This is a genomic window from Streptomyces sp. NPDC091649 (assembly GCF_044756785.1).
In the GTDB taxonomy this organism is placed as follows: Bacteria; Actinomycetota; Actinomycetes; order Streptomycetales; family Streptomycetaceae; genus Streptomyces.
In genome coordinates, this window is the sequence record NZ_JBIVTR010000027.1 from 1 (window position 1) to 55,574 (window position 55,574).

Here is a 55,574-nt window from a genome sequence, read left to right on the forward strand (position 1 = left end):
GCGCTGACCTGCGCGAAGCGCGACTCGGGCCCGTCCCCGTCCTCGTAGTTGACGGAGTTGATGACGGCCCGGCCGCCCAGCTTCTCCAAACCGGCGCGCAGGACCGGCAGTTCGGTGGAGTCCAGCACGATCGGGAGGGTGGAGGCGGTCGCGAAGCGGCCGGCCAGCTCGGCCATGTCCGCCACGCCGTCGCGGCCCACGTAGTCGACACACAGGTCGAGCATGTGCGCGCCCTCGCGGATCTGGTCGCGGGCCATCTCCACGCAGTCGTCCCAGCGGCCTTCCAGCATGGCTTCGCGGAACTTCTTGGAACCGTTGGCGTTGGTGCGTTCCCCGATCGCCAGGTAGGCGGTGTCCTGGCGGAAAGGCACCGTCTGGTAGAGCGAGGCCGCGCCGGGCTCCGGGCGCGGGCTGCGCTCGGTCGGCGTGAGTCCGCGGGTCCGCTCGACGACGGCCCGCAGGTGCTCGGGGGTCGTACCGCAGCAGCCGCCGATGAGCGAGAGGCCGTAGTCCCGGACGAAGTGCTCCTGGGAGTCGGCGAGACCGTCGGGGCCGAGCGGGAAGTGCGCGCCGTCCTTCGTGAGGACGGGCAGGCCGGCGTTGGGCATGCACATCAGCGGCGTACGGGAGTGGCGGGCGAGGTAGCGCAGGTGCTCGCTCATCTCGTCCGGTCCGGTCGAGCAGTTCAGACCGAGCAGGTCGATGCCGAGCGGCTCCAGGGCGGTCAGGGCGGCCCCGATCTCGGAGCCGAGGAGCATCACGCCGGTCGTCTCGAAGGCGAGCGAACAGATCAGGGGCACGTGGACGCCGAGGGCGTCCATCGCCCGGCGCGCGCCGATGATGCTGGACTTGGTCTGGAGCAGGTCCTGGGTGGTCTCGACGATCAGGGCGTCCGAGCCGCCCGTGAGGAGGCCCTCGGCGTTCTTCTGGTAGCCGTCGCGCAGGACGTCGTAGGTGATGTGGCCCAGCGAGGGCAGCTTGGTGCCGGGGCCGATGGAGCCGAGGACCCAGCGCTGGCGTCCGTCCTTCTGCGCGAACTCGTCGGCGACCTCGCGGGCGATCCGGGCGCCCGACTCGGAGAGCTCGAAGATCCGGTCGGCGATCTCGTACTCGTTGGCGGCGGAGTGGTTCGCGCCGAAGGTGTTGGTCTCGACGCAGTCGACGCCGACCGCGAAGTACTCCTCGTGGACCGAGCGCACGATGTCGGGCCGTGTGATGTTCAGGATCTCGTTGCAGCCTTCGAGGTTCTCGAAGTCCTCCAGCGTGGGGTCCTGCGCCTGGAGCATCGTGCCCATCGCCCCGTCTGCCACCACCACGCGGGTGGCGAGTGCCTCTCGGAGTGCGTCTGCTCGGGTCCGGCTGTCAGCGGCGGATGTCGGCAACGAGGCCATGGATGATCTCCCAGGGATGCGACGGCTGTCGGCTTTGCGTCCTTCTTGGGGAAGGCGCACCACGCCAGCGTAGCCGCAGGAGGCCGGGGACCGTAGGTGTGTCCATGGGACGGACTGCATGCTGTGCGAGGTGCGGCGCGTGCGGCCCGGTGTCGGAGACTTTTCCCGGGAGTCCAACGAAGGTCGGCATCGACCGATAGTGTTCAGCATTGTCGAACCGAGGTGGAGGAGTACGGCGCGATGGCCAAGAACATCCAGTCGCTGGAGCGGGCGGCCGCGATGCTGCGTCTACTGGCGGGGGGCGAGCGCCGGCTGGGGCTCTCCGACATCGCCTCCTCGCTGGGGCTGGCCAAGGGAACCGCGCACGGCATTCTGCGCACCCTTCAGCTGGAGGGCTTCGTCGAGCAGGACGCGGCGTCGGGGCGCTATCAGCTGGGCGCGGAGCTGCTGCGACTGGGCAACAGCTATCTGGACGTCCACGAGCTGCGGGCGCGCGCCCTGGTCTGGACGGACGACCTGGCCCGCTCCAGCGGTGAGAGCGTGCACCTCGGGGTGCTGCACCAGCACGGCGTGCTGATCGTCCACCACGTCTTCCGGCCCGACGACAGCCGCCAGGTGCTGGAGGTCGGGGCCATGCAGCCGCTGCACTCCACGGCGCTGGGCAAGGTGCTGTCGGCGTACGACCCGGTGGCCCACAGCGAGGTCATGGAGGCGGAGCGCCGCTCCTTCACCGGGCGCACCGTCACCGCCGCCGACGCGTTCGAGTCGATGCTCGACCTGATCCGGGCCCAGGGCTGGGCCGCCGACGCCGAGGAGACCTGGGAAGGCGTCGCCGCCGTGGCCGCGCCCGTGCACGACCGGCGCCGGATGCCGGTCGGGGCGGTCGCCGTGACCGGCGCGGTGGAGCGCGTGGCCCCGGGCGGCGCGCTGCGCCCCGAGCTGATCGCGGCCGTACGGGACTGCGCCCGCGCGGTCTCCCGGGACCTGGGCGCCGGCCGCTTCTGACGGGCCGCACGGCCCGTCCCGCGGGCCACCGAACCCTTCACCGCAGGGCCCGTCCCCGCCGGTCGCGGCACCCGCACGCCCCGCCCCGCCGGGTCGTCGGCCGCGGCGGGGCCCGCTCCCGCTCCCCGCACTCGCCTCGACGGTCGCCGCGTCCGTCCCGCTCCTCGCGGTAACGATCGCGTCGCGCACCGAGTCGTGGGCCACAGAACCCTTGACGCCTCCTTCACTCGGGGGAAACACTGCCGTTCAACGGTCGGCATTGTCGAACGCCTAACGGCAATACGCGTTAGGGTGTGACAGTGCCTAGGGCCGGTCAAGCCCTTACAGGCGGGCGCCCACGCTTCGTGGATACCCACCTGGGGCGCGGAACACCGGAGGGACCCGGTGCTCCGCTCTCCCCTGGACGAAGGACAAAGGAGTCGCGGGTGTCCAGCTCCGACATTTTCATCGGCGAGACCATCGGTACCGCCATACTCATCCTGCTCGGCGCGGGCGTCGTCGCCGCCGTCACGCTGAAGCACTCGAAGGCCCGGGACGCGGGCTGGCTGGCCATCACCTTCGGGTGGGGTTTCGCCGTGCTGACCGGCGCCTACCTGGCCGGCGGCGTTTCCGGCGCCCACCTCAACCCGGCGGTCACGCTGGGCCTCGCGATCCAGGGCGGCACCGAGTGGGGCGACGTACCGCTCTATCTCGTCTCGCAGCTGTTCGGCGCGATGATCGGCGCGGTGCTGGTCTGGGCGGTGTACTACGGGCAGTTCCGCGCCCACCTCACCGACCCGGAGATCGTCGACCTGCAGCCCGTCGAGGACGGCATGGTCGACCAGAAGGCGGCCCCCGAGGCGGGTCCGGTGCTCGGCATCTTCTCCACCGGCCCGGAGATCCGCAACGCGGTGCAGAACGTCGTCACCGAGGTCATCGCGACCGTCGTCCTGGTCCTGGCGATCCTGACCCAGGGCCTGAACGACGCGGGCAACGGTCTCGGCACCCTCGGCGCGCTGATCACCGCCCTGGTCGTCGTCAGCATCGGCCTCTCGCTCGGCGGGCCGACCGGCTACGCCATCAACCCGGTCCGCGACCTCGGTCCGCGCATCGTGCACGCTCTGCTGCCGCTGCCGAACAAGGGTGGTTCGGACTGGGGCTATGCCTGGGTACCCATCGTGGGTCCGCTCATCGGCGGCGCCATCGCCGGCGGGCTCTACAACCTCGCCTTCGCCTAGCCCGAGCCGTACATCCACCACTCGACAGACTTGCGGGAGCACACCGTGACCGACGCACACACCACCGGCACCCACGGCACCGGGCCGTTCATCGCCGCCATCGACCAGGGCACCACGTCCAGCCGCTGCATCGTCTTCGACAAGGACGGCCGGATCGTCTCCGTCGACCAGAAGGAGCACGAGCAGATCTTCCCGAAGCCGGGCTGGGTCGAGCACGACGCGACCGAGATCTGGGAGAACGTCCAGGAGGTCGTCGCCGGCGCCATCGTCAAGGCCGGCATCACCTCCGCCGACGTCAAGGCGATCGGCATCACCAACCAGCGCGAGACCACGCTGATGTGGGACAAGAACACCGGTGAGCCGGTGCACAACGCCCTCGTCTGGCAGGACACCCGCACCGACGCGCTCTGCAAGGAGCTCGGCCGCAACGTCGGCCAGGACCGGTTCCGCCGCGAGACCGGGCTGCCGCTCGCCTCGTACTTCGCCGGCCCCAAGGTCCGCTGGCTGCTCGACAACGTCGAAGGGCTGCGCGAGCGCGCCGAGCGCGGCGACATCCTCTTCGGCACCATGGACTCCTGGGTCATCTGGAACCTGACCGGCGGGACCGAGGGCGGAGTGCACGTCACCGACGTCACCAACGCCTCCCGCACGCTCCTGATGAACCTGCACACCATGGCGTGGGACGACAAGATCCTCTCCTCCATCGGCATCCCGGCCGCCATCCTCCCCGAGATCCGCTCCTCCGCCGAGGTGTACGGCCACGCCAAGGGCGGGGTCCTCGACGGCGTCCCGGTCGCCTCGGCGCTCGGCGACCAGCAGGCCGCCCTGTTCGGCCAGACCTGCTTCGCCGAGGGCGAGGCCAAGTCCACGTACGGCACCGGCACCTTCATGCTGATGAACACCGGCGGAACCCCGGTGAACTCGTACAACGGGCTGCTCACCACCGTCGGCTACCAGATCGGCGACAAGCCCCCGGTGTACGCCCTGGAGGGGTCCATCGCGGTCACCGGCTCGCTGGTGCAGTGGATGCGCGACCAGATGGGGCTGATCAAGTCGGCCGCCGAGATCGAGACGCTGGCCTCCTCGGTCGAGGACAACGGAGGCGCGTACTTCGTGCCGGCCTTCTCCGGCCTGTTCGCCCCCTATTGGCGTCCCGACGCCCGTGGCGTGATCGCCGGCCTCACCCGCTACGTCACCAAGGCGCACATCGCCCGTGCCGTCCTGGAGGCCACCGCCTGGCAGACCCGCGAGATCAGCGACGCCATGACGAAGGACTCCGGCGTCGAGCTGGCCGCGCTCAAGGTCGACGGCGGCATGACGTCCAACAACCTGCTGATGCAGACGCTCGCCGACTTCCTGGACGCGCCCGTGGTGCGCCCCATGGTCGCCGAGACCACCTGCCTCGGCGCCGCCTACGCCGCCGGCCTCGCCGTCGGCTTCTGGCCGGACACCGACGCGCTGCGCGCCAACTGGCGCCGGGCCGCCGAGTGGACACCCCGCATGGACGCGGACACCCGTGCCCGCGAGTACAAGAGCTGGCTCAAGGCCGTCGAACGGACCATGGGCTGGATCGAGGACGAAGAAAGCTGACGAGGAGCAATCACCATGACCACCCTGCAGAGCGTTCCCGCCCTCGGAACGCACCCGGCCTCCGGCTCGCTGCCGAGCCGCGCCGAAACCCGGGAGCAGCTGTCCCGGGCGACGTACGACCTCCTGGTCATCGGCGGCGGCATCCTGGGCATCTCCACCGCCTGGCATGCCGCGCAGTCCGGGCTGCGGGTGGCCCTGGTGGACGCCGGCGACTTCGCCGGCGCCACCTCCTCCGCCTCGTCCAAGCTCCTCCACGGCGGTCTGCGCTACCTCCAGACCGGCGCGGTGAAGCTGGTCGCGGAGAACCACTTCGAGCGCCGCGCGGTCTCCCGCGAGGTGGCCCCGCACCTGGCCAACCCGCTCACCTTCTACCTGCCGGTCTACAAGGGCGGCCCGCACGGCGCGGCCAAGCTCGGCGCGGGCGTCTTCGCCTACTCCGCGCTGTCCGGGTTCGGCGACGGCGTCGGCCATGTGATCAGCCCGGCCAAGGCGCAGCGCGACGTCCCCGAGCTGCGCACCGACAACCTGAAGGCCGTCGCGGTCTACGGCGACGACCAGATGAACGACGCCCGCATGGCGCTGATGACGGTCCGCGCCGCCACCGAGGCGGGCGCGGTCGTCCTCAACCACGCGGCCGTCACCGGACTGCGCTTCACCCGCGGCCGGGTCACCGGCGCCGATCTGAAGGACGGCACGGACGGCACCGAGTTCGGCGTCACCGCCCGGCTCGTGCTGAACGCCACCGGCCCGTGGGTCGACCACCTGCGGAAGATGGAGGACCCGAACGCGGCCCCCTCCATCCGCCTCTCCAAGGGCGCGCACCTCGTCCTCAAGCGGACCCGGCCGTGGCGGGCGGCGCTGGCCACCCCGATCGACAAGTACCGGATCACCTTCGCCCTGCCGTGGGAGGACATGCTGCTCCTCGGCACGACGGACGAGGAGTACGAGGGCGATCCGGCCGATGTCGCGGTGACGGAGGCGGACACCGCGCAGATCCTCGACGAGGCGGCGTTCTCGGTCAGGGACCAGCAGCTGTCGCGGGATCTGATCACGTACTCCTTCGCGGGCCTGCGGGTGCTGCCCGGCGGTCCCGGCGACACGTCCAAGGCCAAGCGCGAGACCGTCGTCACGGAGGGCCGCGGCGGGATGCTGTCGGTCGCGGGCGGCAAGTGGACGACCTTCCGCCACATCGGCCGCACCGTGATGAACAAGCTGGCCGCCCTCCCCGGGCACCCGCTGGCCGAGGACATGGAGCCGATGAACCGGCTGCCGAGGAAGCTGCCGCTGCCCGGCATCGCCAACCCCGACGCGGTCGCGCACCGGCTGCTGATCGACGGCCCCGCCCCCGGCCCCCGGATGGCGCCGGACACCGCCCGGCACCTGGCCACGCACTACGGCTCGCTCGCCTTCGACATCGCCCGGCTGGCGAACGAGCGTCCGGAACTCGCCGAGCGCGTCCACCCGGACGCCCCGGAGATCTGGGCCCAGGTCGCCTACGCCCGGGACCACGAGTGGGCCGAGACGGCGGACGACGTGCTGCGCCGCCGGACCACGCTGACGATCCGCGGCCTGGCGACGGACGAGGTCCGCGGCGGCGTCGAGAAGCTGCTGGCCGACCGGGACTGACGTCCTCCCCGCGACACGGCGGCCGGCTCCCCGCGGGGAGCCGGCCGCCGTGTCGCGGGGGCCATGATGCACTGATCCGGCCGGTGATCCACTCCTGGTGGCAGGGTTCACCCGGCCGTGCAAGAGGGCTGCGGCGCGGGGGCCCCGAAGCCGTAAGGTTGCTCCGTACGCATGGAGACATCGGAAGGAGGCCCGGGTGATCGAGCTCGAGTCGGTACCCGAGCTGATCGACCCGGTCATGGTGGCCGCGTTCGAAGGCTGGAACGACGCCGGGGACGCCGCCTCCACAGCGGTCGGTCATCTGGACCGGGAGTTCAAGGGCGAGGTGTTCGCGGCGCTGGACGCCGAGGACTACTACGATTTCCAGGTCAACCGGCCCACGGTGTGGCTGGACGGCGGGACGCGGAAGATCACCTGGCCGACGACGCGCCTGTCCGTGGTGCGTGTGGGCGGGGAGAAGCCCCGGGACCTGGTCCTGGTGCGCGGCATCGAACCGTCGATGCGCTGGCGGTCGTTCTGCAACGAGATCCTCGGTTTCGCCCATGAGCTGGGCGTCGAGATGGTCGTCATCCTGGGCGCACTGCTCGGTGACACCCCGCACACCCGGCCGGTCCCGGTGAGCGGCGTCACCTCCGACGCGGACCTGGCGCGGACGATGGATCTGGAGGAGACCCGGTACGAGGGCCCCACGGGCATCGTCGGGGTCCTCCAGGAGGCGTGCACGCACGCCGGGGTGCCCGCGGTCAGCCTGTGGGCGGCGGTCCCGCACTACGTGTCGCAGCCGCCGAACCCGAAGGCGACGCTGGCCCTGCTGAACCGGCTGGAGGATCTGATCGGGCTGCGCATCCCGCTGGGCGAACTCCCCGAGGACGCACGGGCCTGGCAGGTCGGTGTGGACCAACTGGCCTCGGAGGACAGCGAGGTCGCGGAGTACGTGCAGACGCTGGAGGAGGCGCGGGACACCGCGGAGCTGCCCGAGGCGTCGGGCGAGGCCATCGCCCGGGAGTTCGAGCGCTATCTGCGGCGGCGTGACGGCGGTCCGGGGCAGGGGCCGGGCGGCCATGCGACGGAGGCCGGGGACGCCTCCTATCTCCGCGATCCCTCCAGCGGCCGCACCCGACCGCCGAAGCCGCCGCGTCCCGAGGCCGGGCGCGGCAAGAGGCCCGAGGAGAAGGGCCCTGACGAGGCGACGGGGAACGACTCCGGCGAAGGGCCGGCGGACGGTTCCCCGGAGGACTGACCACAGCGGTGGCGAACCGCGGAGCGCCGCACGGGAGACGATCCCGTGCGGCGCTCCCGTGCGGGTGGCCGAGCACGGCTCAGGCGCAGTGGAACTTCGCCGCCGCCCAGTCGGCGTGGTCGCCGGTCCTGGACCCGTTGGTGTCGGTGACCTTCAGCCGGACGTGCCGTACGCCGTCGAGCTTCACGTCCACCGGCAGGGTCGCCGATGCACCGGTCAGCCTCGGCGAGGTCCACAGCACCTCGCCGTCGCCCTCCACGGAGAACGCGACCTCGCCGTAGCCGTCGATCTCGTCGTCGATCCCGACGTCGGCGGTGAACGCGGTGCACCGGCCGCCGAGGTGGAGCGCGATGTCGGAGTCGGCGTGGGCGCCGATCCCCTTCTCGTACGTCGTTCCCGCGAGCGTCAGCGTCCTTCCGTCGCTCGCGCCCGACTCCCCGTTGGAGCGGTCCCGTTCGGCCGGGCCGTAGCCGTTGGTCTCGGAGAGCCACACGAGATCGCTCGCCCAGGCCGCTCCCTCGGGCGGCGGCGGCAGGACCGAGACGGCGAGCCGCTGCTGACTCGTGCGGGCGTCGCCGGCGGCCCGGTAGCGGGCCAGCGCCGTCAGCGTGGTCTCGCGCACATCGGCGTCCTTCGCCGGGGTGAGAGCCACCTCGACCCGGCGGGTGGCGCCCGCCGGGATGTGGCCGGGGACCTTCGCCGCGGTGGTCCTCCAGCCCTCGGGGACCTGGAGGGAGACCGTGGTGTCGGTGAGCGCGGAGCTGCCGGCGGTCACGTCGACCAGGACCGTGCCGGGCGTCCCGGCACCGGCCTCCTGGCCCGCGGGGGCGGCCAGGGCGGCGGCGGCCGATGCCCTGGTGCCGCCGACCGCGCTGGTGCCGAGGAGCTTCACGGTGAACTTCTTCGCGGTGCTCAGGGGCGCGGTCTTCACGCGCACCACGCCGCCCCGGTCGTCGGGGTCGTACCACCAGCCCTGGCGGGCCTCCTCGTAGGCGCTCTTCGAGGTCAGCTCGGGCAGCGTCCGGCCCAGCTTCACCTTGCGGGGCTCCGAGCCGGTGTGGACGGTGAACTCGTAGGGGCGCTCGGTCTGTTTGCCGGTGAAGCTCCCCCGGCTCTCGTTGATTGTGACGGAGACGTCGCCGGAGCCGCGCTCGGGGGCCCGGACGTCGGCGCGCTGGATGGCGTAGGCGCCGTCCCGGTGCTGCCGGGTGACGCCGTCGTCCTCGTACAGCATGAAGGAGGTGTCGCCCTGCGGGTAGACGTCCCAGGCCAGCGGGGAGCCGGCGGTGCGGTCGCGGTAGGAGCGGATGCCGGGCCACATCGGGACGGCCGCACCCGCCTTCACGAAGAGCGGCAGGGTGTCGAGCGGGGCGCCGTAGGTGTCGATGGTGGTGGGGCCCTCGTAGGTGCGGCCGCTCCAGTAGTCGATCCAGGTGCCCTCGGGGAGGTAGACGTCCTCGCGCTCGGTGGCGTCCCGGTAGACGGGGGCGACGAGGAAGTGCTCGCCGGAGAGGAACTCGTACTTCGCGGCCTGTGTCGACGCCTTCGGGTCGTCCGGGTATTCCAGGACCAGCGGGCGGACCATGCCGACGCCGGTCTGGGTCGCCTCGTGGGCGTAGGAGTACTGGTAGGGCAGCAGTGACTCCTTGAGCTTGAGGTAGTCGCGGTTGATCGAGGTGTACGGCTCCCCGTGGCGGAAGGGCTGCTTGTCCGTGGCGGCCCAGCCGTCCATGGTCATCGTGGCGCCGAGGAACATCTTCCACTGGAGGTCGCGGGTGTACGTCTTGGCGCTGCCGCCGAAGATCCCGTCGACGTCACCGGTGGTGTAGGCGAGGCCGGACATCGTGGCGCCCGCGTAGGTGGGGATCTGCCAGCGGATGTACTCCCAGCTGCCGGACTGGTCGCCGGACCACTGGACTCCGCAGCGCTGGGCTCCCGCCCAGCTCTCGGGCGACCAGGTGAAGCCGCGGGCGTCGCTGTTGTCCTCGATGCCCCGGTAGGCGTCCTTGCAGGCGTCGAGGGCGAACTTGTAGCCCTCGCCGACCCAGGCGACGTCCAGCTTGGCGACCCGCTGGCCGGCCTTCACCTGGGCGGCGAGGTTCTCGATGCCGTCCTCGGTCCACAGGCCCAGCTCCATATCGCGGTCGTTCAGGCCCCGGGCGGTCTTCTCCAGGTCCTCGTAGCCGCAGCCGTAGCCGTCGTTGACGAGCATCCAGCCGTTGGGCATGTCGTTCTCGACGTATCCGTCGGCGACCTTCAGCGAGTCCAGGGTGCGGCGCTCGCCCCGGTTGGCGTTGTGGAGGTAGCAGTCGGCGTCGCCGATCTCCATGCCGTAGACGGGCGGCAGGAACGGCTTGCCGGTGAGGTCGGTGTACTGTCCGATGACGTCCTTGGCCCCGTCGCCGGCGAAGTAGTAGGCGTCGAAACGCTGTTCCTCCGCGCTGGTCGTCACCGGGTCGGTGAACGCGTAGGAGCCCGGGGCGTAGGTGTTGCGGAAGACGCCGTAGCCGGCCGAGGAGAGGTAGAACGGGACGGAGTTGGGGTGGCCGCCGTCGTCCCAGTTGTAGTCGACGGCGACCTGGACGGTCTTGCCGCGGTGGGAGGTGTTGCCGCGGCCGTTCTGCATCCCGGCCCCGTAGAACTGCTCCCCGGCGCCCCGGACCAGCGTCTGGACGGTCTTCTCGTCCGTCCAGCTCAGGCCCTTCGCCTCGGACCAGACAAGGCTGCCGTCCGCCCGGTGCAGGGCGAAGCGCAGCGGCTTCTTGTAGGCCCGCAGGGTGATCTCGCTCGTCGACAGCTCGTAGCGGTCCCCCCGGTCCTTCCAGCGGGTGCGGGGAGGCTCGCCCTGCGGCAGGACGATGTCGTCGCCGGTGGGGTCGGTGAACCGGCCGTCGGGGGCGAGTTCGATGCGGAAGGTCTCCTCGGAGACGAAGCCGACCCTGGCCTCGGCCTGTCCGGCGCTGAGCCGGTACACGGCTCCGTCGGCCCGGAAGCCGGTCACGTTCCCGACCGTGGTGGACTCCGGCGGGGCCTCGTCGGCGTGGGCCCCGCCGGGTCCCATGAGGACCGCGAACAGCCCGAGCAGTGCAGCGGCTACCGCCACTCTCATGCGCGCTAATGATTGCATAGTGAGCTTTTAGCGCAACTTCGAGCACATGACCATGGACAAAAAGGAACCGGCCTCGAACTTCGTGCAGAAGTCCGAGGCCGGTCCGGATGGTCGGATCGGCCGGCGGGAGCCGCGCTCCGTCCTACAGGGCGACCCCCAGCAGGGCGTCGACCGTACGCGAGACGACGCCGGGCGCACCCTCGTCCGTACCGCCCTCCGCGCCCTGGAGCGCGGCCCAGCGGTCCACCGCGGCCAGCGCGGCGGGGCTGTCCAGGTCGTCCGCGAGAGCCTCGCGGACCTCCTCGACCAGCGCGTCGGCGGACGGCCCGTCGGGGCGGGAGACGGCGGCCCGCCAGCGCGCGAGGCGCTCGACGGCGTCGGCCAGCACCTGGTCGGTCCACTCCCAGTCGGCGCGGTAGTGGCAGGAGAGCAGGGCCAGCCGGATGGCCGCCGGGTCCACGCCGTCGCGGCGCAGCGCCGAGACGAAGACCAGGTTGCCCCGGGACTTGGACATCTTCTCGCCGTCCAGGCCGACCATTCCGGCGTGCACGTACGCCTTGGCGAACGGGTGCTCACCGGTCAGCGCCTGGGCGTGGGAGGCGCCCATCTCGTGGTGCGGGAAGGCGAGGTCGGAGCCGCCGCCCTGGATGTCGAAGCCCATCCCGAGGTGGTCGAGCGCGATGGCGACGCACTCGATGTGCCAGCCGGGGCGGCCCTCGCCCAGGGAGGCCCCGTCCCAGCTCGGCTCGCCCGGACGGGCGGCCATCCAGAGCATCGGGTCGAGGGGGTTCTTCTTGCCGGGGCGCTCCGGGTCGCCCCCGCGCTCGGCGGAGAGCAGGCGCATCGCCTCGGCGTCGAGGCCGGAGACCTCGCCGAAGTGCGGGTCGGCGTCGACGGAGAAGTAGGTGTCGCCGTCCAGGTCGTAGGCGGCGCCCGCGTCCCGGAGGCGTTCGACGAGGGGCACGATGCCCGGTATCGCCTCGACCGCTCCGATGTAGTGCTGCGGGGGCAGCATCCGCAGGGCGGTCATGTCCTCGCGGAAGAGAGCCGTCTCGCGCTCCGCGAGGACGGTCCAGTCCTGACCGTCGCGCACGGCCCGCTCCAGCAGCGGATCGTCCACGTCGGTCACGTTCTGGACGTAGTGGACCTGCCGCTTGGTGTCGAGCCACACGCGCTGAACGAGGTCGAACGCGTTGTAGGTCGCCGCATGACCCATGTGGGTCGCGTCGTACGGCGTGATGCCGCAGACATAGATGCGGGCGACGGGACCGGGGTCAAGGGTGATCCGTCCGCCGGTCGCGGTGTCGTGGATCCGAAGGTCGCGGCCCTTGCCAGGCAGGGCGGGGACCTCAGAAGCGGGCCAGGCATGCATGTCATGAGCGTAACCGGACGATGCTTCCGGATACGAACCGGCTCCGGAAACCTGTCCGAAGAGGCCCTCTTGCGTGAAGCCCCGGGCCGGCGGTAGAGCCCGCCCCTGCCGCGAGGGGCTTCTACACCGGCGGCCAGGGGATGGGCGGCCACCGGCCACCGGGCCGCGGGTGCACGGCGCGCTTGACGAGCCCGGCGACCCGCTCCCGCAGGGCCTCCAGCTCGGCCGGCGTGATCAGTTCGGCCATCCGGGTGGCGAGGGCGGTCCCCGGCGCCAGCTGCGCGGCGAGCCGGCCCAGCACCGCCAGAGCCTCTTCGGTCAGCGGCTCGCCCGCCCAGCCCCAGAGCAGGGTCCGCAGCTTGTCCTCCGCGTTGAAGGTGACGCCGTGGTCGATGCCGAGGAGCCGTCCGCCGGGGGCGGGCAGCAGATGACCGCCCTTGCGGTCACCGTTGTTGATCACCGCGTCCAGTACGGCGAGCCGTCGCAGCCGGGGGTCGTCGGCGTGCACGAGCAGCGCGGTCCTCCCCTCCTCCACGTTCACGAAACCGACGGCCTTCCAGCCCTCGCCGGGCTCCTCGCCCTCGACGAGCGCCAGCAGCGGTGGTTCGCCGCCGGTCTCCGCGGGATCGGGCGCGTCGATCCAGAGCTGGCACATCCCCTGCCCGTAGGGCCCCTCCCGCAGCACGGTGGGCGGCACGAGGTCCCAGCCGGTCGCCCGGCTGATCTCGTACGCGGCGACCTCCCGCTGGGCGAGGGTGCCGTCGGGGAAGTCCCAGAGCGGCTGCTCCCCCGCGACCGGCTTGTAGGCGCAGGCGCGCTCCTCGCCCTCGTACTCCACCGTGCAGCGCAGCACCGCGTTGGACGCCCCGCCGACCTGCCCGAGGACGGTCATCGTGCCCCCGGCGAGCAGGGTCAGCAGGTCGGCGTCCGTCAGGCTCCGCGGCGGTATCCGTTCTGGCGCGGGCATACGTGTCCTTCCGGATCGAGCGGCAGGCTGCACAGCGGGCACGGCGGCCGGCCGGCGTTGACGACGTCCAGGGCGCGCTGGGCGAAGGCCCGGGCCTGGGCGCCGCTGAGCCGGACGCGGAGCATCGGCGGGCCGTTCTCCTCGTCCTGGAGGAGCTTCTCCTCGGCCTCCGCGAGGTCGTCCTCGGAGTCGGCGTCGAGCTCGACGAGGGCCTGCGCCTCGACGATCATGCGCTGCTCCTCGCCGTCCCAGGCCAGAGCCATGGTGCCGACCCGGAACTCCTCCTCGACGGGGACGTCGAGCGGCGCGGTGTCGGTCACGTCGGTGGGGGCCACGGCGGGCACCGGGGAGTTGCCGCCGGTGCGGCGCACGACCTCGTCGAGCAGTTCGTCGATCCGCTCGGCGAGAGCGGCGACCTGGGTCTTCTCCAGGGCCACGCTGGTGACCCTGCCCTGGGAGGACGCCTGCAGGAAAAACGTACGGCGGCCAGGCAACCCGACCGTACCGACCACGAATCGGTCCGGTGGGTCGTAGAGGAACACCTGACGGGACACGTCCTGCTCCCTTGAGCTTCGATGATGGCGGGCGGCGCTACGGCGCGTCCACCCTACTGCCCGGAGCGATCACGGCGCGCCCGCGCCGCCCCCCACCGCCGCGTCCGCCGTGCCGTCGCCGGTGGGGGACGAGGCGGCGTCCGCCCCGACGGCGTGTTCGCGGGGCGCCAGGGAGGCGAGGTCACCGGTGTCGCCGAGCCTCAGGAGGAAGGGGCGCAGCCGCGTGTAGCGGATCGCGGTGACCGAGCAGGGGTCGGCCTGGAGGCGCTGGAAGAGGTCCAGGTGCATGCCCAGCGCGTCGGCGACCAGGGCCTTGATGATGTCGCCGTGCGAGCACATGACGTACGTGGCGTCCTCGCCGTGCTCCCCCTCGACCCGGTCGTTCCAGTCGCGTACGGCGTCGACGGCGCGGGCCTGCATCGCGCGCATGGACTCGCCGCCCGGGAAGGCCGCCGCGGAGGGGTGCTGCTGGACGACGGACATCAGGGGTTCGTCGGCGAGTTCGGCCAGCTTCCGCCCCGACCACTGGCCGTAGTCGCACTCGCTGATGCGGTCCTCGATGTGCAGCGGCAGACCGGGGCGGGCGTCGAGGAGCGGCTGGAGCGTCTGCCGGCAACGCTCCAGGGGGCTGCTGACGGCGAGGACCGGGGCGAGGGCGGACAGCCGGGCGGGCAGGGCCGCGGCCTGTTCGGCGCCGCGTTCGTCGAGGGCGACCCCGGGGGTGCGGCCCGCGAGCACTCCGGCGGTGTTGGCGGTGGAGCGTCCGTGGCGTACGAGGATCAGCGTGGGCATACTCGCCAGCGTAGGGGGCGCCGAAGGTGCGCGGGAGCCGGTCTCGGGGAAGAATGCCCGCCGTGATCGTGGACTGTGCCATCTACCGGGACGGGCGCCGCATCGAACGGCCCGACGACTTCTCCGGCGCCCTGGACGAGGCGCGGGACGCACTGGATGCGTTCCTGTGGATCGGGCTGCACGAGCCCACGGAGGAGGAGTTCGACCTCGTACGGGAGGAGTTCGGGCTGCACCCGCTCGCCGTGGAGGACGCGCTGCGGGCCCATCAGCGGCCCAAGCTGGAGGTGTACGACGACTCCCTGTTCGCGGTCCTCAAGCCGATCGTCTACGAGCCCGAGAGCGACACGGTCAGCGCCGACGAGCTGATGGTCTTCATAGGCGACTCGTTCGTGGTGACGGTCCGGCACGGCGAGGGCGCCCCGCTGGCGGCCGTGCGCCGCCGCCTGGAGGCCGAGCCCGAGGTGCTGCGGCACGGGCCGACGGCGGTGCTGTACGCGGTCAGCGACGCGGTCGTGGACCACTACATGGACGTGGCCGGCGAACTCCAGGTGGACCTGGAGGAGCTGGAGACGCAGGTGTTCGCCCCGAGCGGCGGCGACTCGAAGAACACCGCGGCCCGGATCTACACCTTCAAACGGCAGGTGCTGGAGTTCCGCCGGGCGGCCGGTCCGCTGACGGCGCCGATGGACCGGCTGGCGGGGGCGGGCGTGCCGTTCGTCCACGAGCACGCGCAGCCGTTCTTCCGCGACGTGGCGGACCATCTGACGCGCGCCAACGAGCAGGCGGAGGGACTGGACCGGCTGCTCTCGGACATCCTGTCGGCCCATCTGGCGCAGATGGGCGTGCGGCAGAACGACGACATGCGCAAGATCTCCGCCTGGGCCGCCATGGCCGCCGTGCCGACGATGGTGGCGGGCGTCTACGGCATGAACTTTGACCACATGCCGGAGCTGCACTGGGTGTGGACCTACCCGGCGGTGGTCGCGCTGATGGGCTGCGCCGTGTTCGGTCTGCACCGGCTGTTCAAACGGCGCGGCTGGCTCTGAGCGCCCGGCCGCGGCGGGCCGGGAGGGCTCAGGTGTGAGGCGCGCGTTCCGGTACGGCGGGGCTCAGGCGTACTCGCGTTCCGGTACGGCCGGGCCGCCCAGCGCGTCGCGACGCGACGGCATCTCCAGGCTCACCATGCGCCGCCAGCCGACGAGGCGTTCGTATGCGTACAGCGCGTGGACGCCCGCGGCGAGAACGGCCGCCTTGGGCCGTGACCAGCCGAGCATCCGCCCCATGGCGGCCATCACCGCGAGGCCGACATCGCGGTGGACCCGGATCTCGGCCAGGGCGCACTCGCGCATGGTCCGCTGGATGGTGCGGCCGTGCCCGGCGCGGGCGAGCGCGAGGAGTTCCTCGTGGCAGTAGGCGAGGTGGTCGTCCTCGTCGTGGGAGATCAGCTTCACCGCGCGGCCGATGTCGGGATGGTCGGCGAAGTACCGGCGCAGCAGGCGCATCTGCTCGGAGGCCCGCTGCTCGGTGACGCGGCTGTGGGCCAGATAGGTGATGATGTCGCGCTCGGTGAGCCGCTCCTCGCCCCGCAGCCGGGAGTGCGCGAGGCCGACGCCCTGCTGCTCCAGGAGCATCGTGTAGTCGGTCTCCGGCGGGATCTCGACGGGCGGCAGCCCGCGCCTCTTCAGGAGGGCACGGAAGATCCGGCCGTGCTTGTCCTCGTCGGCGCCGTGCCGGACGATCCTGGGGGCCAGGTCGCGGCTGCCCTCGGGGACGAGGGCGGCGATACGGGCGTTCTCCCAGCCGCCCTGGGCCTCACCGCTCGCGGCGATGGAACAGAAGAGCCGGTAGGACTCGTCGTTGTCCAGGATCTCCTGGAACACGGTCCGTGCTGAGAGCATGGCGGCCACCTCCGTACCGGTCGCCCGCGGAGCCGGCATCCGCGAGGCAGTATTGCGCAGGGAGAGTCAAATGCGCCGCGGGGCGGCCGGCAACCGGAACCGTTCACGGACAGCGCCGCGACGCAGCGGCGTAACTCCTCGGCCCGCGGCGCGTTGTGCCGGGTGACGGCCGTGGCGGGGAAGACCCCCGAGCCCCCACCACGGCCGTAGTGCTGCCCGGCGGTCCGTCCCCCGCCACGGGCGCAGCGCTTCCCGGAAGCGCTGCCCCGGGATCGGTCAGGCGAGGCCGGAGCGCTCCAGGGCGTCCGTGCCGGCGCGCAGGGCGGTGAGCCGCTCCTCCAGGGTGAAGCCCGCCGGGGCGAGGTTGAGCGTGGTGACTCCGGCGGCGGCGTACGCCTGCATCCGCTCGGCGATCCGCTCGACGGGGCCGAGCAGCGCGGTCTGGTCGATCAGCTGGTGCGGCACGGCGGCGGCGGCCCCCGCCTTGTCCCCGGCGAGGTACTTGTCCTGGATCTCGGCGGCCTCCTTCTCGTACCCCATGCGCTGGGCGAGCTGGTTGTAGAAGTTCTGCTTCCGGCTGCCCATCCCGCCGACGTACAGGGCGGTGTACGGGCGGAACATGTCCGCGAGGCCGGTCACGTCGTCGCCGACGGCGAGCGGCAGCGTCGGGCTGACGTCGAATCCCTCCATCGTCTTCCCGGCCTTCTCCCGGCCCGCGCGCAGCGGCTGGATCGCGGTCTCCTCCAGATGCTCGGCGGAGGGGAAGATCAGCAGGGCGCCGTCGGCGATCTCACCGGTCTGTTCCAGGTTCTTGGGGCCGATCGCGGCGATGTAGAGCGGGATGTGCTCGCGCTGGGGGTGCACGGTGAGCTTGATCGGCTTGCCGGGACCCCCGGGGAGCGGCAGGGTCCAGTGCGCCCCCTCGTACGCCAGGCGCTCGCGGGTCATCGCCCTGCGGACGATCTCCACGTACTCGCGGGTGCGGGCCAGCGGCTTGTCGAACTTCACGCCGTACCAGCCCTCGGAGACCTGCGGGCCCGAGACCCCGAGGCCGAGGCGGAAGCGGCCGCCGGACAGCGAGTCGAGGGTGGCGGCGGTCATGGCGGTCATGGTGGGCTGACGCGCCGGGATCTGCATGATCGCGGAGCCGACGTCGATGGACTCGGTCTGGGCCGCGACCCAGGTCAGCACGGTCGGGGCGTCGGAGCCGTACGCCTCGGCCGCCCAGCAGACGTCGTAGCCGAGCCGGTCGGCCTCCTGCGCGACGGCGAGGTTGTCGCCGTCCATGCCGGCGCCCCAGTAACCGAGATTGATGCCGAGCCGCATAACCACTCCCCTTACTGATCAGTAACGTCCCTTTCTCCGGACTCTAGCGCGGGTGGCGGTGATCCGGCAGGCCCGGCGGGCCTCCGGTTGTCCACAGGGCTCCACCCGGTGGGGCCCCGGCCAGTAATCTCAGCGCCCATGGAGCAGAGGCATCTCGGCCGTACCGGCCTTCGCGTGTCCCGGATCGGGCTCGGCACCCTCACGTGGGGCCGGGACACGGACGAGCACGACGCCGCCGATCAGCTCAAGGCGTTCTGGGACGCGGGCGGCACCCTGGTGGACACCGCCGATGTGTACGGGGACGGTGAGGCCGAATACCTGCTCGGGCGGCTCGTCGGCAGCCTGGTCCCCCGGCAGGACCTGGTCATCGCCACGAAGGCGGGCAACGTCCCGGACCCCTGCCGCCGCTTCAACGGCTCGCGCGGGCACCTCCTGGCCGCCCTGGACGCGTCACTGGAACGGCTCGGCACGGATCACGTGGACCTGTGGCAGGTCCACGCCTTCGATCCCGCCACCCCGCTGGAGGAGACGCTCCAGGCGGTGGACCTGGCCGTGGCCTCCGGCCGCGTCCGCTACGCGGGCGTGTCGAACTTCTGCGGCTGGCAGCTGGCGAAGGCCGCCACCTGGCAGCTCGCCGCGCCCGGCGTGCGCACCCGGCTGGCCAGTACGCAGATGGAGTACTCGCTGCTCCAGCGCGGGATCGAGCGCGAGGTGCTGCCCGCCGCGCTGGACCTCGGAATCGGGCTGCTGCCGTCCTCGCCCCTGGGGCGCGGCGTGCTCACCGGCAAGTACCGCCGGGGCACTCCGCCCGGCTCCCGGGGCGCGTCCGAGCGGCTCGCCCCGTTCGTCGAGCCGTATCTCGACGACGCGGCGGCCCGCATCACCGACGCGGTGGCGACGGCCGCGGACGGACTGGCCACGAGCCCGCTCCAGGTGGCGCTCGCCTGGGTCCGGGACCGGCCCGGGGTGGCCGCGCCGATCCTCGGTGCGCGCAACGCCGGGCAGCTCACGGAGGCTTTGTCAGTGGAGGCGCTTAGTCTTCCCTACGAGATCTGCCAGGCGCTCGACGATGTGTCGGCGCCCGTGCACCGCTATCCCGATCAGGACTGGAGCACGCTGTGACTGCGCTTCCCGGGGAGACCCCCGGCACCGTCGGCACGGACACCCCACAGGACGCCGTGTCCACGCCGGACGCCGGTGCCGAAGGCCCCGCGCACGCCGAAGCGCCCGAAGCCCCCGGAGCGTCCGAAGGCACCGAGCCGCCGGAGGAGACCGGGGCGGACGCCTCCGCCCCGGACATTCCCCGCACGGACGTGCCCGGCGCGGACGTGCCCGGCGCGGAGGAGACTCCGGCCGATGCGGCCGGAACGGAGAGCGGGGAGGCCGGGAGCGGGGAGGCCGGGAGCGGGGAGGCCGGGAGCGGGGAGGCCGGGAGCGGGGAGGCCGGGCCCGTCGCCGCGGACGGCACGGCCGAGGGCGGTGCCGACGCGTCGCCCACGGCCGAGCTGTCGGAGGCGCAGGCCGAGCTGGCCGCCCAGCGGGAGCTGCGGGAGCGGATCGAGAAGCGCAAGGCGGAGAAGGCCGCGCCCATCACCGCCGGCACCGGCCTCAGCGGCACGGCCGCCGATCTGCTGGCAGCCGTCCGGGCCGTGGAGAGCGGCGAGAAGGCGGGCACCGCCTTCTTCGACGCGCCCGCTGCCCGCCCTGCCCCCCGGCGGCCGTCCCCGGCGGCCTCGCAGCCGTCCCGGGCCGCCGCGTCCGAGGCCGCTCCCACCGCGCAGGCCGCCTCGCCGGAGGCCCTGGACGCGGTGCGCGCGGTGCTCGCGGAGGGCGGAGCCCCCGAGGCGCTGGCCCGTCCGGCCGTCGGCGCGCTGGGTGAACAGGCCGCCGGGCTGCTGCGCACCGACCCCTGGCGACTGCTGAGCGTGCCCGGCGTGCGGCCGGAACAGGCCGACGGCTTCGCGCGGGCCCTGCTGGGCGCCGAGTGCGGCCCGGACGACGGGCGCAGGACGGCGGCGCTGGTCGGCTGGCTGCTGGAGCGGGCCGCCCTCCAGGGACACACGGCGCTGGACGCCGGGGCCGTTCGGGCGGGGCTCGCGGAGCGTGCGGTGGGCGACCCGGAGGCGGCTGTGCGGGACGCCGTCGAGGAGGGCGTCGCCCTGGTCTTCCACGAAGGCGACGAGCCGGAGCCGGACGACGAAGCGGCGGACGTCGAAGCGGGTGACGACGCGGATGGAGCGGATCGCACGCAGGACGCCGAAGCGGCCGGGGAACCGGCCCGGGTGCTGCTGGGCCTGGACCGCTACGCCCTGGCCGAGGAGAGTCTCGCCGACGGCCTGGCCCGGCTGGTGAACACCTGCGAGAAGGCCGCCGACTGGGCGGAGGCGGCCGCCGCCGCGCCGAGCCCGTCGGCCGCCGAGCTGATCCGTACGGCCGCCGCCGCAGGGCTGGTCGCGCACAGCGGCGGGGAGGCGGCGCGAGCGGAGCCCGCCGCGCTGATCGCGGCGGCGCGCGGCCTGGGCCTGCGGGCGCTGGGCGCCGCCCACAGCGAGGACGGCCGCCGACGCCTCGCGGCGGCCACCGGCGATCCGGACACGGCGGTCACCCTGGCCGGCCTGCTGTCCGGCGCGCAGGGCCCCGGCCGGGACGAGGACGGGGCGCTCGCCCTGGACCTGCTGGTCGTGCTGGACGCCCCGCAGCTGGACGTGGAGGGCGCGGCGGTGCTGGTCGAGGCGCTGGCCGACGGAGTCCGGCTGGTGCTGAGCGGCGACCCGGGCGTGCTGGGCTCGGCGGGCGCGGGGCGGGTGTTCGCCGATGTGCTGGCCTCCCGGGCCTGCCCGCAGGTCGTCTCCCGGACCCCGGACCCCGGGCCGATCGGTGAGCTGGTCTCCGGCGTCGGCATCGGCGAGTTGCACCGGGTCGATGCCCCGGGCAAGGAGGTGGTGATCGTCCCGGTCCGCGACGCCGGCGAGGCCGTCCACCGCACCGTGCAGTTGGTCGCCGACTCGGTGCCCCGGGCGTTCGGCATCCCCGCCGAGGAGACCCAGGTGATCACCGTGGGCCACGGCGGGGCCGCCGGCACCAGGGTGCTGAACGAGGCGCTGAAGCAGCGGCTGAACCCGGGCCCCGGCCGGTTCGGCGGTTTCGACCCCGGCGACCGCGTGGTCCATGTGCCCGCGCCCGGCCGTGCGGTGCCCGGAGTGGTGCGTTCGGCCGACGCCGGGGGGCTGCGGCTGGACTGCGGGGGCGTCCCCGTCGTCGTACCGCAGGAGCGGGTGGAGTCGTCGGTGCGGCACGGCTGGGCCCTCAGCGCCCATCAGGCGGCCGGGATGCGCTGGCCCGCCGCGGTCGTGGTGCTGCCGGGCGACGCCGCGCAGGGGCTCAGCCGGCCGTGGGTGTACACCGCGTTCGGCCGGGGCGAGCGGCATCTGTCCGTGGTCCACGGGGTGGACCAGGCACTCCCGCACGCGGTGGCGCATGTCCCGGCCCAGGAGCGGACGACGCGGCTGCGCCCGCTGCTGGAGGCGCTCCCGACGCCGGACGCGGCTTCCCTGAGCGGCTGAGCCGGTCCGACGGATGCGCTGGTCCGACGACGGTGGGGCCCGGTGCGGTGCGTGACCGGGCCACCGCCGCGTCCGGCGCGGGAGAGGGGGCCCGCAAGCCCCCGGCGGGCGCGCCACGGGCCATGGGCCCGCTCCCGAGGTCAGAGGACGCCCGCCGCGGGCCCGCTCCCGAGGTCAGAGGACGCCCGGGCCCGCCGCGGGGCCGGCGTAGTCCTCGTCCGACTCGTCCTCCTCGTCGAAGACCGCGCTGACGTCGAAGCGGCAGACCACGAGCTCCGGGTCGGCGTCCTCGAACGGGGCGCCGAGCCACTCCCCGGGCTCGGGCGGCGCGTCACCGGCCGAGACCCACAGCGTGGAGTCGCCCTCCTCCAGGCCGAACTCCTTGTGCCGGGAGGCGATCTCGTCCGGTTCGTACTCGCCGAAGAGCACGCCCAGTGCGGCGTGGACGCTGGTACCGATGACCGGGGCGGTGTCCTGCCCGCCGCCCGGACCCGTGTCGAGGTCGGCGAGGCGTTGCGCCTGTGCCAGGAGGCGCGGGGGCTCCGCGACCACGTAGTCGCGCCGGATCAGGACACTGAGCGCGCTGGGCTCCGCGGGACCGGCGTAGGGGGGCAGCGAGTCGTCCGCGCCGGGGATCTCGAAGGGGGTGACTTCGTCGTAGCGGTCGTAGAGGAACTCGTCGTAGACCTCGGCGGCAGCGGCAAGGGCGTTGAACGCGTCGTAGACGGCGGGGTCGTCGTCCCCGCTACGGCGTTCGACCGCGTCGAGGTGACGGTCGATCGCGGCTTTGACCGCTTCGGCGGCGGCACGTACCTCGGCAGCGGTGGGCTGCGCAGCATCAGACATAGTGCAGACGCTATCCGTACCTGGGCTCTGCCCGCACAATAGATGCGATGCCGGAATACGAATTCGTCGACGTGTACGTGCCGCGCGGGGTCTCCCGCAAGGAAGCGGCCCGACTCCTGACCGACCACGCCGAGTACGGACACTGGGAACTGGACCGCCTGACGCTCCGCAGGGACGGCAGCCGCAGGGTGCGGCTGCGCCGACGGATCATCCGGCAGGTACGGGCCACCTGGTGACAGAGAGCGGGCCCCGCGGTCGCGGGGCCCGCTCTCCCTCGTGGGCTACGCCGTGCTGTGCGCGTCCGGGTCAGGCCGCGCTGCGCGATCGCCGGTAGAGAACCGAACCCGCACCGGCGAGCAGCAGTCCGGCGCCGGCCGGGATGAGCAGTTCGAGCCCGCCTCCACCGGTCTGCGCGAGCTGCTCCTCGGGGAAGTGCTGGGGTTCGGGAGCGTTCGGCTCGGGCGGCTGGCCGGCCGGCGGGGTGACCGGCGTCTCCGGCGTGACCGGGGGAACCTCGGGCTCCTCCGGCGGCGGGGGCGGAACCTCCGCGTCGTTGGAGCAGCTGTTGCCGAAGACGGGGTTCAGCAGCCCGCCGATGGTGACGCTGTTCCCGCAGAGGTTCACGGGGATGTCGATCGGCACGGCGACGTTGTTGCCGGAGAGGATGCCGGGCGAGCCCTGGGCCGTTCCCTCTGCCGTGGCGCCGCCGCCCGGCGCCCGGTGACGGCCGGTGCCCGGTTCGGAGTGCCGGTCCGAGGCGGTGGTGTCGCCGGCCTGCGCGCCGCTTCCGGAGCCGCCGGGGACCGTGCGGGTCTCCGGAGCGGCCGAGCGGTCCCCGGATGGGCCGGATTGAGCTGATCCGTTTCCGCAGTCGTTACCGTAGGCGGGGTTGAGCAGACCGCCGACGTTGACGGAGTTGCCGCAGATGTTGACCGGGATGTCGATCGGGACCTGGACCGAGTTGCCGGACAGCACGCCCGGCGAGCCGGACGCCGTGCCGGCCGCTCCGGAGTCGGCGTGGGCGTATCCGCCACTGAGCGCGAGCACTCCGCCCGCCGCCGCCATGGTGATCAGGCCCTTACGAGTGACCTGTCGCATAGGTTCGTTTCCTGCCTTCTGCCTTCCGAAAAACCCCCGGACATGACCGTGCGGGAGCCGAATGCCGAACGGTCCCGGAGCGCATGGGTTGCACTCCGGGACCGGTCGAGCTCAAACCCTTACGGGTTGACGTTCAACGTCACGCGTTGACGCAGGTGTTGCCGAAGGCGGGGTTCAGCAGACCGATCACGGAGACCGTGTTGCCGCACAGGTTGATCGGCACGTGGACCGGGACCTGGACGACGTTGCCGGAGAGCACGCCGGGGCTGCCGATGGCAGCACCCTGGGCGCCCGCGTCGGCGGAAGCCATGCCCGCACCCGCGAGAACGAGGCCACCCGTAGCAGCCGCAACTGCGACGACCTTCTTGATCATTATTCCTCCTAGTTGGAAATGCGGTCCCAGCCGCGGACCGCAAACCTTGTAACGAGGAGGCTGGGGCGGGGCTACGTGTGAACGGCTCGTTTCACTCGTTCGGACATGTCCGTACAGGTGGACGAATCAGTGGTGAATCGGTCAAGGCGCGGTCAGGAATGGTCGATGAACCGGTCGAGCACCCGCACGCCGAACTGCAGGCCGTCGACGGGGACCCGCTCGTCGACGCCGTGGAACATTCCGGCGAAGTCCAGCTCCGGCGGCAGCTTGAGCGGGGCGAAGCCGAAGCCCCGGATGCCCAGGTCGTCGAAGGACTTGGCGTCGGTGCCGGCCGAGAGCATGTAGGGCACGGCGCGGGCGATCGGGTCCTCGGCGACCAGCGCGGTCTGCATGGCGTCGACCAGGGCGCCGTCGAACGTGGTCTCCAGGGCCTTGTCCGCGTGCACGTCCTCACGCCGGACGTTGGGGCCGAGGATGCGGTCCAGGTCGGCCAGGAATTCCTCCTCGTACCCCGGCAGGTAGCGGCCGTCGACGTGGGCGGTCGCCTGGCCCGGGATGACGTTGACCTTGTAGCCGGCGCCGAGCTGCGTGGGGTTCGCGGTGTTCTGGAGGGAGGCGCCGATGAGCTTGGCGATGCCGCCGAGCTTGGCGAGCGTCTCGTCCATGTTCTCCGGGTCCAGCTCGGTGCCCAGCGCGTCCGAGAGCTCGTCCAGGAAGTGCCGGAGCGTCTTGGTGACCCGCACCGGGAACTTGTGCCGGCCCAGCCGCCCGACCGCCTCGGACAGCTCGGTGATGGCGTTGTCCCGGTGGATCATCGAACCGTGTCCGGCGGTGCCGTCCACGGTGAGCTTCATCCAGTGCATGCCCTTCTGGGCCGTCTCCACGAGATACAGCCGCAGGTTCTCGTTGACGGTGAACGAGAAGCCGCCGACCTCGCTGATCGCCTCGGTGACGCCCTCGAAGAGTCCGGGGTGGTGGTCGACGAGGTAGCGCGCCCCGTACGTCCCGCCGGCCTCCTCGTCCGCGAGGAAGGCGAGCACGATGTCGCGCGGGGGCTTGCGGCCGGTGCGCATGCGCTCGCGGACGACCGCGAGGGTCATCGCGTCCATGTCCTTCATGTCGACCGCGCCCCGGCCCCAGACGCAGCCGTCCGCGATCTCCCCGGAGAACGGGTCGTGGGTCCAGTCCGCGGCGTTGGCCGGGACGACGTCGGTGTGCCCGTGGATGAGGAGCGCCGGGCGGGAGGGGTCCTCGCCCTCGATCCGGGCGACGGTGGAGGCCCGCCCCTTGTGCGACTCGAAGATCTGCGGCTCCAGACCGACCTCCGCGAGCTTCTCCGCGACGTACTCGGCCGCGAGCCGCTCACCGGGGCCGGAGTGGTCGCCGTAGTTGCTGGTGTCGATCCGGATCAGGTCACGACAGAGGTCGACGACCTCCCTCTCGGCGCTGCCGCCGGTGACGGCCTTGCCCGTGCTGCTCTCGCTCACGCTCGTTCCTTCCACTGTCACTGTGGTGCTCCTCCTCATCCTCCCGCGCCCACGGCGTACACCCAAGGCCGCGCACGCCCCGTCACACACCGTTCACCGCCCTCGGGGCGTGATCGAGCACCCTCGAATGTTTGCTATGGTTTTCCACGTCGGAACGGGCACGGGCCCGCGAGACAGACACCTTGTCCGGGTGGCGGAATGGCAGACGCGCTAGCTTGAGGTGCTAGTGCCCTTTATCGGGCGTGGGGGTTCAAGTCCCCCCTCGGACACCAGCTAAGACCCCACTTCACGTGGGGTTTTTTGCTTTGCCGGACTGTGGCGTGACCAACCACGTGACCAACAGCCGAGCGATTCCCCAGGTCAGACCAGGGATGACAGGCCGAGTCGGCCCGCTCCGGAGGCGGCGAGCTTCCGCGCTCCGTCCTTACGTGAGTGCCCGTACCGGGCCATGGTGTAGCCCGGCGAGTGGTGCCGGACGTTCGCGGAGACCTCTACCGGGTTCTCCCCGGCCTCCAGATCGTTCGTGACCTTGCTGTGCCGCCAGTCGTGAATCCGGAAGTCCTCCGGCAGCTTCAACCGGGTACGCAGGGTGCGCCACCGCGCGGAGACCTTTTCAGGGTCCTGCGGCCCGCCTGCCTCGCCCCGGTAGAGCTTGAAGCCGTCACGGGCGAACACCAGGTCATGATCGACCCATGCGGAGCCGAGCCGCTTACGCTCGGCGTCCTGGCGCTCCTTCTGCCATTTCAGGACGTTCATCACGGACTGATCCACATAGATCACGGCGTTGTCGTCGCCGTCCTTGGTGAGCTTCCGGAGACGGTAGGTGTTCCCCTCTTCGACCACCACCCAGCCCAGTTCGATGGACCCTTCATCCCACTTCACGAGGGACCACTTCATGCCCAGGGCTTCACTGCGCCGGACACCCGTAGCGGCGTAGACGGTCCACAGGGGAGCGTCCCGGAGACAGTGATGAGTCAGGCCGCCGTCACAGGCCCGCTTGCCGCAGGGCTCCCACACCGAGCCCAGGAACCGCCCTGTCTGGTCGTCGTCCACGGTCGGATACCTCTGCTCCTGTGCCCGTATCTGCCGCGCGGTGGGCGGGTGCGCCGTCGCCGCCGGGTTGGCCGGTATCAGCTTCGGCACGGCCGCCCCAAGGGCACCGGAGAGGATGTTGTGGATGTGCCGGACGCTCTTGGCCCCCAGCGGCTTCCCCTTGTTGGTCGGACACGGCACGGTCTCCAGGAGCCGGTACAGATCGTCAAGGGTGTCGTCCGTGACCTCGGACAGCTTCACGCCGCCGATGTACGGCTTGATGTGCAGGCGGATCTTCGTCTCGTATCCGGCCACGGTCGTTCCCTCCTTCCTGTGGTTCGCCAGCCACTTGTCCAGCCAGTCACCCAGCTTCATGTCCGAGCGGGACGCGACCTTGCCCGCATCGTGATCGGTGTGCCACTTTCGCAGCGCCTTCTCTGCTGCCGTCTTGGTCGGGTACTCGCGTCCGATCCAAAGGCTCGGCACTCCGAGCCGCGCAACACATCCTGGACAAGCCGGTTGGCCGCTTCCTGGCCACCCACTCCACATCCGGCATCACCTCCGGGGCCAGTCTGGTCAACCACCTGTGGAACCAACAGGAAGCCACCGCAGAGACAGAGGCCGGGCGCGACGTGCGCACCCTGGTGGTCGAAGAGGAATGGTCGGAAGTCCTCCGCAGGGTCAAGCGCGACCCCTCCTTCACCACCAAGCTCCGCGCGGCGTGGGACGGGGCAACGCTCCGCAACACCACCAAGGAAGAGGCACAGGAAGTACGCGACCCCGCCATGGTCATGCACTGCCACGTCACCCCGTCCGACTGGACCAAGTACGTAGGCGAATCAGAAGCAGCGGGCGGCTCCTACAACCGCATCCTGCCCTTCCTCCTCCGTTCCGTCCCGATGCTGGACGACGACCGCGTCAGCCTGCCCCAAGTGGACGGCAGCGAACTGTCCGATGCCTACGGGTGGGCCACCGCACGCCCCCGCGTGATCACACTCTCAGAAGACGCCCGCCCGCTGTGGCGGATCGTCCGCCGCTACGCCCGCATCCTGGGTGAGACTCTGCCGGAGGGGCAGGCAGTGTTCATCGAGCGGACCGCAGAGCAGACCCTCAGGGTTGCTGCCTGCCTGGCCGCTTCCGAGTGCTCCGAGTCCATCACGGAAGAGATCCTGTCGGCCGCGTTCAGTCTGGTCCGACGCTCCGTCCAGGACACCGTGCGGATCACCAAAGGGGCCACGTCCCCGAAGACGAACCGTCAGCCCCTCAGCCTCACCGACAAAGTCCGGGCCCGCATCGAACTGCACGGAGGACGGGCCACGTCCTCACAGGTACTTCCGTACGTGGGAGCCACCGCCGGTGAGGTCAAGGCACTTCCCGGAATCAGGGTGACCCTGGAACGGTCGGGAAAGACAGGCCGCCCCGCCACCGTCTTCACACTCCGCGATGACAGTTCCGTTCACGCTGTGCCCCAGCCGGCCAGCGCGGACCGTAAGCAGAACCGAAGCGACGTTTCCTGCAGCCCTCTGTCGCGGCCGGCTGCCCCAGAGTGTGATGAGAAGCGCGCCACGGTCGTACAGATCGACACTTACAGAACAGTACCGAAGCAGTCACCGGAGCCCGCGCCAGCGAAGCGGCCGGAACCGGCCAGAGGTCCCAACCCCTTCCACGCACTCCTCTGATCACCCGAACAAACCAAATGAACGCCCCTGCCACGAATGGCAAGGGCGTTCCCCGTTGGCCAGTGGCCGCCGTCGTGCGCGGTCAGCGTGCCAGCGCGCGTACGAGCATCGTGCCCACGGTCCTGCCCTGCGGCGGATCGATTAGTGATGCTGACACTGCCGCGAATCCGTGGCTTGTGAGCAGGTGTTCCCATGCGTCGAGGCTGTGGTTGTGACGCAACCCTGCCCCGCCTGGTTTCACGTCTTGACTTCCGGCGGGGAGGTGGGAGAACGCGAGAGTGCCGCCCGAAGCCATACGGGATCGAATCAGCGGTAGCAGGGTGTGCGGCTCGACGAACCACACGGCACCAAAGATGGAGAGCACGACGTCAAAGGTCTCGTCCGTCTCGCTCAGGAAGGCCGTTGCCTCTGCCGTGCGGAACTCAATACCTGTCAGACCGGCCCAGCGTTCCTTTGCGACCGTTTCGCGGGCAGGTGCAATGTCCACTCCCAGACCCGTCGCACCGAGCGTGACCAGGTGTGCCAGGTTGCTCCCGCTGCCTGAGCCGAGTTCCAGCACCCGACGTCCGGCGACGGGGCCTAGAACGCCCTCGTTCGGCCCGTGATCGGCGTACTGAGTCCAGTTCAGCCACGTCGTCTCGCCCGTGGCGTTCACTGCCCTGCGCGGCTTGCTTCCGACCGCGTATTTGTCCCAGGACTCAGCCAATGACATGCGGTGATCCTTTCCAGCAGAAGGGGCCTACTCCCAACGTACGGGGTAGGCCCCAACTCAACGTCTATGCGGCTTTACTTGGGTGAGTCGTGGCACCCGGCGTGGCACTGGTTGCAGTTGGCTGCACTCTCCATGCCCCACAGGTCGGGGTCGATCTCGAACCCGACCGCCTTGATGGCCTTGATCGTCTGCTCCAGGACCAGCGGGCCACCGGTCCTGGAGTCGTGCCCGTCCCGCGTCGCCTCGTCGTCGCTGAGGCATTGGACCCCGGCAGCCGTTCCCGGAAGCTCGGGGACGTGGTGGATGTACCGACCGAAGTGCCGGTTGGTGAAGTGGTGGTACGGGATCGAGTCGAGCATGAACGAGTGCCATGCCTCGTCCACCTGCTCGGACGGGCCCATGAGAAGGTCCGGGTTCTCGCCGCACGTGACCAGGTAGGCGATGGCCTGCCCGAACTTGGCTTCCGCCAGTTCGCGTGTGTTCTCCGGGTTCCGGAGGAGAAGGGCTACTTCCCGCTCCCACACGTCCGGCGTGACGTACGTCTTCGGGTCGCGGATCACTACTGCCGTATTCATGCTGGCTTGCCTCCACGTAGTTGGATGTCCGACGTGCTCCGTTCATGCCGTCCGCCTCTGCACCTGGGACACAGGCACGGGGGCATCACGCCAGTCGCGAGGGGCTCCCCGCCCTCACCCTCGTACAGGGTTCGCGGCTCGGTCTGCGTACCGTCGGCTGTCACCTTGTAGGCGCTGATGCGGATGGCCATGTCGACCATGCTCCGGATTAACCTCGACCATCGCGGCGACGTTCGAGGCGACCCTCGGGCGTCATGTCGGTGTCACTCAGAGGGCGTCAAACCGGTGTCATTCGAGGTGCTGCGTGGCTAGCCTCGGACCATGACGACTACGCCCGAGCGTGACCGAGTTCCCAACGACGTACTCACCTCCGTACGCAAGTCGATGAACCTGAGCCAAGACGAGTTCGCCCAGGGATTACGTGGCGCGGGGGAAGAACTGGGCGAACCGAACGACGCTTCCAAGCGACTCGTGCAACGCTGGGAGTCCGGGAAGACCAGGACGTGCCGCCCCCTGTACGCGCGAGCGTTGAAACAGTTCACTGGCCGCGCCTCCGAGTCGCTGGGGTTTGCGATCCCTACGACACGCGTCCACTCAGACGGCGCAGGAGGCCACGACATGGAAGCTGGAGAAGTCGGCACGACCAGTGCCGTCACAAGCCCGGATCCGGAGACGCAAGGCGAGTACGCGGGGATCTGGCTGTCTCGGTACGAGTTCTACTCGTCCAGCCGTGACGAGACTTTCGACTGCAAGCACCATGTCGTGATGGTGCAGCACGGCAACAGGCTCACAGCCCAGAGTCTGCCCGGAGCGTCGACTAACCCGGACAGTCCTCTGTCTCTGGACCTGTCCGTGGACCGGAACATCATCACAGGCACGTGGACGGAACAGACGGCGGTGGACGGCTACTACCACGGCGCCCGTTACCACGGTGCCGTCCAGCTTCTGATCGAGCCGACAGGCCGACGTATGACAGGCAAGTGGGTCGGGTTCGGGAAGGACTTCGACGTGAACACTGGACCCTGGGAGCTTCGCCTACTCGACCGCTCCACGGGACGGGCCAGCGTCGAAAGGTACTCGGCTTCCCCAGAGTGAGCGGAGGGTTGGTCACGTGGCCAACGCATGACCAACAGCGGTCTGAAACGGCCCGAAACAGCAGGTACGCATGACCAACCCTGGTGGTCAAGAAGTGGGCCTCTGGGGTACGTTTCCCCAGGTCAGACACGAAGAGGGCTGGTGCCCGAGTGGAGAGTTCAAGTCCCCCCTCGGACACCAGAGTCAAACGACCGAATGAAGCCGGTCAAAGCGACACTTCGTCGCTTTGACCGGCTTCGTTGTTGTGGTGGATGTGATCCGGCCCGCTGCGGGTCATGCCTCGCGGGCGCCCTCATACATTCCGTCGATGACCTCGGCGTACTCACGCTCCACGACGGGCCGTTTGACTTTGAGGCTCGGGGTGAGTTCGCCGTGCTCGATATCGAGGTCACGCGGAAGCACGGTGAACTTCTTGACCGTCTGCCACCGCTGCAGGTCGACGTTGACCTGTTGGACGAAGCCGTTGATCAGCTCGTGGGCCTGCGGCGAGGTGACGATCTCGGCATACGCCCGGTCGCCGAGGCCCTGTGACGCCGCCCACGACGTGATCGTGGTCTCGTCCAGGGCGATCAGGGCGGAACAGAAGTTGCGGCCGTCGCCGATGACCAGGATGTTGCTGACGAACGGGCAGACGGCCTTGAAGCGGCCCTCGATCTCGGAGGGCGCCACGTACTTGCCGCCCGAGGTCTTGAACACGTCCTTCTTGCGGTCGGTGATCCGGACGTAGCCGTCCTTGTCCACCTCGCCGATGTCACCGGTGCGGAACCAGCCGTCGCTCTCCAGGACCTCCGCGGTCTTCTCCGGAAGGTTGTGGTAGCCGCGCATCACACCGGGGCCCCGCAACAGGACCTCGCCGTCCTCGGCTATGCGGACCTCGGTGCCGGGCAGTGGCTTGCCGACCGTGCCGACCCGGTAGTCCTCTGCGGGGTTGACGGTGCAGGCGGCGCTGGTCTCGGTGAGGCCGTAGCCCTCAAGGACGTGCACACCCGCGCCGGCGAAGAAGTAGCCGATGTCGGGAGAGAGGGCGGCACTGCCCGAGACGCTGCCGCGCAGGTTGCCCCCGAAGGCCGCGCGGATCTTGCCGTACACCAGCCTGTCGGCGACGGCGTGCCGCACGGCGAGCGGCAGGGGCACCCTGCGCCGTCCGGTCGCCGCCCTGCTCTCCTGTTCTGTCCGGGCGTGGTCGCGTGCGACCTTCGCCGCCCAGAGGAAGATCTTGTACTTGGCTCCTCCCTCGGCTCGCGCCCGGCCCGCGATGCCGTTGTAGACCTTCTCGAAGATCCGCGGCGCCGACGCCATCAGGGTGGGCCGGACGGCGGGCAGGTTGGTGATGATCCGGTCGATCCTCCCGTCCACCGCCATCACATGGCCGGTCCTGACCTGACCGGCGATCAGGGCCTTGCCGAACACATGGGACAACGGCAGCCACAGGAACTGCACGTCGTCGGAGCGCAGCAGACCGCTGGCCTCCTGGGCGACCCCCTGGTACGACCAGCAGTCGTGCACCAGGCGGACGCCCTTGGGGCGGCCCGTCGTGCCCGAGGTGTAGATCAGGGTGGCGAGCTGTTCCCGCTCGATGGCCCGGACCGTCTCCTCGACCGCATCCGGGTGCTCGTCCAGGTACGCCGTACCCCGCTTCTCCAGCTCGGCGAGGGAGAGTACCTCCAGCCCCTCCACCTGAGGGAGGTCCGCCCCGGGATCGAAGAGGATCGCGTGGCCCAGCCCGGGCAGGCGCTCGAGGTCGGAGGCGACCTTGTCCAGCTGGACCGCGTTCTCCACGAAGATCGCCCGGCTGCCGGAGTCGGAGAGGATGTACACCGTCTCGTCGGCATGGGTACTGGGGTAGACCGCGGTGGTCGCGGCGCCCGCGCACATCGCGCCCAGGTCGGCCAGGATCCACTCCAACCGGGTGGAGGAGGAGATCGCCACCCGCTCCTCGGGCCGCACCCCCAGGGCCAGCAGACCCGCCGCGATCGCCCTGACGCGTTCGGCGGTCTGCGCCCACGTCAGGGAGTGCCATCGCTCCGCGTCGGCAGGGCCGTCGCCTGCCGGCACGGGATAGCGGTACGCCTCCTGGCCGGGCGCGGCCTCGACCCGTGAGAGAAAGAGATGCGCCACGGATACCGGGCGGTCGTCGACCAGGGACTGCGCGGAACTCACATTGACCTCCGGGCCCGGGGGCGCCTGTCTTCGGGTGGTTTACTGGCAGGTAACTCGCTAGCGGTGGTCACCCTATGGGGAAGACCGCCCGCGCGTAAGGGGGTGGGAGCGGGTCGGCTCGGGCCGAGGTCTCCGCGACCCCCGGTCAGAGGCTGAGCACGAGCTTGCCGCGGACCTGGCCGGTCCTGCTGATCAGCTGGGCTTCGGCCGCCTTCTCCAGGGGCAGGGTGTCCTGGACCTCGACCTGGACCGCTCCTGAGTCGATGAGCTGGCCGATGTGGCGCAGCGCCTCCCCGTCCGGAGCGACGATGACGCGCCGCCCCGTGACACCCGGAACGCGGTAGGTCTCGTCGATCGGTTCCGGCAGAGTGATGAGCACGCCGCCCGGACGCAACAGTCGCCACGACTCCTGCTGCGTCCGGCCGCCGACGGTGTCGATGACGACGTCGACCGGCTCGACGCCGTGCTGGTCGTCCGCCGTGCGGTCCAGGGGCTCGTCGACGCCGAGTCGGCGCAGAAAGCCGAGGTTGCGCGGTGAAGCGGTGGCCGTGACATGCGCCCCGCGGGCCTTGGCGAGCTGAACGGCGAAGTGGCCGACCCCGCCCGCGCCACCGTGGACCAGGACGCGCTGACCTGCGGTCACCTGTGCGGCGTCGAGCGATTGCCAGGCGGTCAGGGCCGCCAGCGGAACGGCCGCCGCTTGCGCGAACGACAGCTCGACGGGCTTGGGGGCCACGGCTGAGACCGGCAGGACGGCGAACTCCTGATAGGCCCCGGCGTACGGCAGGGGGAGCATGCCGTACACCTCGTCACCGACAGCCGGGCCGTCGGCCGTCGTCGTCGCTACGACCGTCCCCGCCACATCCCAGCCCATGCCCAGGGGAAAGAGGCGGTCCGTGCCGACTGTTCCCTCACGGAACTTCCAGTCGACGGGGTTCACCCCGGCGGCCCGCACCTGGATCAGGAGCTGCCCGTCCGCAGGGGACGGTACCGGCTGCTCGGTCAGTTCCAGGACGCTTTCGTCGCCGTGGCGGGAGAAGGTTACTGCTCGCATGACCGGTGCTCCAAGGGGCGAGAACGAGCCGGCACCGCTGGCGGCGACGGCCGTGCGCGATGCGCACTGAGCTCAACCGTGGGCCCCGGGCGCCCGGCTGACCAGTACCCCGTCAGTACCCCCCTGTATGCGGTGGGGAAGGGGGCAGCGCCCCAGGGAGGGCATACTGACGCCGGAGGCGCGGGGGCAGACGGCGTCCCGCTGTGCCGAGATGATCCGGAGGAGCCGTGAAGCAGGCACGTGAGTTGGGCGGGTTTCTTCGCTCACGGCGGTCGCACGTCACGCCTGAGGCCGCGGGCGTTTCGGCGCTGGGCCGGCGGCGGGTGCCGGGGCTCCGCCGCGAGGAGGTGGCGGGACTCGCCGGAGTGAGCACCGTCTACTACACGCGCCTGGAGCAGGGGCGGGCGACCAACCCTTCGGACGCGGTGCTGGATGCCTTGGCCCGCGTGCTGCGGCTGGACGCGACCGAGCGGGCCCACCTGCACGATCTGGCGCACCCTCCGCAGCGTCGGCCGGCCGAGTCGCCGCACCCCGGAGCCCGACGGGTCCGTGCGGACGTCCGTCGACTGCTGGACGCGGTTGGCGCCGTGCCCGCCTACGTCCTCGATCCCGGCATGGACGTTCTCGCCGCCAACGAACTCGCTCTGGCCCTGGTCCCCGGGCTGTCCGGTGCGCCGGCAGGCGGACCGAACATCGCCCGTCACATCTTCCTGGACACCTCGGCACGCAGCCTGTACCCGCAGTGGGATCAGCTCGCCCGTCAGACCATCGGCTACCTGCGCTTCTCCGCCGCCCGTCACACACACCACTCCCGTCTGAGGCACCTGGTCGCCGAGCTCAGCGCGCGTAGCCCCGAGTTCCGGATCCTGTGGGCGGCCCAGGACGTCCGGGAGAAGACGTACGGCACCAAGAGCTTCGACCACCCCGTGGCCGGGAGGTTCGACCTCGCGTACGAAACCCTCTCCCTCCCCGGCGACGAGGGCCAGTCGCTGGTCGTCTTCACGGCTGTCCACAGCACCGCGGAGAGCGCGTTGAAGCGGCTGAGCGGTTCGCCGAGCGCATGCCCTCAGCCGTAAGGAAGGAGCTTTACGGACAGGGGCATACCGCGTCGGACCTCGAACTCTGAAACATGTCGGTGTGCCCCCTCGCGCCTCTCTCCTGCGCAATGGACGAGCCCGGGCGAGCGCTGCGTCGTCGTACACACCGTGTTCCGGCAGAATCCTGGGAAGTGATCCTGTTCGAGCCGGGGCCGGCTATCTGCGGCGGGGTTCATCAGCGCAGGCCAGGGGATATCGTCGGTTGGCCACCAGCAGGAGCCCCAGTTCAGCGGGGTCCCTTTGCGCACCGCTGCCGCGCCACCGGTGACGCGGCAGCGAGCGGACACGGAGAGGGGTGACGATGCGGGGTCGCAGGAAGCCGCCTCCCTCGCCTCTCCCCCAGCATGCCGGGATCGACGCGGTGCGGGTGCGGTTGCCGGAGGACCCCGAGGGCGTCTGGGGGTGCGTCGGGGAGTATCTGGTCGAGCGGTTCGGCGGGGCGATCGGGGCCGCGCGGGTGGCGGAGATGCTCGACGGGGGGCGATTCGTGGGAGCCGACGGGGTGGCCGTGCGGGGCGGTGAGCCGTACGCGGCCGGGCGGTGCCTCTGGTTCCACCGGGACTTCGTACCCGAGGAGCCGGTGCCCTTCCCGGTGGGGGTCGTGTATCGGGACGAGCGTCTCGTGGTCGCCGACAAGCCGCACTTCCTGGCGACCATGCCCCGGGGGCGGCACATCACCGAGACGGCGGTGGCCCGGCTGAGGCGGGAGCTGGAGCTGCCCGCCCTGCAGCCCGCGCACCGGCTGGACCGGCTGACGGCGGGGCTCGTGCTGTTCGTGGTGCGGCCCGAGGACCGGGGCGCCTACCAGACGCTGTTCCGGGACCGGCTGGTGCGCAAGGAGTACGAGGCGCTGGCTCCGTACGACCCGGCCCTGGCGCTCCCCCGGACCGTACGGATCCGGATCGTGAAGGAGCGCGGGGTGCTCGCCGCCCGCGAGGAGGCGGGCGAGGCGAACAGCGAGAGCCGGATCGAGCTGGTGGAGCACCGGGGCGCGCTCGGGCGCTATCGGCTGCTGCCCGCCACGGGGCGGACGCACCAGCTGCGGGTCCACATGAATGCCCTGGGGCTGCCGATCGTGCACGATCCGCTGTATCCGGTGGTGGAGGAAGAGGGGGCCGCTGACGACTTCTCGCGGCCGTTGCAGTTGCTGGCCCGCGTGCTGGAGTTCACCGATCCGGTCGGCGGGGAGCCGCGCCGCTTCGAGAGCGGGCGGCGGCTCTCCGCCTGGCCGGACCGGTGACGTACGCGGTCGTCAGTGGCCGCGCTTGATCCACTCGTCGAGCTGCGGGGCCTCCGCGCCGATGGAGGTCTGGTCTCCGTGGCCCGTGCGGACGGCGGTGTCGCCGGGCAGGGTGAGCAGCCGGTCCCGGATCGAGTCGATGATCGTCGGGAAGTGAGAGAAGGACCGGCCGGTGGCGCCGGGGCCGCCCTGGAAGAGGGTGTCGCCGGTGAAGACGGTGGCCAGGGCCGGGGCGTAGAGGCAGACCGCGCCGGGCGCGTGGCCCGGGGTGTGCAGGACCGTGAGGGCGGTTCCGGCGACGGTCAGTTCCTGGCCGTCGGACAGGGTGCCGTCCGGGGCGCGGTTCGGGTGGGTCTGCTGCCAGAGCGGCAGGTCGTCCGGGTGGAGCAGGATCGGGGCGCCGGTGGCGTCCGCGAGGGCGGGGGCGGCGTCGATGTGGTCGTTGTGCGCGTGGGTGCAGACGATGGCGCGCAGCGTACGGCCGCCGAGCGCGGCCTCGATGGCGGCGGCGTCGTGGGCGGCGTCGATGACGATCGCCTCGTTGTCGTCGCCGACGATCCAGACGTTGTTGTCGACGTCCCACTCGCCGCCGTCGAGGGCGAAGGTGCCGGAGGTGACCAGGTGGTCGATGCGGGCGGTCATCAGAAGACCACCACCGAGCGGAGGACGTCGCCGTCGTGCATGCGGGCGAACGCCTGCTCGATGTCGCCCAGGCCGATGGTCTCGGTGACGAAGGCGGCGAGGTCGAGGCGGCCCTGCTGGTGGAGGTCGACGAGCATCGGGAAGTCGCGGGAGGGCAGGCAGTCGCCGTACCAGGAGGACTTGAGCGAGCCGCCGCGGCCGAAGACGTCCAGGAGCGGCAGTTCGAGCTTCATGTCCGGGGTGGGGACGCCGACGAGGACGACCGTTCCGGCGAGATCACGGGCGTAGAAAGCCTGTTGGTAGGTCTCCGGGCGGCCGACGGCCTCGATGACGACGTCGGCGCCGTTGCCGTCGGTGAGGGCTCGGATGGCCTCGACCGGGTCGGTGGAGCGGGAGTTGACGGTGTGGGTGGCGCCCATCTTCTTCGCCGTCTCCAGCTTGCGGTCGTCGATGTCCACCGCGATGATCTTCGCCGCGCCGGCCAGCCGGGCCCCGGCGACGGCGGCGTCGCCGACGCCGCCGCAGCCGATGACCGCGACGGAGTCGCCGCGACCGACCTGGCCGGTGTTGATGGCGGCGCCGATGCCCGCCATGACGCCGCAGCCGAGCAGTCCGGCGACGGCCGGGGAGACCTCGGGGTCGACCTTGGTGCACTGGCCGGAGGCGACGAGGGTCTTCTCGGCGAACGCGCCGATGCCCAGCGCGGGCGCCAGCTCCGTGCCGTCGAGCAGCGTCATCTTCTGCCGGGCGTTGTGGGTGTCGAAGCAGTACCAGGGGCGGCCGCGCAGGCAGGCGCGGCACTGGCCGCACACGGCACGCCAGTTGAGGACGACGAAGTCGCCGGGGGCGACGTCCGTGACGCCGTCGCCGACCGACTCCACGACGCCGGCGGCCTCATGGCCGAGGAGGAAGGGGAACTCGTCGTTGATGCCGCCCTGCTTGTAGTGCAGGTCGGTGTGGCACACGCCGCACGCCTGGATCTTCACGACCGCCTCGCCGGGGCCGGGGTCCGGGATCTGAATCGTCTCGACCCTGACCGGCTCGTTCTTCCCCGGTGCGATGACCCCTTGCACCTGCTGCGCCATAACCGTGCTCTCCCTGCTCCTGAACTTCTCCGAAGATCGATCGCGGACAACCGTACGCCCCGTGAGCGGGTGCCGCGTCGTGCGGAAGGCATTACGGAGCGAGGACGTCCAGTTCGTGCAGGGCGCCGACCGCGATCTCCTTGGTGATCCGCTCGGCGGCTTCCGGGTCGCCCTCGCGGACCGCTTCGGCGAGCCGGACGTGCAGGGTGACGGCGGCCGGGTCGGGGTCCTCGAACATCACCTGGTGGTGGGTGCGGCCCGCGAGCACCTCGGCGACGACGTCCCCGAGCCGGGCGAACATCTCGTTGCCGGAGGCGTTGAGGACGATCCGGTGGAAGGCGATGTCGTGTTCGAGGTAGCCCTCCAGCTGCTGGCCGCGTGAGGTGGCGACCATGCCGAGGGCGCGTTCGGTGAGCTCGGCGCACTGCGCGGCGGTGGCGTGGCGGGCGGCCAGGCCCGCCGCGACCGGTTCGATCGCGGAGCGCAGCACGGTGAGGGAGCGCAGTTGGCGCGGGCGGTCGGCGCCGGCGAGGCGCCAGCGGATGACCTGGGGGTCGTAGACGTTCCACGTCTCGGTGGGGCGTACGGTCACGCCGACCCGGCGGCGCGACTCGACCAGGTGCATCGATTCCAGGACGCGGACCACTTCGCGGACGACCGTACGAGAGACGTCGAAGCGCTGGGCCAGCTCGTCGGTGCGCAGGACGCTGCCGGGCGGGTACCGGCCGGAGGAGATCTCCAGGCCCAGGGTGTCCAGCACATGTGTATGCAGCCCCTGGCCCTGTGTGGTCATGGGTCAAGCCTACGGGGCGGCCCTGGCGACCGGAAAGTACGACGTTTATGTCACAGCCTCTTGAATAAGTCGTACTTAATAGGTTTCAGTAGCGCGACGGACCGATGTCGAAGAAGACAGCGAGGCACCCCCATGAGCACCCCCCACGTCGTCGTGGTGATGGGCGTAGCAGGAACCGGCAAGACCACGATCGGTCCCCTGCTCGCCGCCGAACTCGGCGTTCCGTACGCCGAGGGCGACGACTTCCATCCCCCGGCGAACATCGCCAAGATGTCGGCCGGCACCCCCCTGGACGACGACGACCGGTGGCCGTGGCTCGACGCCATCGGCGCGTGGGCGCACGGGCGGGCGGGGCTCGGCGGGGTCGTCTCCAGCTCCGCGCTCAAGCGGGTCTACCGGGACCGGCTGCGGGACGGGGCGCCGGACGCCCTCTTCCTGCACCTGACCGGTGACCGGGCGCTGATCGAGGAGCGGATGGCGGACCGCAAGGGCCACTTCATGCCCACCGCGCTGCTCGACTCGCAGTTCGCGACGCTTCAGCCGCTCCAGGCCGACGAGGCCGGGGTGAGCGTCGACGTGTCCGGCACTCCCGAGGAAATCACCCAGCGAGCCGTCGCCGCGCTGCGCCGGCTCGAAGACTAAGGACCATTACCGTGACCAGTCTCAGCGTCGAGATGCTGGCAGCGGACGCCGCCGAACCGATCACCTCGGCAGGCAACGCTCAGTTGGGCATCGCCGTCCTGGCGGGCATCGCCGTCATCGTGCTCCTCATCACCAGGTTCAGGATGCATGCCTTCCTGGCCCTGACCATCGGTTCGCTGGCGCTCGGCTCCTTCGCCGGAGCCGCCCCGGCGGACACCATCACCAGCTTCACCGCGGGCCTCGGCTCCACCGTCGCGGGCGTCGGAGTCCTGATCGCGCTCGGCGCGATCCTCGGCAAACTGCTCGCCGACTCGGGCGGGGCCGACCAGGTCGTCGACACCATCCTCGCGAAGGCGAGCGGCCGGGTCATGCCCTGGGCGATGGTCCTGATCGCCTCGATCATCGGTCTGCCGCTGTTCTTCGAGGTCGGGATCGTGCTGATGATCCCGGTCGTCCTGCTCGTCGCCAAGCGCGGCAACTTCTCCCTGATGCGGATCGGCATCCCGGCGCTGGCCGGGCTCTCCGTGATGCACGGGCTGATCCCGCCGCACCCAGGCCCGCTGGTCGCGATCGACGCGCTGGACGCCAACCTCGGCGTGACCCTGGCGCTCGGTGTACTCGTCGCCATTCCGACGGTGATCATCGCCGGTCCGGTGTTCTCGCGGTACGCCGCGCGCTGGGTGGACATCAAGCCGCCGGAGAACATGATCCCGCAGCGGCCGTCGGAGGACCTGGACCGCCGCCCCAGCTTCGGTGCGACCCTGGCGACCATCCTGCTGCCGGTCGTCCTGATGCTGCTGAACGCACTCGTCGAGATCGTGGTCGACAACCCGGAGAACGGTCTTCAGAAGGTCACCGCGGTCGTCGGCTCGCCGCTGATCGCCCTGCTCGCGGCCGTCCTCGTCGGGATGTTCACGCTCGGCCGGGCCGCCGGGTTCACCAAGGACCGGCTGGCCGGCACCGTGGAGAAGTCCCTCGCCCCGATCGCCGGAATCCTGCTCATCGTCGGCGCGGGCGGCGGCTTCAAGCAGACGCTGATCGACGCCGGGGTGGGCCAGATGATCCTGGAGTTCTCCGAGAACTGGTCGATACCCGCCCTGCTGCTGGGCTGGCTGATCGCCGTCGCGATCCGGCTCGCCACCGGCTCGGCCACGGTCGCCACCATCTCCGCCGCCGGACTGGTCGCCCCGCTGGCCGCCGACATGTCGACCTCGCACGCCGCCCTGCTGGTGCTGGCCGTCGGCGCCGGTTCGCTCTTCTTCAGCCATGTGAACGACGCCGGTTTCTGGCTGGTGAAGGAGTACTTCGGCATGGACGTCGGCCAGACGGTGAAGACCTGGTCGGTGATGGAGACGATCATCTCCGTGGTGGCCATGGCCTTCATCCTGCTGCTGTCCCTGTTGCTGTAGCCGAACCCCGCTTCCGTGGACGAAAGCGCCCGCCCCGGTGTCCGGGGCGGGCGCTTCGCCGTGCGTACGGGAGGCGTCAGCGGCGGGCCGACTCGCTCTCGGCCGCCTTCTCCAGCTGGAACGCCTCGTTGCCGAGGCCGATCCGGGCGTGCACCTCCGGCTTGACCGAGCGCAGCACCGCCCCGTACACGAGACCTCCGACGAGCGCGAGGATGATCACACCCGGCAGCAGCCAGTTGAGGGCCGAGCCGGAACCGGAGCCGACGAGGACGTCGAAGTCGCGGACGGTGAAGACGGCGATCGACAGGAGCGCGAGCCCGGCGAGGGCCGAGGCGGCCAGGCGCGGGGCCTGCGCGCGGCCCGCGCCGCGCTTGACGAAGAAGACGATGACGGCGAAGGAGGCGGCGGCCATCAGCAGGATGATGCCGAGCGCCCCCACGTTGCCCATCCAGGTGAACAGCCGCAGGACGGGGGCCGTGGGGTCGCCGACCGCGTTGTCGTCGGTGAGGGCGAAGGCCAGCACGATCACGACCGAGACGGCGGTCTGGAGCAGCGAGCCGGTGCCGGGGGCGCCGCTCGCCCGGTTGGTGCGGCCGAAGCGGGCGGGCAGCAGGCCCTCACGGCCCATCGCGAACGCGTAGCGGGCGACGACGTTGTGGAAGCTGAGGAGCGCGGCGAACATCCCGGTGACGAAGAGGATGTGCAGGACGTCGGTGAAGGTGGAGCCGAGCCGCTCCTCGGTGAGGCCGAACAGCATGCCGGGCCCCTCCTTGAGGGCGGTGTCGGCGACGGAGCCCGGTCCGGCGGCGACGGTCAGGGCCCAGGAGCTGATCGCCAGGAACAGGGCGGCGTAGCCCACGGCGAGGAACATCACCCGGGAGACCACGACCTGCGGACGGCTCGTCTCCTCCGCGTACACCGGGGCCTGCTCGAAGCCGAGGAACGCGGCGATGCAGAAGCAGAGCGCGGTGCCGAGGCCGGCGCCGGTGAGGGTCTCGGGGTTGAAGGCGTGCAGCGACAGGCCCTCGGGGCCCGGCTCGCTCACGGCGGCGATGTCGAAGATCACGACGAGGGCGCACTCGATGACCAGCAGGACGCCGAGCACCTTGGCGTTGAGGTCGATCTTCAGCCAGCCGAGGACGCCGACGACGGCCGCCGCGACCAGGGCCGGTATCCACCACGCCAGCTCGATGTCGAGGTACGTGGCGAAGATGCCGGAGACCTCGAAGCCGAGGATGCCGTAGATGCCGACCTGCATCGCGCTGTACGCGACCAGCGCCACGAGCGAGGCGCCGGCGCCGGCGGTCGGGCCGAGCCCGCGGGCGATGTACGCGTAGAACGCGCCGGCGTTGTGGACGTGCCGGCTCATCTCCGCGTAGCCGACGCCGAACAGCATCAGGACGAGGCCCAGGATGATGTAGAGCAGCGGCTGGCCGACGATGCCCATCACACCGAAGACCGTGGGCATCACTCCGGCGACGACCATCAGGGGGGCGCTGGCCGCGACCACCGAGAGCAGGAGGCCGGAGGTGCCGAGCCGGTCCGCGCGCAGGGCGCGTTCCTCGCCCTTGTAGGTGTTGATCCCGCCGGTATCGGCCGTCCCCCTCGTGGTGCCGGTGTCGCTGGAAAATGAACTGCCGGTCGACATGACGGGGTGGTTCCCTTCTTCGTGGTGGGTGGTGCCCTTCGTGCTTCGCTTCGTGTTCCGCTTCGTGTTCCGCTTCGTGCCTCAGGGGGTGCCGAGGGCGTGGGCGCGCGCGGCGAGGAACGCGGCGTGGGGCTCCCGGCCGGAGTACGACCAGGGCGCGGCGGTGGCGTACGGGCCGATGCGGTGGAAGAGGGCGGCGGCCTCGGCGGGCCGGCCCTCACAGACCTTGGCGTGCGCCAGGAAGTTCAGGTCGACACGGTGGCGCGGGTGGTCATCGCGCTCCCATTCCAGCCACCAGTCGAAGGCGGCCTTCATCACCTGGCGGGCGCGGCGTCCGGACCAGTGTCCGGAGACCGCCGGGTCGTCGGGCTCGATGCCCGCGGCGACCAGGACGCGGTAGCGCTCGGCATGGGCGATGACCGGCAGCACGGCCAGCGGAGAATCCGCGGGGGCCAGTTCGGCGGCCCAGGCGGCGAAGTCGTACACCTCGTGGAGCGGGTCGTGGCCGCTCTCGGGGTTGCTCTCGGCCAGCAGCGCGGTCATCACGTGGTGGGCGTGGTGGTGATCGGGATGACGGGAGCGCACCTCCTCGAAGAGCCTGCCGGTCTCGTCCGCCCCGTCGTCGCGACCCCGGTCCAGGAGGAGCAGCGCGAGCCAGGGGGTGGGGTCGTCGGGGGTGCGGCGGGCGGCGGCCAGGCAGGCTTCCCGGGCCCGGGCGGCGTCATGGGCCTTGGCCTTGGGCCGCAGCGCGCGGGCGACCCGGGCGCAGCCGAGCAGGGTGGCGGCGTCGGCGCTCTCGGGTTCCACGAGCAGCCAGTCCCCGGCCCAGTCCACGGCGGACGAGGTCTCGGCGAGAGCCAGGAGCCGATGTCCGCGGCGGTCCCAGTCCCGCCCGGTGCCCACCAGCAGGGTGCGGGCATCGGACCATCGCCCCTGGGTGAACCGACCACGCGCGGCGATGAGTTCATCGTCGTCGAGGGCCGGGTCGAAGACGTGCTCCGAGCGGCTGCCCCGACGGCGGGAGCGGCCCAGGGGCGGCGGAGGCGGGGGCATGCCGCAGGCTTCTTTCGATGCGGTGTGCGAGCAGATGATCGCGCACAGCAAAGCGGTCGGCCGTGCTCCTCGTCAAGGGGCGCTTGTCGGCAACTCTGCTCGGGGCCTGAACAGTTGGCTGGAAGTCAGCCTGTCGGGGCGGGCCTTCGCACCCCGTCCGGGCGGTGGGGGCGGGCCGGGAGCGGTGCCTGACACACTGGCCGCATGGAACCTCGCGAACCTCTCAGCCCCTTCCTTCTCGCCTTTCCCGGGCCGTTGCGCGATCAGCTGGTGGCGGCGGTCCTCTCCGGCGAGAAGGTTTCCACCTCCGGGCTGTTGGCGGAGTACGAACAGGAGCGGGAAGAGCTTCCTCCGGTGGGCGAGCGGTACGCGCTGATCGACTCGGACGGGCGGGAGGTCGCGGTGCTGGAGGTGACCGGCGTACGGGTGCTGCCGCTCGGCGAGGTGGACCTGCGGCATGCGCTGGACGAGGGCGAGGGATATCGGTCGGTGGCCGAATGGCGTGCGGGGCACGAGGCGTTCTGGCACAGCGAGGAGATGCGGGAGGCACTGGGGGATCCGACGTTCACGGTGGACGACGGGACGATGATCGTGGCGGAGCGGTTCCGGGTGGTCGAGCGGCTGGTCTGACCGCCGGAGCCCCGTCCCGGACTCCGCTCCTCGATCGCCGGGGGCTGGCAATCCGCCCCTGCGGCGTTCGGAAGAGGCTTGAATCAGCCAGGTCCTGAACCTTGCCCTGGTCCGCGAATGCCGCCCCGCCAGGCCCCGGTCCGCGGGAGCAGGACGGTCCGGGCCCCGGTCCGCGGGAGCCGGACGGCCCGGTCGCCTCTCCTCGGGGGCGGTCTACGGGGCGACCGCCTCCGCCGCCGCTCGGCCCGCCGCCCGGCCCGAGAAGATGCAGCCGCCCAGGAACGTGCCCTCCAGGGAGCGGTAGCCGTGGACTCCGCCACCGCCGAAGCCCGCCGCCTCGCCCGCCGCGTACAGGCCGGGGAGCGGAGCGCCGTCGGCGGTCAGGACACGGGAGGACAGGTCCGTCTCCAGGCCGCCCAGCGACTTGCGGGTGAGGATGTTGAGGCGTACGGCGATCAGCGGGCCCGCGGCCGGGTCCAGGACGCGGTGCGGCTTCGCGGTGCGGATCAGGCGGTCGCCCAGGTAGGCGCGGGCCCCGCGGATCGCGGTGACCTGGAGGTCCTTGGTGAAGGGGTTGGCGATCTCACGGTCACGGGCGGTGATCTCGCGGCGCAGGCTCTCCTCGTCGACGAGACCTTCGCCGGTGACCGCGTTCATGCCCCGGACCAGCGCGCCGAGGTCCTTCTCCACGACGAAGTCCACGCCGTGGTCCATGAACGCCTTGACGGGCGCGGGCACGTCCGCGCGGGCCCGCCCGATCACGTCGCGGACCGACCTGCCGGTCAGGTCCGGGTTCTGCTCGGAGCCGGAGAGTGCGAACTCCTTGCCGATGATGCGCTGGTTGAGCACGAACCAGGTATAGCCGTGGCCCGAGCGCATGATGTGTTCGAGGGTGCCGAGCGTGTCGAACCCCGGGAAGAGGGGGACCGGCAGCCGCTTGCCGCGCGCGTCCAGCCAGAGGGACGAGGGGCCGGGGAGGATGCGGATGCCGTGCCGGGCCCAGATCGGGTTCCAGTTCTCGATGCCCTCGGTGTAGTGCCACATCCGGTCGCGGTTGATGTGGTGCGCGCCCGCCTTCTCGGCGACGCCGAGCATCAGCCCGTCCACGTGCGCGGGCACCCCGGACAGCATCTTCCCGGGCGGGGTGCCCAGGCGCTCGGGCCACTGGGCGCGTACCAGGTCGTGGTTGCCGCCGATGCCGCCGGAGGTGACGATCACCGCCTGGGCCCTCAGCTCGAAGGCGCCGGTGACCTCCCGGGTGCTCGCGGTGCCGCGCTCGGCCGCACTGGGCTCCAGGATCTCGCCGGTGACCGTGTCGAGAGCCCCGGCGGTGCGGGCCAGGCCGGTGACGCGGTGGCGGAACCGCAGCTGGACGAGCCCCTTGGCGACGCCCGCGCGCACCCGCCGCTCGAAGGGGGCGACGACGCCGGGGCCGGTGCCCCAGGTGATGTGGAAGCGGGGCACGGAGTTGCCGTGGCCCGTCGCGCCGTAGCCGCCGCGTTCCGCCCAGCCGACGACCGGGAAGATGCGCAGCCCCTGCTGGTGCAGCCAGGACCGCTTCTCCCCGGCGGCGAAGTCGACGTACGCCTCGGCCCAGGCGCGCGGCCACCGGTCCTCCGTCTCCCGGTCGAAGCCGGCGGTGCCGAACCAGTCCTGGAGGGCCAGCTCCCGGCTGTCCTTGATCCGCAGCCGGCGCTGTTCGGGCGAGTCCACGAGGAAGAGGCCGCCGAAGGACCAGTGCGCCTGGCCGCCGACGGACTGCTCGGGCTCCTGGTCGAGGAGGATGACGGAACGGCCGGCGTCGACCAGTTCGGCGGTGGCCACCAGCCCGGCGAGTCCCGCCCCGATCACGATCACATCAGCGTCGTACGCCATGGGTTCCATCCTGTCGGGGTGACGCGGGGACGGGAGAAACGTTCACGTTACCCGTGCGTCAGATCTTGGATACCCGCCGCTGCCACGTCAACCGTCCGGGTGATGTTGGATGAAACGCATGAAGCCCTCTGACGAGATCCTGGACATCGTCGACGAGAGAGACGAGGTCGTCGGGCAGGCTCCGCGCGGCGAGGCGACCGCCCGGGGCCTGCGGCACCGCTGTGTGTTCGTCGAGGCGCGCGACGCCGAGGGGCGGCTCTTCGTCCACCGTCGTACGCCCACGAAACTGGTCTTCCCCTCGCACTACGACATGTTCGTCGGCGGGGTCGTGGGCGCGGGCGAGTCGTACGACGAGGCGGCGCTGCGCGAGGCGGAGGAGGAGCTGGGGGTCTCGGGTCTGCCCCGGCCCGAGCCGCTGTTCCGGTTCCTCTACACCGATGACCGGCACTCCTGGTGGTCCGCCGTCTACCGGGTGCGGTGCGCGTCGCCGGTGGCCCCGCAGGCCGAGGAGATCGCCTGGCACGCCTTCCTCGACGACGCCGAGCTGGAGCGGCGGCTCGGCGAGTGGCCCTGGGTGCCCGACGGGCTGGAGGCGTATCGGCGACTGCGGGAGTTCGGGTCCGGCTGATCCCGGTGGCACCCCCTAAGGTTCCCGTGTGAACAAGATCGCGCAGAGCGTACGGCTGTGGTTCGCGCCGCAGCGGGTCCGGGAGGAGGGGGACACCCCCGACTACCGGTTCTCGCTGGCCAACGAGCGGACGTTCCTCGCCTGGATCCGGACGGCACTGGCCCTGATCGGCGGGGGTTTCGCCGTCGACCAGTTCCTGCCGGAGCTGATGTGGGGGGTCCGTGCCGGACTCGCGCTCGGGCTGCTGGCCGCGGGGGTCCTCTGCGCGCTGCGGGCGGTCAACCACTGGGTGCGGTGCGAGCGGGCGATGCGGCGGGACGAGGATCTGCCGGTGTCCCGGTTCCCGACCCTGCTGAGTCTCGTCGTCGCCGTCGTCGCCGTGGCGATGGTGGTGGTGGTCCTCTTCGGCTGGGAGGGCGTGTGACGGCGGCGGCGGGCCGGGACCCCGGGCTGCAGCCCGAGCGGACGCGGCTGGCGTGGCGGCGTACGACGCTGTCCGCCACGGTCGTCGCGCTGCTCGCGGTGCGGCAGGCCCTGCACCGCGGGGCGACTCCGGCCGCGCTGATCGCGGTGGCGCTGAGCGCGCTGGCCTGGCTGGGATTCCTGGTGATGGCCCACCGACGGGTGCAGCGGATGGGGGTGCCGCGGCCGGAGCCGCTCGCGCCGGGGGGTGCGCTGACGGCGACGCTGTGCACGATGGCGCTGGCGGTGTTCGCGGCGGCGATGCTGTTCTGAGCCCGACGGTCCGGTGCCGGACCGGGTGCGAGGCCGGTTCCCGCGCGAGCGGCCGGTACCCGGGCGAGCGGTCCCGGCCCCGGGGGCGGGCGTTCCCGGGCCGGGTGCCGCCGAGTCCCACCCGGGCCTGCCCGGGGGGCGGGCCGGGTCCGGCCCTGGTCCGGGCCGGCGAAGCCGTGGTGCGCCCGTCCGGCTCGGCAGCGTGGCCGGGACGACGCCGTTGCGAGCCCGGCCTCCGGCCGCGCGGGGTCTCTCAGCCGTCCCAGTCCACGGTCACCACGATCTTGCCGCGGGTCCGCCCCTCCTGGTTGAGCCGGTACGCCTCGGCGGCCTGTTCCAGCGGGAACACCCGGTCCACGTGGACGGTGATGATGCCCCGCTCGGCCAGCTCCGCGACCTGGGCCAGGTCGTCGGCGTCGGGGCGCACGAAGGCGTAGCGGCCACCGTAGGAGAAGACCTCGCTGTCCGCGATGGAGGCCAGCCGGCCGTCCGGCGCCAGGGTGTCGGCGGAGGCCCGCAGGGCGTCGCCGCCCACCGTGTCGAAGGCGGCGTCGAACCCCTCGGGGACCAGTTCCCGCAGTCGGTCGACGAGGCCGTCGCCGTACTCCACGGGCTCCGCGCCGAGGCTGCGGAGGTGCTCGTGGTTGCGGGCACTCGCGGTGCCGATCACCCGGCAGCCGGTGTGCCGGGCCATCTGGACGGCGAATGATCCGACGCCGCCGGCCGCCGCGTGGACCAGGACGGTGTCGCCGTCGCGGATCTTCAGGATGCGGTGGAGCACCTGGTAGGCGGTCAGCCCGGCCAGCGGCAGTCCCGCGGCCTCCTCGAAGCTCAGGCTCAGGGGCTTGCGGGCGAGGGTGCGCACCGGGGCGGCGACGTACTCGGCGAACGTGCCCCGGGACAGGAAGTCCTCGCGCACGTAGCCGATGACCTCGTCGCCCACCGCGAACTCGTCGACCGCGACACCGGGTTGCACGACGACACCGGAGACGTCCCAGCCGGGGATCACCGGAAAGACGGCTTCGAGGCCCCCTTGGAGGTAGCCCTCGCGGGCCTTCCAGTCGACCGGGTTGACGGCCGCGGCCCGCACCTTCACCAGGACCGCGTCGGGGCCGACCTTCGGGTCGGGCAGCTCCCCGTATTCCATGACGTCGGCGGAGCCGTACGCGCTGTAGCTGATCGCCTTCATCCCCCGACCTTCCGCGCGGGCCGGGGCCGCCGCAACTCGAGGGGTGCGACCGTGGGACCCGGCCCTCCCACCGGCTCGGGGCCGTCGACGCCGGCCCCGGCGGGCCGGGCGCCGCGCCGCCCTCCGGACGGGACGGAGGCCGGGGCAGAGGGCCGGGGCGGGCGCGCGGGCGCGACGGGGACCGACCACGAGCCCGACAACGGGACCGGACGGGTCCGGGGACGCCCGGGGACATCGGGGAGCAGGACCCGGACGGCTCCCCCGCCGTCGGATCACGCAAGCACACTGGACGACATACCGACTGGTCGGCATCATGGTTCCCGATCGTTCCGTCGCTCCCGGAGGTACGCACCAATGAGCCCAGTCCCCCCACCAGGTCTCGACCCGGAAAAGCTGCGCGTCCACCTCGACCGGGAGCGGCCGGGGCTGGTGAGCGGCCCCCTCGACGCGCGGCTGATCGAGGGTGGCCGCTCGAACCTCACGTATGTCGTCGGCGACGGGACGGGCCGGTGGGTGGTGCGCCGGCCGCCGCTCGGCCATGTGCTGGCCACCGCGCACGACATGACGCGCGAGCACCGGGTGATCAGCGGCCTGCACCCCACCGCCGTCCCCGTGCCGGAGCCGCTGCTGCTCTGCGGGGACGACACGGTGATCGGCGCCCCGTTCTACGTGATGGAGTACGTCGAGGGCACTCCGTACCGCACCGCCGAGCAGCTCGCACCGCTGGGCCCCGAGCGGACCCGTGCGGCGGTCCTCGGGCTCGTCGACACCCTGGTGGACCTGCACGCCGTGGAGCCGGAGGCGGTCGGGCTCGGGGACTTCGGGCGGCCGGAGGGCTTCCTGGACCGGCAGTTGCGGCGCTGGGGCAAGCAGCTGGACGCCTCCCGCAACCGTGATCTGGCGGGCATCGACGAGCTGCACGCCTCCCTCGGGCGCGAACTGCCCTCCTCCCCCGCGCCCACCGTCGTACACGGCGACTACCGCCTGGACAACGTGCTGCTCGGCTCCGACGACCGGATCAAGGCCGTCCTCGACTGGGAGATGTCCACGCTCGGCGATCCGCTGACCGACCTCGGGCTGCTCGTGATGTACAGCTCCGACCTCGGCCTGCCGGAGTCGCCCGTCTCCACGACCAGCGGCGCGGCCGGTCATCCCTCCCCGGCCGAGCTGATCGAGCGCTACGCGGCCCGTTCGGGCCGGGACGCCTCCGGCATCTCCTGGTACACGGCGTTCGCGTGGTTCAAGCTCGCCGTGATCCTGGAGGGCATCCACTACCGCTACACCCTCGGCCAGACCGTCGGCGCGGGCTTCGACGGGATCGGCGATCTGGTCCCCGTCTTCGTCGAGCACGGCCTCACCACCCTCCAGGAAGGCTGAACCCATGGATTTCGCATTCGACGCCCGGACCGAGGAGCTGCGGAAGAGGCTGCTCGCCTTCATGGACGAGCACGTGTACCCGGCCGAGGAGGTCGCCGAGGAGCAGCGGGCACAGCTCGCCTCCCCGTGGGACACCCCGGCGGTCGTGGGGGAGCTGAAGGCCGAGGCACGGCGGCAGGGGCTGTGGAACCTCTTCCTGCCGGACGCGGAGTACGGGGCCGGGCTGACGAACCTCCAGTACGCCCCGCTCGCGGAGATCACCGGGCGCTCTCCCCATCTCGCGCCGACCGCGCTGAACTGCGCCGCGCCGGACACCGGGAACATGGAGGTGCTCTCCCAGTTCGCCACCGGCGAGCAGAAGAAGCGGTGGCTGGAGCCGCTGCTCGCCGGGGAGATCCGCTCCGCGTTCGCGATGACGGAGCCGGACGTGGCGTCCTCGGACGCGACGAACATCGAGACCCGGATCACCCGGGATGGCGAGAGTTACGTCGTCAACGGCCGCAAGTGGTACATCTCCGGGGCGATGAACCCGGACTGCGCGGTCTTCATCGTCATGGGCAAGACCGACCCGGACGGCGCGGACATCCGCCGCCAGCAGTCGATGATCCTGGTGCCGCGCGACGCCCCGGGCCTCGAAGTGCGCCGGGCCATGCGGGTGTACGGATACGAGGACCACTCGCACGGCGGTCACGCCGAGGTGGTCTTCCACGATGTACGGGTGCCCGCGGCGAATCTGATCGGTGAGGAGGGCGGCGGCTTCGCCATCGCGCAGGCGCGGCTGGGGCCGGGGCGTATCCACCACTGCATGCGGCTGATCGGGATGGCGGAGCGGGCCATCGAGCTGATGTGCCGGCGGGCGGTGGAGCGTACGGCGTTCGGCAAGCCGCTCGCCCAGCAGGGCGTCGTGCAGAACTGGATCGCGGACGCCCGGGTCACGGTGGAGCAGCTGCGGCTGCTGGTACTGAAGACGGCCTGGCTGATGGACACCGTGGGCAACAAGGGTGCGCACACCGAGATCCAGGCCATCAAGATCGCCACTCCGCGCGCGGTGGTGGACATCCTGGACTCGGCGGTGCAGTTGTACGGCGCGGGCGGGGTGAGTCAGGACTTCCCGCTGGCGGAGCTGTGGGCCTCGGCGCGGACGCTGCGGCTGGCGGACGGACCGGACGAGGTGCACCAGCGGTCGCTGGCCCGGCGGGAGATCAAGCGGTATCCGTGACCGACGGGGACGGTGCGGCCCTCTCCCGGAGGAGGGGGCCGCACCGGGTTTCACCCAGGGCCGGGAGGTGAGCGCCGGCCGGAGGTGAGGGCTCGTCAGAAGGTGAGCTTCCAGCTGTCGATGTAGCCGGTGTCCTGGCGGGCGACGTCCTGTACACGGAGCTTCCACGTTCCGTTGGCCACTTCGCCCGAGGCGTTGACCGTGTACGTCGTGATGACGTTGTCGGCGGAGTCGCCGCTGCTGGAGTTCTTCAGCCGGTACGCACTGCCGTCCGGCGCCAGCAGATCGACGACGAGGTCGCCGCGCCAGGTGTGCTTGATGTCGACGCCCACCTGGAGGGCGGACGGGGCGTTGCCCGTCCTTCCGGTGACCGCGATCGACGAGGTCGTCGCCGCTCCCGCGTCCGGGATGGCGACATCGGCGGTGTTGCTGAACACGTCCCCGTCGGTGGGCGGTTCGCCGGTACCGGAGGACAGGGTCCAGATCGCGTGGGCGGCGGCGTCGCTGTTCCGGTCCAGAGCAGTGTCGTTGATGTTGCTCGTGGTGTCGCAGGACGAGTGGTAGCAGCGGTCGAACGCCTGCCCGGCGGTTCCGCCCCACTTCTGCGCCTGGGCGGCCGACTTGGTGTAGCCCGCACCGGTGAAGAGACCGCCGACGGGGACGCCGACGTTCTTGAAGGGGGCGTGGTCGGAGCGGCCGTCGCCCTCGGTCTCGATCTCGGTCGGGACCGACAGGCCGGCGAAGTAGTCCTTGAAGGTCTTCTCGATGACCGGGTCGTCGTCGTAGACGAAGTAGCCGGCGTTGGGCGAGCCGATCATGTCGAAGTTGAGATAGCCGGAGAGCTTGGAACGCTCGGCGGTCGGCAGGTTGTTGACGTAGTACTTGGAGCCGATCAGGCCCAGCTCCTCGGCGCCCCACCAGGCGAACCGCAGGTGCTTGTCGGGCTGGTACTGGGCGCGGGAGACGGCGAGGGCGGTCTCCAGCACGGCGGCCGAGCCGGAGCCGTTGTCGTTGATCCCGGCGCCGGAGGAGACCGAGTCGAGGTGGGCCCCGGCCATCAGGACCTGGTTCGGGTCGCCGCCGGGCCAGTCGGCTATCAGGTTGTAGCCGGTGGCGCCGCCCGAGGTGAACTGCTGGATGGTGGTGGTGTATCCGGCGGCGTCGAGCTTGGCCTTCACGTAGTCGACGGACGCCTTGTAGCCGGGGCGGCCGTGGGCGCGGTTGCCGCCGTTGTTCGCGGCGATCGTCGACAGCTGCGTGAGGTGCCCCTTGACGTTGGCCAGGGGGATGTCGGGCGCCGCGGCGGCGGCTGCCGGCGTCGGCGCCCCGGCCGCCTGGGCGGCCGGCAGGCCGGTACCGAGGACGGCGGCGAGGGCGACGGCCAGGGCGGCCGCCGGGGATCTGCGCAGGGTGAAACGGTTCGGTCTCATTCACGGGCTCCGGATTCCGTTGGGGACTGACGGAACGTGCGGGGGGTCCCCGGCCGCACGGTGATCCGGCCGGGTCCTGGAGCGTGGGCCGGGACAGACGGCCCAGAGGTGCGCAATGCGTGACCGATGCTCAAGGAAGTGACCGTGCTCCGTCAAGAGCGGAAACCGGACATAGCTGTTCCATTAACGAACAGTGGTTCGCCTGCGAACCCTGGCGCCTCATCGGGAGGCAGGACATACGACATATATCCAGACTCACCCCGAGCGGCGGAGTCGGCCAGTGGGTGGCCCGTGCCCCGGTCCGGAGCCGACTACGGGCGCAGGGCGCGCAACAGCAGGTCCGCGAGGTGGTCGGCGACCTCCCGGCGGCTGAGCGGGCCGTCCGGGCGGTACCAGGTGGAGAGGTGGTGGACCGAGCCGAAGTGGTAGTCGACGACCAGGTCGGCGGGGGTGGCCGAGGAGAACACACCGCTGCGCTGGCCCTCCTCGACCAGCGCCCGGAAGCGCTCGTGGTAGCGGCGGCGCTCGACGCGCACCTGCTTGTTCTTCTCGGGGCTCAGGTGGTGCATGGAGCGGAAGAAGATCGCCGCGTCGTCCAGGTTGTCGATGGTCGTGACGACCACGTCCGCCGCCGCGTCGCGCAGCCGCTGCTCGATGGGCGCCTCGGCGTCGGCGAAGGCGTCCAGGCGCTCCTGCTGGAGCCGCAGCACCCGGGCGTACACCTCCTGGAGCAGGTCCTCCTTGGAGCCGAAGTAGTGGTAGAGCGCCCCCTTGGTGACGCCCGCCGCCTCGACGATCTCCTGGACCGAGGTGCGGTCGTACCCGCGCTCGGCGAAGAGCCGGGTGGCGGCGGCCAGCAGCCGTTGGGGGACGGGAGTGCCGTTCTGGTCCGTCGCCTTGGCCATGAGCCGCCACCTTCCTTTCATACCGTGCGTGCGCTGTTTCGACGCCGTTCTACCGGGGGGAACGCAGTTCCCGCCTGAGGATCTTCCCACTCGCCGTCTTCGGCAGCTCGGCCAGGATCTCCACCTCGCGCGGATACTTGTACGCGGCGAGCCGTGCCTCGCAGTACGCGCCCAGCTCGCCGGGCTCCACGGCGGCCCCCGGGCGCAGGCTCACGTACGCCCGGACGGTCTCCCCCCGGTACGGGTCGGGGACGCCCACGACGGCCGCCTCGCGCACCGCCGGGTGGGTGTGGAGGACGTCCTCCACCTCGCGGGGCCACACCTTGAACCCGGAGGCGTTGATCATGTCCTTCTTGCGGTCCACGACGTACAGCCAGCCCGCCGGGTCCATGAAACCGATGTCGCCGGTGCGCAGCTCGCCGTCCGGGAAGGCGGCGGCCGTGGCCTCGGGGAGGTTCCAGTAGCCGGAGACGACCTGGGGACCGCGCACCGCGATCTCGCCCTGCTGTCCGAAGGGCACCTCCCGGCCCGCCTCGTCGAGGATCCGCACGACGGTGTCGGGGCCGGGGACGCCGACGGAGAGCGTGCCCGAGACGGGGTCGACGGGGGCCTCGTGCTCGGGCGGGACGGAGGCGCAGGGGGCGGTGCACTCGGTGAGGCCGTAGCCGTTGCGGAGATACGGGCCGAAGCCCGCGCGGAACCTCTCCACGAGCGCGGGCGGCAGGGGCGCGCCGCCGGAGGAGATCACCCGGAACGAGGCGAAGTGGTCCGGGGTGACGTCCGGGTGCGCGGCCAGGGCCATGAAGGCGGTGGACGGGCCGACGGTGTAGGCGGGGCGGTGGGCGGCGAAGGCGTCGAGGACGACGCCCGGCTCGAAGCGGTAGGCCAGGACGAGGGTTCCCGCGTTGGCGAGACAGGCGGCGAGCTGGCAGACCATGCCGGTGATGTGGAAGAGCGGGGCGAGGGCGAAGTAGGCGGCGCCCTCGGGGACCGGGTGCCCGGTGCGCTGGCGTTCGGCGTTGACCATGATGTTGCCGTGGGCGTTCATCGCGCCCTTGGGGGTGCCGCTGGTTCCGGAGGTGTAGCTGATCAGCGCGATGTCGGCGGCGGTGGGCTCCCGGGTCGCCGGGGCCGGGTTCCCGGCGCGGGCGGCGGCCAGCAGGTCGTCCGCGAGGTCGTCGGGACGGGGGGCCGGGAGCCGTTCGAAACCGAGGACGCGGGGGTCGTTCGCGGTCTGGAAGTCCAGTTCGCAGGCGGTGAGGGCGATCGCGAGGTCCGGGGCCGCCGCCGCGGTGTCCCGGAGATACGCCTCCCAGGCCCGGTCCGAGCAGATCAGCGCGGTGACTCCGGCGTCCGCGAGGACGTGACCGGCTTCGCCCGACTTGTACATCGGATTGAGCGGGACGACCGTCGCGCCCGCCTTCCAGGCGCCGAGCAGCGCGAGGACGAAGTGCGGGCTGTTCTGGAGCATGATCGCGACCCGGTCGCCGGGGCGCAGCCCCCGGGCGACGAGGTACCCGGCCACCGAGTCGGACAGCTCGTCGGTCACGCGGTAGCTGAGGCGGCCGTCGAAGTAGGCCAGGGCCGGGCGCTCGGGCGCGCGCCCGACGGCGGCCCGGAAGGCGTGCAGCACGGTCGGGGGCGGCGCGACGGGGGCGCGCTGGGCGTCGCTGAGCAGGGCGAGCCACGGCTTGGCCGCGTAGACCGAGCCGCTGGGCGGCGAGGCGCCGGGGGCCGGAGCGCCGGAGGTCGGAGCGCCGGGGGCCGGAGCGTCGGGGGTCGGGTCGCTCATGCGCTGCCCGCCTCCCACTTCTGCTGGAGGCGGTTCATCCGGCCCATCCACCGGTCGGGATCGGCCGCGCGGGCCTGGTAGTAGTCGGCCACCTCGGGATGCGGCAGGACCAGGAAGCGGTCGGCGTCCATCGCCTCGAACAGGGCGTCGGCGACGGCATCCGGCTCGATGGCACCGGGAGCGAGGACCAGTTCACCGGCCGAGCCGGCGGCGGTGAGCATGTCGGTGCGCACGCCCTGGGGACAGATGGCGTGCACCTTGACCCCGCGGTGGCGGTAGGTGAGCGAGAGCCACTCGGCGAAGGCGACCGCCCCGTGCTTGGTGACGCTGTAGGGGGCCGCGCCGATCATCGTCAGCAGCCCGGCGGCGGAGGCGGTGGTGACGAACCGGCCGCTGCCGCGCTCCAGCCAGTCCGGGAGGAGGG

Annotated in this window: 49 protein-coding genes and 1 tRNA gene (1 of these 50 running past the window's edge); 22 read left to right on the forward strand and 28 right to left on the reverse strand. The window is 71.4% G+C overall.

Translation table 11 applies throughout. The features are described from left to right. A partial coding sequence (locus ACIQMU_RS30220; RefSeq protein ID WP_352244100.1) for a homocysteine S-methyltransferase family protein occupies nt 1–1,391 on the reverse strand: 1,391 nt, incomplete at its 3' end. A gap of 240 nt (nt 1,392–1,631) precedes the next feature. On the opposite strand from ACIQMU_RS30220, the gene ACIQMU_RS30225 reads away from it, so the two are divergent. The 5 genes from ACIQMU_RS30225 (at nt 1,632) to ACIQMU_RS30245 (ending at nt 8,069) form a co-directional block, all read left to right on the forward strand. Beyond that, the gene (locus tag ACIQMU_RS30225; RefSeq protein ID WP_352244098.1) at nt 1,632–2,396 is read left to right on the forward strand and encodes an IclR family transcriptional regulator; all 765 of its coding nucleotides are present in this window, start codon (nt 1,632–1,634) and stop codon (nt 2,394–2,396) included. A 425-nt stretch (nt 2,397–2,821) separates the two neighbouring features. Further along, nucleotides 2,822–3,613, forward strand: coding sequence for an MIP/aquaporin family protein (locus ACIQMU_RS30230; RefSeq protein WP_352244097.1), 792 nt, complete (start codon nt 2,822–2,824; stop codon nt 3,611–3,613). A 45-nt stretch (nt 3,614–3,658) separates the two neighbouring features. Then, complete coding sequence (glpK, locus tag ACIQMU_RS30235) at nt 3,659–5,203, forward strand: glycerol kinase GlpK (RefSeq protein WP_352244096.1); 1,545 nt, start codon at nt 3,659–3,661, stop codon at nt 5,201–5,203. A gap of 15 nt (nt 5,204–5,218) precedes the next feature. Beyond that, entirely contained in the window at nt 5,219–6,829 is a 1,611-nt protein-coding gene (locus tag ACIQMU_RS30240) for a glycerol-3-phosphate dehydrogenase/oxidase (protein WP_352244095.1), read from the forward strand. 196 nt (nt 6,830–7,025) lie between these two features. Next, nucleotides 7,026–8,069: a PAC2 family protein gene (locus tag ACIQMU_RS30245; RefSeq protein WP_352243723.1), complete on the forward strand. Its 1,044-nt coding sequence runs from the start codon at nt 7,026–7,028 to the stop codon at nt 8,067–8,069. Nucleotides 8,070–8,148: 79 nt separating this feature from the next. Here ACIQMU_RS30245 and ACIQMU_RS30250 read toward each other — a convergent pair whose 3' ends face one another. From ACIQMU_RS30250 to ACIQMU_RS30270, 5 genes are all read right to left on the reverse strand, one after another. Further along, the gene (locus ACIQMU_RS30250; protein WP_402690118.1) at nt 8,149–11,196 is read right to left on the reverse strand and encodes an NPCBM/NEW2 domain-containing protein; all 3,048 of its coding nucleotides are present in this window, start codon (nt 11,194–11,196) and stop codon (nt 8,149–8,151) included. A 124-nt stretch (nt 11,197–11,320) separates the two neighbouring features. Beyond that, nucleotides 11,321–12,550: a cysteine--1-D-myo-inosityl 2-amino-2-deoxy-alpha-D-glucopyranoside ligase gene (gene mshC, locus ACIQMU_RS30255; RefSeq protein ID WP_402690119.1), complete on the reverse strand. Its 1,230-nt coding sequence runs from the start codon at nt 12,548–12,550 to the stop codon at nt 11,321–11,323. Nucleotides 12,551–12,671: 121 nt separating this feature from the next. Beyond that, nucleotides 12,672–13,517 (reverse strand): SCO1664 family protein, encoded by an 846-nt coding sequence (locus tag ACIQMU_RS30260; RefSeq protein WP_402690120.1) that lies wholly within the window; start codon nt 13,515–13,517, stop codon nt 12,672–12,674. Further along, nucleotides 13,481–14,071 (reverse strand): DUF3090 domain-containing protein, encoded by a 591-nt coding sequence (locus tag ACIQMU_RS30265; RefSeq protein ID WP_352243719.1) that lies wholly within the window; start codon nt 14,069–14,071, stop codon nt 13,481–13,483. Before ACIQMU_RS30265 ends, ACIQMU_RS30260 begins: the two co-directional genes overlap by 37 nt. A gap of 69 nt (nt 14,072–14,140) precedes the next feature. After that, complete coding sequence (locus tag ACIQMU_RS30270) at nt 14,141–14,863, reverse strand: histidine phosphatase family protein (protein ID WP_352243718.1); 723 nt, start codon at nt 14,861–14,863, stop codon at nt 14,141–14,143. A 53-nt stretch (nt 14,864–14,916) separates the two neighbouring features. On the opposite strand from ACIQMU_RS30270, the gene corA reads away from it, so the two are divergent. Continuing rightward, nucleotides 14,917–15,909, forward strand: a complete 993-nt coding sequence (gene corA / locus ACIQMU_RS30275; RefSeq protein ID WP_352243717.1) for a magnesium/cobalt transporter CorA — start codon at nt 14,917–14,919, stop codon at nt 15,907–15,909. Nucleotides 15,910–15,972: 63 nt separating this feature from the next. Here corA and ACIQMU_RS30280 read toward each other — a convergent pair whose 3' ends face one another. Both ACIQMU_RS30280 and ACIQMU_RS30285 read right to left on the reverse strand, forming a co-directional pair. After that, on the reverse strand, nt 15,973–16,761 hold the full coding sequence (locus tag ACIQMU_RS30280) for a ferritin-like domain-containing protein (protein WP_352243716.1): 789 nt from the start codon (nt 16,759–16,761) through the stop codon (nt 15,973–15,975). 276 nt (nt 16,762–17,037) lie between these two features. Continuing rightward, nucleotides 17,038–18,087, reverse strand: a complete 1,050-nt coding sequence (locus ACIQMU_RS30285) for an LLM class F420-dependent oxidoreductase (protein WP_352243715.1) — start codon at nt 18,085–18,087, stop codon at nt 17,038–17,040. A gap of 138 nt (nt 18,088–18,225) precedes the next feature. Here ACIQMU_RS30285 and ACIQMU_RS30290 point away from each other — a divergent pair, with 138 nt between their 5' ends. Continuing rightward, complete coding sequence (locus ACIQMU_RS30290) at nt 18,226–19,209, forward strand: aldo/keto reductase (protein ID WP_352243714.1); 984 nt, start codon at nt 18,226–18,228, stop codon at nt 19,207–19,209. Next, the gene (locus tag ACIQMU_RS30295; protein ID WP_402690121.1) at nt 19,206–21,650 is read left to right on the forward strand and encodes a helix-hairpin-helix domain-containing protein; all 2,445 of its coding nucleotides are present in this window, start codon (nt 19,206–19,208) and stop codon (nt 21,648–21,650) included. The genes ACIQMU_RS30290 and ACIQMU_RS30295 overlap by 4 nt, the downstream gene beginning before the upstream one ends. 174 nt (nt 21,651–21,824) lie before the next feature. Here the strand turns inward: ACIQMU_RS30295 and ACIQMU_RS30300 are convergent, their stop codons facing one another. Then, nucleotides 21,825–22,496 carry a hypothetical protein gene (locus ACIQMU_RS30300; RefSeq protein WP_352243712.1) on the reverse strand — a complete coding sequence of 224 codons (672 nt, stop codon included), beginning with the start codon at nt 22,494–22,496 and terminating at the stop codon, nt 21,825–21,827. A gap of 47 nt (nt 22,497–22,543) precedes the next feature. On the opposite strand from ACIQMU_RS30300, the gene ACIQMU_RS30305 reads away from it, so the two are divergent. After that, complete coding sequence (locus ACIQMU_RS30305) at nt 22,544–22,732, forward strand: DUF5703 family protein (protein ID WP_352243711.1); 189 nt, start codon at nt 22,544–22,546, stop codon at nt 22,730–22,732. 70 nt (nt 22,733–22,802) lie between these two features. Here ACIQMU_RS30305 and ACIQMU_RS30310 read toward each other — a convergent pair whose 3' ends face one another. The 3 genes from ACIQMU_RS30310 to ACIQMU_RS30320 all read right to left on the reverse strand — a co-directional run bounded on the left by ACIQMU_RS30310 (nt 22,803) and on the right by ACIQMU_RS30320 (nt 25,454). Next, entirely contained in the window at nt 22,803–23,594 is a 792-nt protein-coding gene (locus ACIQMU_RS30310) for a chaplin (protein ID WP_402690122.1), read from the reverse strand. Between the two features lie 139 nt (nt 23,595–23,733). Then, the gene (gene chpH, locus ACIQMU_RS30315; RefSeq protein WP_015607544.1) at nt 23,734–23,967 is read right to left on the reverse strand and encodes a chaplin ChpH; all 234 of its coding nucleotides are present in this window, start codon (nt 23,965–23,967) and stop codon (nt 23,734–23,736) included. 152 nt (nt 23,968–24,119) lie between these two features. Further along, entirely contained in the window at nt 24,120–25,454 is a 1,335-nt protein-coding gene (locus tag ACIQMU_RS30320; RefSeq protein WP_352243708.1) for a M20/M25/M40 family metallo-hydrolase, read from the reverse strand. Between the two features lie 184 nt (nt 25,455–25,638). Here ACIQMU_RS30320 and ACIQMU_RS30325 point away from each other — a divergent pair. Continuing rightward, nucleotides 25,639–25,726 (forward strand) — tRNA-Leu (locus tag ACIQMU_RS30325). An 88-nt stretch (nt 25,727–25,814) separates the two neighbouring features. Here the strand turns inward: ACIQMU_RS30325 and ACIQMU_RS30330 are convergent. After that, nucleotides 25,815–26,972 carry a tyrosine-type recombinase/integrase gene (locus ACIQMU_RS30330; protein WP_402690123.1) on the reverse strand — a complete coding sequence of 386 codons (1,158 nt, stop codon included), beginning with the start codon at nt 26,970–26,972 and terminating at the stop codon, nt 25,815–25,817. A gap of 146 nt (nt 26,973–27,118) precedes the next feature. Here ACIQMU_RS30330 and ACIQMU_RS30335 point away from each other — a divergent pair, with 146 nt between their 5' ends. Continuing rightward, nucleotides 27,119–28,165, forward strand: coding sequence for a DUF3987 domain-containing protein (locus ACIQMU_RS30335; protein WP_402690124.1), 1,047 nt, complete (start codon nt 27,119–27,121; stop codon nt 28,163–28,165). Between the two features lie 82 nt (nt 28,166–28,247). On the opposite strand, the gene ACIQMU_RS30340 is transcribed toward ACIQMU_RS30335, so the two are convergent. After that, nucleotides 28,248–28,877, reverse strand: a complete 630-nt coding sequence (locus ACIQMU_RS30340; RefSeq protein ID WP_402690125.1) for a class I SAM-dependent methyltransferase — start codon at nt 28,875–28,877, stop codon at nt 28,248–28,250. Nucleotides 28,878–28,951: 74 nt separating this feature from the next. Then, nucleotides 28,952–29,452, reverse strand: coding sequence for a glycine-rich domain-containing protein (locus ACIQMU_RS30345; protein WP_402690126.1), 501 nt, complete (start codon nt 29,450–29,452; stop codon nt 28,952–28,954). A gap of 321 nt (nt 29,453–29,773) precedes the next feature. On the opposite strand from ACIQMU_RS30345, the gene ACIQMU_RS30350 reads away from it, so the two are divergent. Continuing rightward, nucleotides 29,774–30,547: a helix-turn-helix domain-containing protein gene (locus ACIQMU_RS30350; RefSeq protein WP_402690127.1), complete on the forward strand. Its 774-nt coding sequence runs from the start codon at nt 29,774–29,776 to the stop codon at nt 30,545–30,547. Nucleotides 30,548–30,820: 273 nt separating this feature from the next. On the opposite strand, the gene ACIQMU_RS30355 is transcribed toward ACIQMU_RS30350, so the two are convergent. Together ACIQMU_RS30355 and ACIQMU_RS30360 are read right to left on the reverse strand one after the other, a co-directional pair. Next, nucleotides 30,821–32,707, reverse strand: a complete 1,887-nt coding sequence (locus ACIQMU_RS30355) for an AMP-dependent synthetase/ligase (RefSeq protein ID WP_402690128.1) — start codon at nt 32,705–32,707, stop codon at nt 30,821–30,823. A gap of 145 nt (nt 32,708–32,852) precedes the next feature. Beyond that, the gene (locus tag ACIQMU_RS30360; protein ID WP_352243705.1) at nt 32,853–33,761 is read right to left on the reverse strand and encodes an NADP-dependent oxidoreductase; all 909 of its coding nucleotides are present in this window, start codon (nt 33,759–33,761) and stop codon (nt 32,853–32,855) included. Between the two features lie 227 nt (nt 33,762–33,988). Between ACIQMU_RS30360 and ACIQMU_RS30365 the strand changes: the two genes are divergently transcribed. Both ACIQMU_RS30365 and ACIQMU_RS30370 read left to right on the forward strand, forming a co-directional pair. Further along, the gene (locus ACIQMU_RS30365) at nt 33,989–34,837 is read left to right on the forward strand and encodes a helix-turn-helix transcriptional regulator (RefSeq protein ID WP_402690129.1); all 849 of its coding nucleotides are present in this window, start codon (nt 33,989–33,991) and stop codon (nt 34,835–34,837) included. A 322-nt stretch (nt 34,838–35,159) separates the two neighbouring features. Continuing rightward, nucleotides 35,160–36,098 carry an RluA family pseudouridine synthase gene (locus ACIQMU_RS30370; RefSeq protein WP_402690130.1) on the forward strand — a complete coding sequence of 313 codons (939 nt, stop codon included), beginning with the start codon at nt 35,160–35,162 and terminating at the stop codon, nt 36,096–36,098. A gap of 12 nt (nt 36,099–36,110) precedes the next feature. Here the strand turns inward: ACIQMU_RS30370 and ACIQMU_RS30375 are convergent, their stop codons facing one another. From ACIQMU_RS30375 to ACIQMU_RS30385, 3 genes are all read right to left on the reverse strand, one after another. Next, nucleotides 36,111–36,740, reverse strand: coding sequence for an MBL fold metallo-hydrolase (locus ACIQMU_RS30375; RefSeq protein WP_402690131.1), 630 nt, complete (start codon nt 36,738–36,740; stop codon nt 36,111–36,113). Next, entirely contained in the window at nt 36,740–37,825 is a 1,086-nt protein-coding gene (locus tag ACIQMU_RS30380) for an S-(hydroxymethyl)mycothiol dehydrogenase (RefSeq protein ID WP_352243701.1), read from the reverse strand. The genes ACIQMU_RS30375 and ACIQMU_RS30380 overlap by 1 nt, the downstream gene beginning before the upstream one ends. Nucleotides 37,826–37,916: 91 nt before the next feature. Continuing rightward, the gene (locus ACIQMU_RS30385; protein WP_352243700.1) at nt 37,917–38,618 is read right to left on the reverse strand and encodes an FCD domain-containing protein; all 702 of its coding nucleotides are present in this window, start codon (nt 38,616–38,618) and stop codon (nt 37,917–37,919) included. A gap of 132 nt (nt 38,619–38,750) precedes the next feature. Between ACIQMU_RS30385 and ACIQMU_RS30390 the strand changes: the two genes are divergently transcribed. Both ACIQMU_RS30390 and ACIQMU_RS30395 read left to right on the forward strand, forming a co-directional pair. Continuing rightward, the gene (locus tag ACIQMU_RS30390; protein WP_352243699.1) at nt 38,751–39,260 is read left to right on the forward strand and encodes a gluconokinase; all 510 of its coding nucleotides are present in this window, start codon (nt 38,751–38,753) and stop codon (nt 39,258–39,260) included. Between the two features lie 11 nt (nt 39,261–39,271). Further along, nucleotides 39,272–40,669 carry a gluconate:H+ symporter gene (locus ACIQMU_RS30395; RefSeq protein WP_352243697.1) on the forward strand — a complete coding sequence of 466 codons (1,398 nt, stop codon included), beginning with the start codon at nt 39,272–39,274 and terminating at the stop codon, nt 40,667–40,669. A 76-nt stretch (nt 40,670–40,745) separates the two neighbouring features. Here ACIQMU_RS30395 and ACIQMU_RS30400 read toward each other — a convergent pair whose 3' ends face one another. Both ACIQMU_RS30400 and ACIQMU_RS30405 read right to left on the reverse strand, forming a co-directional pair. Beyond that, on the reverse strand, nt 40,746–42,317 hold the full coding sequence (locus ACIQMU_RS30400; protein ID WP_402690132.1) for an APC family permease: 1,572 nt from the start codon (nt 42,315–42,317) through the stop codon (nt 40,746–40,748). A gap of 81 nt (nt 42,318–42,398) precedes the next feature. Then, nucleotides 42,399–43,370, reverse strand: coding sequence for a hypothetical protein (locus tag ACIQMU_RS30405; protein ID WP_352243695.1), 972 nt, complete (start codon nt 43,368–43,370; stop codon nt 42,399–42,401). Between the two features lie 204 nt (nt 43,371–43,574). Here ACIQMU_RS30405 and ACIQMU_RS30410 point away from each other — a divergent pair, with 204 nt between their 5' ends. Then, complete coding sequence (locus ACIQMU_RS30410) at nt 43,575–44,000, forward strand: ASCH domain-containing protein (protein ID WP_352243694.1); 426 nt, start codon at nt 43,575–43,577, stop codon at nt 43,998–44,000. A gap of 213 nt (nt 44,001–44,213) precedes the next feature. Here the strand turns inward: ACIQMU_RS30410 and ACIQMU_RS30415 are convergent, their stop codons facing one another. Beyond that, nucleotides 44,214–45,875 carry an FAD-binding dehydrogenase gene (locus ACIQMU_RS30415; RefSeq protein WP_402690133.1) on the reverse strand — a complete coding sequence of 554 codons (1,662 nt, stop codon included), beginning with the start codon at nt 45,873–45,875 and terminating at the stop codon, nt 44,214–44,216. 118 nt (nt 45,876–45,993) lie between these two features. Between ACIQMU_RS30415 and ACIQMU_RS30420 the strand changes: the two genes are divergently transcribed. Genes ACIQMU_RS30420 through ACIQMU_RS30430 form a run of 3 tightly spaced genes read left to right on the forward strand, consistent with a single transcriptional unit; the run spans nt 45,994 to nt 47,238 of the window. After that, nucleotides 45,994–46,503, forward strand: a complete 510-nt coding sequence (locus ACIQMU_RS30420) for an NUDIX domain-containing protein (RefSeq protein ID WP_352243692.1) — start codon at nt 45,994–45,996, stop codon at nt 46,501–46,503. A 28-nt stretch (nt 46,504–46,531) separates the two neighbouring features. Continuing rightward, nucleotides 46,532–46,927: a DUF202 domain-containing protein gene (locus ACIQMU_RS30425; protein ID WP_352243691.1), complete on the forward strand. Its 396-nt coding sequence runs from the start codon at nt 46,532–46,534 to the stop codon at nt 46,925–46,927. After that, the gene (locus ACIQMU_RS30430) at nt 46,924–47,238 is read left to right on the forward strand and encodes a DUF202 domain-containing protein (protein WP_402690134.1); all 315 of its coding nucleotides are present in this window, start codon (nt 46,924–46,926) and stop codon (nt 47,236–47,238) included. The genes ACIQMU_RS30425 and ACIQMU_RS30430 overlap by 4 nt, the downstream gene beginning before the upstream one ends. Nucleotides 47,239–47,491: 253 nt before the next feature. Here ACIQMU_RS30430 and ACIQMU_RS30435 read toward each other — a convergent pair whose 3' ends face one another. Next, nucleotides 47,492–48,427: an NADP-dependent oxidoreductase gene (locus tag ACIQMU_RS30435; RefSeq protein ID WP_352243689.1), complete on the reverse strand. Its 936-nt coding sequence runs from the start codon at nt 48,425–48,427 to the stop codon at nt 47,492–47,494. A gap of 354 nt (nt 48,428–48,781) precedes the next feature. On the opposite strand from ACIQMU_RS30435, the gene ACIQMU_RS30440 reads away from it, so the two are divergent. Continuing rightward, entirely contained in the window at nt 48,782–49,804 is a 1,023-nt protein-coding gene (locus ACIQMU_RS30440) for a phosphotransferase family protein (protein WP_352243688.1), read from the forward strand. Nucleotides 49,805–49,808: 4 nt separating this feature from the next. Then, entirely contained in the window at nt 49,809–51,023 is a 1,215-nt protein-coding gene (locus ACIQMU_RS30445) for an acyl-CoA dehydrogenase family protein (protein ID WP_352243687.1), read from the forward strand. A 95-nt stretch (nt 51,024–51,118) separates the two neighbouring features. Here ACIQMU_RS30445 and ACIQMU_RS30450 read toward each other — a convergent pair whose 3' ends face one another. From ACIQMU_RS30450 to ACIQMU_RS30465, 4 genes are all read right to left on the reverse strand, one after another. After that, entirely contained in the window at nt 51,119–52,453 is a 1,335-nt protein-coding gene (locus tag ACIQMU_RS30450; protein WP_402690135.1) for a M28 family metallopeptidase, read from the reverse strand. Between the two features lie 311 nt (nt 52,454–52,764). Then, nucleotides 52,765–53,358, reverse strand: coding sequence for a TetR/AcrR family transcriptional regulator (locus ACIQMU_RS30455; protein ID WP_352243684.1), 594 nt, complete (start codon nt 53,356–53,358; stop codon nt 52,765–52,767). 49 nt (nt 53,359–53,407) lie between these two features. Beyond that, entirely contained in the window at nt 53,408–55,150 is a 1,743-nt protein-coding gene (locus ACIQMU_RS30460; RefSeq protein WP_402690136.1) for an AMP-binding protein, read from the reverse strand. Then, nucleotides 55,147–55,574, reverse strand: the 3' portion of a protein-coding gene (locus ACIQMU_RS30465; protein ID WP_352243682.1) for an SDR family NAD(P)-dependent oxidoreductase. Its footprint extends 343 nt past the window's final position; the window shows 428 of its 771 coding nt (coding positions 344–771); its start codon lies beyond the right edge, outside the window; the stop codon is at nt 55,147–55,149. The genes ACIQMU_RS30460 and ACIQMU_RS30465 overlap by 4 nt, the downstream gene beginning before the upstream one ends.

What these genes read in the sequence shown, in the direction of transcription:
- ACIQMU_RS30225 (WP_352244098.1), top strand. Translation starts at nt 1,632, where the DNA reads ATGGCCAAGAACATCCAGTCGCTGGAGCGGGCGGCCGCGATGCTGCGT.
- ACIQMU_RS30240 (WP_352244095.1), top strand. Translation starts at nt 5,219, where the DNA reads ATGACCACCCTGCAGAGCGTTCCCGCCCTCGGAACGCACCCGGCCTCC.
- ACIQMU_RS30250 (WP_402690118.1), bottom strand. Translation starts at nt 11,196, where the DNA reads ATGCAATCATTAGCGCGCATGAGAGTGGCGGTAGCCGCTGCACTGCTC.
- mshC (WP_402690119.1), bottom strand. Translation starts at nt 12,550, where the DNA reads ATGCATGCCTGGCCCGCTTCTGAGGTCCCCGCCCTGCCTGGCAAGGGC.
- ACIQMU_RS30260 (WP_402690120.1), bottom strand. Translation starts at nt 13,517, where the DNA reads ATGCCCGCGCCAGAACGGATACCGCCGCGGAGCCTGACGGACGCCGAC.
- ACIQMU_RS30270 (WP_352243718.1), bottom strand. Translation starts at nt 14,863, where the DNA reads ATGCCCACGCTGATCCTCGTACGCCACGGACGCTCCACCGCCAACACC.
- corA (WP_352243717.1), top strand. Translation starts at nt 14,917, where the DNA reads ATGCCCGCCGTGATCGTGGACTGTGCCATCTACCGGGACGGGCGCCGC.
- ACIQMU_RS30280 (WP_352243716.1), bottom strand. Translation starts at nt 16,761, where the DNA reads ATGCTCTCAGCACGGACCGTGTTCCAGGAGATCCTGGACAACGACGAG.
- ACIQMU_RS30285 (WP_352243715.1), bottom strand. Translation starts at nt 18,087, where the DNA reads ATGCGGCTCGGCATCAATCTCGGTTACTGGGGCGCCGGCATGGACGGC.
- ACIQMU_RS30290 (WP_352243714.1), top strand. Translation starts at nt 18,226, where the DNA reads ATGGAGCAGAGGCATCTCGGCCGTACCGGCCTTCGCGTGTCCCGGATC.
- ACIQMU_RS30300 (WP_352243712.1), bottom strand. Translation starts at nt 22,496, where the DNA reads ATGTCTGATGCTGCGCAGCCCACCGCTGCCGAGGTACGTGCCGCCGCC.
- ACIQMU_RS30305 (WP_352243711.1), top strand. Translation starts at nt 22,544, where the DNA reads ATGCCGGAATACGAATTCGTCGACGTGTACGTGCCGCGCGGGGTCTCC.
- ACIQMU_RS30310 (WP_402690122.1), bottom strand. Translation starts at nt 23,594, where the DNA reads ATGCGACAGGTCACTCGTAAGGGCCTGATCACCATGGCGGCGGCGGGC.
- chpH (WP_015607544.1), bottom strand. Translation starts at nt 23,967, where the DNA reads ATGATCAAGAAGGTCGTCGCAGTTGCGGCTGCTACGGGTGGCCTCGTT.
- ACIQMU_RS30340 (WP_402690125.1), bottom strand. Translation starts at nt 28,877, where the DNA reads ATGTCATTGGCTGAGTCCTGGGACAAATACGCGGTCGGAAGCAAGCCG.
- ACIQMU_RS30345 (WP_402690126.1), bottom strand. Translation starts at nt 29,452, where the DNA reads ATGAATACGGCAGTAGTGATCCGCGACCCGAAGACGTACGTCACGCCG.
- ACIQMU_RS30350 (WP_402690127.1), top strand. Translation starts at nt 29,774, where the DNA reads ATGACGACTACGCCCGAGCGTGACCGAGTTCCCAACGACGTACTCACC.
- ACIQMU_RS30360 (WP_352243705.1), bottom strand. Translation starts at nt 33,761, where the DNA reads ATGCGAGCAGTAACCTTCTCCCGCCACGGCGACGAAAGCGTCCTGGAA.
- ACIQMU_RS30370 (WP_402690130.1), top strand. Translation starts at nt 35,160, where the DNA reads ATGCGGGGTCGCAGGAAGCCGCCTCCCTCGCCTCTCCCCCAGCATGCC.
- ACIQMU_RS30375 (WP_402690131.1), bottom strand. Translation starts at nt 36,740, where the DNA reads ATGACCGCCCGCATCGACCACCTGGTCACCTCCGGCACCTTCGCCCTC.
- ACIQMU_RS30380 (WP_352243701.1), bottom strand. Translation starts at nt 37,825, where the DNA reads ATGGCGCAGCAGGTGCAAGGGGTCATCGCACCGGGGAAGAACGAGCCG.
- ACIQMU_RS30385 (WP_352243700.1), bottom strand. Translation starts at nt 38,618, where the DNA reads ATGACCACACAGGGCCAGGGGCTGCATACACATGTGCTGGACACCCTG.
- ACIQMU_RS30390 (WP_352243699.1), top strand. Translation starts at nt 38,751, where the DNA reads ATGAGCACCCCCCACGTCGTCGTGGTGATGGGCGTAGCAGGAACCGGC.
- ACIQMU_RS30400 (WP_402690132.1), bottom strand. Translation starts at nt 42,317, where the DNA reads ATGTCGACCGGCAGTTCATTTTCCAGCGACACCGGCACCACGAGGGGG.
- ACIQMU_RS30405 (WP_352243695.1), bottom strand. Translation starts at nt 43,370, where the DNA reads ATGCCCCCGCCTCCGCCGCCCCTGGGCCGCTCCCGCCGTCGGGGCAGC.
- ACIQMU_RS30410 (WP_352243694.1), top strand. Translation starts at nt 43,575, where the DNA reads ATGGAACCTCGCGAACCTCTCAGCCCCTTCCTTCTCGCCTTTCCCGGG.
- ACIQMU_RS30415 (WP_402690133.1), bottom strand. Translation starts at nt 45,875, where the DNA reads ATGGCGTACGACGCTGATGTGATCGTGATCGGGGCGGGACTCGCCGGG.
- ACIQMU_RS30420 (WP_352243692.1), top strand. Translation starts at nt 45,994, where the DNA reads ATGAAGCCCTCTGACGAGATCCTGGACATCGTCGACGAGAGAGACGAG.
- ACIQMU_RS30435 (WP_352243689.1), bottom strand. Translation starts at nt 48,427, where the DNA reads ATGAAGGCGATCAGCTACAGCGCGTACGGCTCCGCCGACGTCATGGAA.
- ACIQMU_RS30440 (WP_352243688.1), top strand. Translation starts at nt 48,782, where the DNA reads ATGAGCCCAGTCCCCCCACCAGGTCTCGACCCGGAAAAGCTGCGCGTC.
- ACIQMU_RS30445 (WP_352243687.1), top strand. Translation starts at nt 49,809, where the DNA reads ATGGATTTCGCATTCGACGCCCGGACCGAGGAGCTGCGGAAGAGGCTG.
- ACIQMU_RS30450 (WP_402690135.1), bottom strand. Translation starts at nt 52,453, where the DNA reads ATGAGACCGAACCGTTTCACCCTGCGCAGATCCCCGGCGGCCGCCCTG.
- ACIQMU_RS30455 (WP_352243684.1), bottom strand. Translation starts at nt 53,358, where the DNA reads ATGGCCAAGGCGACGGACCAGAACGGCACTCCCGTCCCCCAACGGCTG.
- ACIQMU_RS30460 (WP_402690136.1), bottom strand. Translation starts at nt 55,150, where the DNA reads ATGAGCGACCCGACCCCCGACGCTCCGGCCCCCGGCGCTCCGACCTCC.